This window comes from Arthrobacter celericrescens (assembly GCF_003614925.1).
GTDB classification, from domain to species: Bacteria; Actinomycetota; Actinomycetes; order Actinomycetales; family Micrococcaceae; genus Arthrobacter; species Arthrobacter celericrescens.
In genome coordinates, this window is sequence record NZ_QYLP01000022.1 from 1 (window position 1) to 57,671 (window position 57,671).

Sequence of the window (57,671 nt, forward strand, 5' to 3'; positions counted from 1 at the left end):
GGCCAGCGTGAGGCGCCCGCCCGGCCATCAGGCCGGGCGGGCGTCTTTGTTTGCCGCAGCTTCCGCGCGGCGCCCGGCCCGGCGTGAGTTTGTTCACAAGCAGCCCAAGGCGTGCGTAACATCGACCCCGGGCGCCGGAAACGCCGTCGGGGAACGATATTCTGGGCGGGGTCCGGTTCTCAGGTCCGGGCCACGCATCCGCTCCTTGTCCACAGTCCTGTCCAAAGTAAGGTGCCACCCCGTGTCAGACACGAAGCCCGTCGTCCTCATCGCCGAGGAACTTTCGCCCGCAACGATCGAGGCACTCGGCCCCGACTTCGAAATCCGCCAGGTCGACGGTTCTGACAGGGCCGCGCTGCTGCCGGCCATCGCCGACGTCGACGCCATCCTGGTCCGCTCGGCAACCCAGGTGGACGCGGAAGCGGTTGCCGCCGCCAAGAACCTCAAGGTGATCGCCCGCGCAGGCGTCGGCCTCGACAACGTCGACATCAAGTCCGCCACCCAGGCCGGTGTCATGGTGGTCAACGCCCCGACGTCGAACATCGTCTCCGCCGCGGAACTCACCGTGGGCCACATCCTCAGCCTGGCCCGCCACATCCCGCAGGCCAGCGCCGCGCTCAAGGGCGGCGAGTGGAAGCGCTCCAAGTACACCGGCATCGAACTCTTCGAGAAGAAGATCGGCATCATCGGCCTCGGCCGCATCGGCGCCCTCGTGGCCGCCCGCCTGCAGGGCTTCGACACCGAGATCCTGGCGTACGACCCCTACATCACCTCCGCCCGCGCCGCCCAGCTCGGCGTCAAGCTCGTCACCCTCGACGAACTGCTGGAGAACGCCGACTTCATCACCATCCACATGCCCAAGACCCCCGAGACCGTGGGCATGCTCGGCGCCGACGCGTTCCGCAAGATGAAGGAATCCGCGTACGTCATCAATGTCGCCCGCGGCGGCCTGGTGGACGAAGAAGCCCTTTACATCGCCCTGAAGGAAGGCCAGATCGCCGGCGCCGGCGTCGACGTCTTCTCCAAGGAGCCCAGCACCGACCTGCCGTTCTTCGAACTGGACAACGTTGTGGTCACCCCGCACCTGGGTGCCTCCACCGATGAAGCCCAGGAGAAGGCCGGCGTGTCCGTGGCCAAGTCGGTCCGCCTTGCCCTCGCCGGCGAGCTGGTCCCCGACGCCGTGAACGTCGCCGGCGGCGTCATCGCCCCCGACGTCCGCCCGGGCATCCCGCTGATCGAAAAGCTCGGCCGCATCTTCACCGCCCTGACCCACGATTCCCTGACCCAGATCGACGTAGAGGTGGCCGGCGAAATCTCCAGCCTGGACGTCAAGGTCCTCGAGCTGGCCGCCCTGAAGGGCGTCTTCGCGGACGTCGTCACCGAGCAGGTCTCCTACGTCAACGCCCCGGTGATCGCCGAGCAGCGCGGCATCAACACCCGCTTGATCACGACGGCGGACGCCGAGGACTACCGCAACGTCCTGACCCTGCGCGGCGCCCTGAGCGACGGTTCCCAGATCTCCGTGGCCGGTACCCTGACCGGGCCCAAGCAGGTCGAGAAGCTCGTCGGTGTCAACGGCTACGACGTCGAAATCCCGATCACCGAGCACCTCGTGGTGGTCGCCTACCAGGACCGCCCGGGCGTCATCGGCACCATCGGCCACATCCTGGGCATGAACAACATCAACATCGGCGGCATGCAGGTTGCCCGCCAGTCCGAAGGCGGCCAGGTCCTCGCCCTGCTGACCATCGACAGCTCGGTCCCGCAGCAGGTCCTTGACGCGATCAAGGCCGGCATCGGCGCCGACATGGTCCGCGAAGTGGACCTGGAAGACTAAGCCGCGAGGGTCCCACGCCGAGCGCAGCGAGGCTTGGGAGCGGTTTAGTCGCTAAGCCGCGAGGGTCCCGGGCCGGCCACGGCCGGCCCGGGACCCATCCGCTAGTACTGGGAAACATGGGGTACGCGCCGGAGCCAAGCGGCTTTGGCGCGCAGCAGTGGCCGGTCTGCATACAATGGCTTGGTCCGTCTTTCGGATCCGGCGGCAGGCCGGCCACTACTTTTCGCAAACCAAACGCAGGACAACGCTGCCTGCTGCGCACTGCCCCTGCGTGTGTGCGCCCGCAATCCAGGTCTCAGGGAGAGCCGAATGAACGCCGTCCAGAGGTTCATCAGAAGCCGAGTGCTCCTGTTGACTTCGGCCATCTTGATCGTCGCCATGTGCATGTCCGTCTTCATCCAAAGCCAATCCCAGGCGGCCCTCAACCGCACCGTGGACGAAAATTCCCGGGGCCTGTACGACATCCTCGTCCAGGCCAAGGGTTCCAAGGATGGAAAGGCGATGATCCAGCCGGAAATCGCCACCGGACAGGGCGGAATCAGCTTCGAGCAGCTGGAGAAGATCCGTGCCCTGTCGGGCACGTCGGTGGCTGCCCCGATCAGCCTCGTCTCCCGCGTCATCCAGAATCTGGAGGCGCCGAAGCTGGACGCCATGGACTACCTCGGCTACAACTCCGGCCTGGCCGGTGGAGCAACCGCCGGTGACCCCACGGGCACGGATGCCAAGAAGTGGCCCGCACCCGAGTCCGTGCTGCCGGAGAATGCCACGAAATACCGACTCACCGCCACCGCGGTCAGCTCCGACGGCGTGTCCGAACAGACCCTCTTCAAGACCAGCGCCGAAGGCACCCTCGGCAAGGCGAAGGTCGTCGAAGAAACCACCGCTGGCGGCAAGAGCATCCGCATCACCGGCCCGGACGGTGAAACCGGCATCAAGTTCCCGTCCCCGGCCGGCGGCTCCGACCACAACCTGTTCAACCTCTCGGTCTCCCTGCCCATGGCGCCGGAAGTGACCGAGTCCGTCGTCGCCGTCGACCCCGCCTCCGAACGCGCCCTGCTGGGCACCGCCGGCGACTTCCTGGCACCGCTCGAAAAGGCACCGCCGGCAGATGCCCGCAACGCCGGTGCGATCGGCCGCTACTTCGAAGAGCTGTTCACGAAGGCCCCCACCGAGCAGGAGCTTGAGGAAGGCCCGGACTTCCTCGGTGTCAAGCTCAAGTACTGGGCGCCCCTGATGACCCAGTACCAGCAGGCCAAGCTAGCCGGCCAGCTCACCGATGACTCCCAGGCGATCCCGCTGATCGTCCGCAAGGGCACCTCCCTGGACCTGAAGTACTCGGTCAAGATCGAGGAAGTCGACGACGCCGGCAACGTCGTCAAGGATGTCGGCACCGTTTCGCGGTCCCTCGACAAGGACTACCTGCCGTTCGTTTCCCGCTCGCCGTTCACCCTGGCATGGCCGGGTTCCACTGACCACAGCCAGCTCCTGGGCAACACCGGCAACTTCAGCCAAGGCCTGTACCAGCCCGCGCAGTGGAGCACCGACTTCGCCGCCGCCCCCAAGTACAAGGACGGCGAAACCGCCGCCAACGGCTCGCTCAACAAGTCCGCGACGCCGGGGGAGTGGGTCACCGTGAACCGCCTCCCGGAGAAGTCCCTGCGCGGTGAGCCCGTGGACCAGACACAGCGCCAGCCGGCCGACGAGCGCTCCTACCGTGACAGCCTCGCCACCGGGAACACCCCGGCCACCCCGCTTCCGATGGTCTACGGCACCTTCGACCCCGCCGAGGTCCAGGCCGCGGCGGGCGACGTCAACAAGCTGCCCCTCGGCGGTTACGACCCCGCACCGATGACGCTCGAAAAGGACGCCGGCGGCAAGGATGCCGACAAGGGCCTCAAGCCGTCCCTGAGCGCCACCGGCCTCGTCAGCCAGTCCGCCGGTGCCATCACCGACTACTACGGCCTGGCCGCCGCCCGCGGCTATGACAGCAACGCCGACGTTATCGACGCCGTCCGTGTCCGGGCCGACGCTTCGGGCAACTGGAAGCAGGCCCAGCCGGAGGTGGAGAAGCTCGCCGCCGAGATCCGCGAGATGGGCCTGGAAGCCACCGTCGTGGCCGGTTCCGCCCGTGAAGACGTCAGCATCTTCGTCCCGGGATACTCCAAGGACGACGCCGGCAAGGAATCCGCCCTCGGCACCGTCGCCCAGTCCTGGGTCCGCCAGGACGCCGCCGACGCCGTGTCCGGGTCCTTGACCGGCACCAACATCACCCTGCTGTTCCTGACCCTCTGCGGCGCCACCCTGCTGACCGCGGCCTCCACCGTCAGCTACATCCGACAGCGCCGCAGCCAGGCCGGCATCCTGCGGGCCATGGGCTGGACGCAGGGCAGGATCCGCCGCTGGGTGCTTGAGGAATTCGGCATCGGCGCTACCGTGCTGGCCGTCGCCGGACTGGCGCTGAGCCTGCTGAGCTGGAACCTCGCCACCGTGATCGTGTCCGTCTCGGTCCTGGTCATCTACTGCGCAGCCGCCTACATCGCCGCCCTCATGCTGCGCCACCGCCACGAGGTGGACCAGGAACCGCAGCACGACGAGCGCCTGCTGCCGGTCGACTCCGCCCTGTCTTTCGCCTACCGGCAGGTGGTCACCAACCGCTTCAACTCCGCGGCACTGGCCGTGGCGGTCGGCGTGTTCGGTGCCGCCGTCGGCGCCCTCATCGCGCTGCTGATCGACATTCCGCGGGCCGCCGGCGCCAGCGCGCTCAGCGGCCTCGCCGCCGCGAGCGTCGCCCTGCCCAGCGTGATCATGGCGGTCACGGGCGTGTTGGTGGGCCTGCTCCTGACGCTGGTGACCGCCCGCTTCGAACTGCAGGCCAAGCGCCAGTACCTGTCCACCCTCGAAGCCATGGGCTGGAACCCCGACATGCTCGGCCACGTGCGCTTCTTCGAGAACGCCCTCGTGGGAACGGTGGCCGTGATCCTCGGCGTCGTCGGGGCCCTTGCCCTGGGCCTCATCCTTGCCCCCTATGCCGCCCTGTGGGCGGCCCTGGCCGGCTTGCTGGCCGTCATCTGCTGGATTCCCATTGCAACGAAAGTGGTCAAATGACTGAGAATCTCCACAACGATCCGCAAACGGCGTTCGACACCGTCCAGGTATCCGCCGGGGATCCGCTGCAGACCCGTGCCAACACCATCGTCAAGTCGGCGGACCACGCCACGCCCCTGGAACTGAACCGGATCACCATCCGCTACGGCGGTGACAAGGGCGGCGCCGAGCCCGTCACCGTCGTCGAGGACTTCTCGCTGACCCTGCACGCCGGCGAGATGCACTGCGTCGCCGGCCGAAGCGGCTCCGGCAAGACCAGCATCCTCACCGTCGGCGCCGGCCTGACCCTTCCGACGGCGGGCCGCGTGCTGTGGGAGGGCCAGTCCTTGGAAACCATGGGCGACGACGAGATCGCCGACCGCCGACGTGCGCTGATCGGCTACGTGGACCAGGGCGGCGCCCTGATCGACGGCATGAGCGCCCTGGAGAACGTGCTCCTCCCGGCCGTGCCCGACGGCGAGGTGGAACAGCGCACCGAGATGGCGAAGGACCTGCTGGACCTGGTTGGCTTGGGCCGGCGCATGCGGCACCGCCCGGCGCAGCTCTCCGGCGGTGAACGGCAGCGCGTGGCGATCGCCCGGGCCCTGATCCTGGGCACCCGCGTCCTGGTGGTGGACGAACCCACCGCCAGCCTGGACCGCGCCTCCGCCAACAAGATCATCGGCATCCTCAAGGACACCAGCACCGACGGCATCGCCGTGCTGGTCGCCTCGCACGACCACGAGCTCGTGCGCCTCAGCGACACCCTGACTGAGCTGAACTGACTGAGCTGAACTGATTGACCCTGACGGCCGCCCTGCCCGGGGCGGCCGTCGCCGAACCCCAGCCGTCACCGAAAAAAGGTACCTTTCTAGAGTGAGCCCCGCAGAAAAGCCCCCGTTCTACATCACCACGGCCATCAGCTACCCCAACGGCGCCCCGCACATCGGGCACGCCTACGAGTTCGTTGCTGCTGATGCCATGGCGCGCTTCAAGCGCCTGGACGGCCACGAGGTGTTCTACATGTCGGGGACGGACGAGCACGGGCTCAAGGTCCAGCAGACCGCTGACAAGGAAGGCATCACGGCCAAGGAACTGGTGGACCGCAACTCCGCCGCGTTCCGCGAAGTCCACGACCTGGTGGGCAGCTCCTACGACCGCTTCATCCGCACCACGGACGCCGACCACTACGCGGCGAGCCAGGCCATTTGGAAGAAGATGGAAGCCAACGGCGACATCTACCTGTCCAAGTACGAAGGCTGGTACTCCGTCCGCGACGAGGCCTACTACGGCGAGGACGAGACGGTCGTCAAGGACGACGGCGTGCGCTACTCGAAAGAGACGGACACCGAGGTCACCTGGACCGCCGAGGAGAGCTACTTCTTCCGGCTGTCCGCCTACCAGGACAAGCTGCTGGCCCTGTACGAGGCCCAGCCCGAGTTCGGCGCCCCCGGCTACCGCTTCAACGAGGTCATCAGCTTCGTCAAGCGCGGCCTCGAGGACCTGTCCATCAGCCGCACCACCTTCGACTGGGGCGTGCCGGTGCCCGGCGACCCCAAGCACGTCATGTACGTCTGGGTGGACGCCCTCACCAACTACCTCACCGGTGCCGGCTACCCGGACGTTGACTCCGAGTCGTTCAGGAAGTTCTGGCCGGCCGACGTGCACGTGATCGGCAAGGACATCTCCCGCTTCCACGCGATCTACTGGCCCGCCTTCCTGATGAGCGCCGGGCTGGAACTGCCCAAGCGCGTCATGATCCACGGCTTCCTGCAGAACAACGGCGTGAAGATGTCCAAGTCCCTGGGCAACGTGGTGGCCCCGGCCGACTTCATCGCCCAGTACGGCGTGGACCAGATGCGTTTCTTCTTCCTGCGCGAAGTGCCCTTCGGCGCCGATGGCAGCTACAACCACGAGGCGATCGTGGGCCGCATGAACGCGGACCTCGCCAACAATTTCGGCAACCTGGCGCAGCGTTCGCTGTCCATGGTGGCAAAGAACTGCGAGGGCAAGGTGCCCGTCCCCGGCGAATTCACCGCCGAGGACACCGCGCTGCTGGAGAAGGCAGGGGCGCTGCTGGACACCGCCCGTGCCGCCTTCGAGAAGCAGGAATTCTCCCGCGCCCTCGAAGCGATCTGGGGCGTGCTGGGCGACACCAACGCCTACTTCGCCGAGCAGGCCCCCTGGGTGCTGCGCAAGACCGACACCGCACGCATGAACACGGTCCTCTACGTCACCCTCGAGGTGGTCCGGATCGTGGCGATCCTCGCCCAGCCGGTCATGCCGGCCTCGTCGGCGAAGCTCCTTGAGGTGCTCGGCCAGCCCGAAGGCGAGGCCCGCCAGTTCGCCGCCATCGGCACCCCGATCGTCGCCGGGACGGAACTTCCCGCCCCCGCCCCGGTCTTCCCGCGCTACGAAGAGCCCGCAGACGCCTAGGCAGCAAGCAACGCGAAGAACCCCTCCTTCCCGGAAGATGACCGGGAACGAGGGGATCTTTTCATCGGAGGCTCACGTGGTGGCGAGGCCCTGCACCGGCGAGAGCCGCGCTGCCCGGCGGGCCGGCAGGACCGAGGCAAGCAGTCCTGCCACGACCGCCACGGCGAACACGCACAGCAGCTGCGTCCACGGCACCACGGGAATGACGTTAGCCACCGGTCCCAGCGCCGACTTCGCGCCAAGCCAGCCGTAGGCGATGCCGAGTGCCGAACCCAGCACGGCCGCGACGCCGGCCACCAGCACGGCTTCCAGGGCGAGCATGCCGCGCAACTGGCCGCGGGTCAGGCCCAGAGCCCGCAACAGCGAGTTCTCCCGGGTCCGCTCCAGGACGGACAGGGACAGCGTGTTCGCCACGCCGATCAAGGCGATCACGACGGCGATGCCCAGCAGGGCGGTCACCACCAGCAGGAGGACGTCGATGATGCTGTTGAACACCACGCGTTCCACGGCGGCGCCGCTGACGTTGTGCACCGGCACGCCGAAAGCGGCCGCTGCTTCCCGCTGGATCATTTGGATCTGTTCGGCGGACAGCGCCGTATCCAGCTTGAGCCAGGCCGCGCCAGGCAGCGGATCGCCGGCCCCGCCGGTACCGCTTCCCAACAGGGGCGCCGCGGAAGCGCTGTTCATCAAAGGATCGATGTTGCCGGTGCGGAGGGTGGTGCCGTGGAAGCTGGCCTTCCCGCCGGGGCCCGTGACGGTGAGCTGCGGAAGCTTCAGGAGCTCGGGCAGGTACACGGTGCCTTCCTGCGGGCGCAGTGCCGGGTCGCGCAGCACGGCCGCGGCATCTCCGGAGCTGATGGCGAACACGGGCCAGCCGTCCGCCTGGGTTCCCGGTGCCGTGATGGTGCCCGCGGCCTGCAGCAGCACCGCGGCGTCCACGCCGTCTAGCCCTTCGACCTTGCGGAGCGCCGAGGCGTTGTCGGCAGGCATGCCGTCGATCCGCACGGCCAGGTCCACCGGGTAGTTCTCGGCGAGCATGGCGTCGAAAGCCTGCCGGGAGGTCGCGGCGCCGGTCATCATCATGGTCACCAGGGTGACGCCGATCAGCAGCGCCGAGGCAGTGGCCGAGGTCCGCGCCGGGTTGCGCACCGCGTTGACGGCGGCAAGTCGTCCCGGGACCCCCGCCGGAGCCGCCAGCTTGCCCGCGGCCGCAACAGCCGGCGGAATGAACAGGCTGGCGCAGAGCAGCACGCCTACGAACGACAGGGCGCCGGCCGGCATGGCGACCATCAGCAGGTTGAACATGGCGCCAAGAACCAGCAGCGGAACGCTGACCGCCAGGATGGCCAGGCCCAGCCACAGCCGCAGCCGGCCGCGCTTGTTGCGCAGGCTCGCATCGTCCGCGGGGCGCAGCGCCGCGAGAGGCGCCACCGCCGTCGCGGCCTTTGCGGGAAGGAGCGCGGCAACCACGGTGAGCAGCGTTCCGGCCACGAGCCCGGCGATGATTGCCGACGGCGGCACGGCCAGGGTGGCGAACGCCTGTTCCGGGGTGGTCCGGGCCCAGGCGATGAGGGCGGACATCAGGCCCATGCCTGCCAGCACGCCGAGGATGGAGGACACGAAGCCAAGGACTGCGGCTTCGAACAGCACGGAGGACCGGATCTGGGCCTTGCCGGCGCCGAGGCAGCGCAGCAGCGCCAGTTCCCGCGTACGCTGGGCCACCAGGACCGAGAAGGTATTCGCCACCACCAGCGTGGAGACAACGATCGCCACCCCGGCGAACGCCAGCAGGATGATGGTGAGCTGGTCCTGCCCGCCGCTCATCTGCGCGACGGCGGCCGTCACCTTTTCCTCGGCGGTCTGGACCGTGGCGTCCCCGGCACCGGAGGCGTGCAGCCGCTGGGCGAGGTAGTCCTTGGCCGCGGCCTGGTCCTGGCCGTCCTTGAGCCGGAGCTGCAGCGTGGCGAAGCCTTCAGCGTCAGGGCCTTCGCTGTCGGATGCGAGGGCGCCCACTGTGGCATCCGTCGCGAGCAGCTGCGGGAACGGGGCGGCGAAAGGATCGTTGCTCGGTTGCAGCAGGCCGGTGATGGCGAAGGTGCGGCCGGCGGGTTTGCCGCCCCGTTCCGCGGTGCCGGCGTTGCCCACGGTCAGTTCGCTGCCCGCGCTGAGCTTCAGGCGTTCGGCGGTCTTCGAATCGACGGCTACTTCGTCCGCGGCGGCAGGGTAGCGGCCGGACAACAGCACTGAGGGCTCCATGGCCGCGGGCGCCAGGTTCCGGACCCGCGCGATCTGCTCGCCGCCGTCGTCGACCGTGACGGTCGCGTAGCGTTCGGCGTAACTGTCCTTGACGGCGGGAGCCGAGGCAGCGGCGTCGACCGCCTTGCGGGAGAGTTCCTTGCCTTCAGCCGGCGTGACCACCAGCTGGGCCTTCCGGTAGGCCTCGCCGACGCTGGCGCCCAGGGACGCCTGTGTGCTGGCGCTGACCATCAGAGTGGCGGATAGGAAGGCGACGGCGAGCATCACGGCCAGCCCGATCGCCAGGAACCGTCTGAACTGCGTGGTGAGCTGTGAGAGGGAAACGCGCATCATGTCTACGCCCCCAGCTTGCCCAGCGCGGCGAGGACGGAACCGGCGGTGGGGTCGTCGATTTCCCCGACGAGGTGGCCGTCGTTCATGAGCACCACACGGTCGGCGTAGCTGGCGGCCACCGGATCGTGGGTGACCATGATGATGGTCTGGCCCAGTTCCTGGCTGCTGCGGCGCAACATCGCCAGGACCTCGGCGCCGGCCTTGGAGTCGAGGTTGCCGGTGGGTTCGTCGCCGAACACCACGTCCGGCCGGGTGAGGAGGGCCCGGGCGACGGCAACGCGCTGCTGCTGGCCGCCGGAGAGTTCATGCGGGCGGTGGGTGAGCCGGTCCTTCAGGCCCAGGGTGCCCACCACATAATCGAACCAGGCCGGGTCCGCCGCGCTGCCGGCAAGGGCCAGGGGCAAAGTGATGTTCTGTTCGGCGGTGAGTGTGGGAACCAGGTTGAACGCCTGGAACACGAAGCCGATGCGTTCGCGGCGCAGGGCCGTCAGCTGCTTGTCGTTAAGGGCCGAGATCTCCGTGCCGCCCAGCACGATCCTGCCCGCATCGGGGGTGTCGAGGCCCGCGAGGCAGTGCATCAGTGTGGACTTGCCGGAGCCGGACGGGCCCATGATGGCCGTGAAGCGGCCGGCCTCGAAGGCGACGCTGACGCCGTCGAGCGCTGTGACCTGGGCGTCGGCCCTGCCGTAGTGCTTGCTGAGATTGGTAGCTTCAACGGCGGGCGCCGCGGAAGCGGCGGAGGAACCGGAAGGGTGGGGAAAGGGCGCGAAAGTTGTCATGCTTCCACGCTATTTTCGGCTGGCACCCCGGCGGATCGGGCCGCGGGGCCATTCCCGGTGCCCGGCACTCATACCGTGGTCTGAGCCGGCCTGCACCGAAGCAAGCCTGAAGGTGGGCCTCAGTTGCCGGGCGAGACCACGCCCGTTTCGTAGGCGATCACCACCACCTGCACCCGGTCCCGGGCTTCGAGCTTGGCCAGGATGTGCCCCACATGGGTCTTCACGGTGGCCTCGGACAGGAAGAGGTCGCCGGCGATTTCCGGGTTGGAGCGGCCCTGCGCGATCAGCTCGAACACCTCGCGCTCGCGTGCGGTCAGGCGTTCGACGGCGGCCGCGTGGCCGTTCTGCTCGGGTGTCCGGGCGCGCAGCAGGGGAGCCACATGGTCCAGGAGCCGGCGCGTGGTGGACGGGGCGATCACGGCATCGCCGCGGTGGACCGTGCGGATGGCCTCGAGGAGTTCTTCCGGCGGTGCGTCCTTGAGCAGGAAGCCGCTGGCGCCGGCCTCGATCGCGGCCAGGGCGTACTCGTCAAGGTCGAAGGTGGTGAGCACCACGATCTTCGGTCCGGCTGACTGACCTGCAGGCATTTCCAGGATCCTGCGGGTGGCTTCGATCCCGTCCATGCCCGGCATCCGCACGTCCATCAGCACCACGTCCGCGGCAGTGCTCGCCAGGGCCCGCACGGCGTCGAAGCCGTTGCCGGCCTCGGCCACCACCTCAAGGTCCGGCTGCGAATTGATCAGCATGCCGAAGCCCGAGCGCACCAGCTGCTGGTCGTCAACGAGGGCCACCCGGATGGTTCCGGCCGTTTCAGTCATGGTTCAGGACTCCGAGTAGGGAATGAAGGCGGACACCCGGAAACCGCCGCCGCTGGCCGGGCCGGCGTCCAAGGATCCATCGTAGAGGGCGATCCGCTCGGCCATCCCGCGCAACCCGTTGCCGCCGCCCTGGCCGGGGTCGGCGGCAGCTCCCCGGCCGTCGTCGTGCACGTCGATCTGCAGGCCGCGGCCCTGCCACTGCAGGTTCACCGCCGCCCGGGCCCGGGGGCCGGCGTGCTTGATGACATTGGTGAGCGACTCCTGGATGACGCGGTAGGCCGTGAGTTCGGCACCCGGCGGCAGCCGGTGCCGTGACGACCCGGCCTGGCCGAACTGGCCGCCGCCCTGTTCGAAGGACAGGGTCAGGCCCGCGGCGCGGAAGCCCAGGAAGAGTTCGTCCAGCTCGGCGAGGCTCGGCTGCGGCCGGGTGCTGGCCGCCTCATCGGAGCGCAGTACCCCCAGCAGCCGCCGCATCTCGGCAAGGGAGTTCCGGCCGGTGCCGGCGATGGTGGCCAGGGCCTCGGTGGCCAGTTCTGGCTTCGCGGCGGCGGCGTAGCGGGCGCCGTCGGCCTGGGTGATGATCACCGCGAGCGAGTGCGCCACGATGTCGTGCATTTCCCTGGCGATGTGGGAACGCTCGTCCGCGGCGGCGAGCTGGCGCTCCTGCTGCTGTTCGATTTCCAGCCTGCGGTTGCGGTCCTCGAGGGCCTGCAGCTGCAGGCGGCGTACACGGGTGAGGTCGCCCAGGGTCCAGCTGACCAGGACGAGCATCCAGACCAACACCGTGTAGGTTGCGCCGACCGTCAGGTCCTGGATGCCGGACTCTGCACTGCCGGGGTAGTACCGGGTGGTCAGCATGATCGCCCCCACCAGGCCCAGCACCAGCACCGAGCGGCTGGCCCATACGGGACCGTAGGCGGCCACCGCGTAGATGATCAGCGGTACGGCGACCTGCCCGGCCACCGGCTGGACCGCCAGCGCCCACTGGACCAGGCAGATCAGGACGACGACGGCGGCAGCTGGCACCGGGCGGGACCGCCGCCAGGCGAGCGGCGCCAGGAGCGCGCAGGAGAGGAGGGCGAGCAGCGGACGCCCGGCGTAGAAATAGACAGGCCCGAACATGAGCACCAGCACCACCGCTGCGGCGACGTCCACCTTGAAGGGGTTGCGCCGGAACCAGTTATAGAGTGCATGCCGTCTGTCCACCCATGCACTCTATCCGCCGCCGGATTTCGCCCACATCATGCCGTGGTCTGACAGGAGCATTGCCGCCTGGCATCCAGCCGTTCGAATAATGAGACGTTTTTGACCAGAATGTGGATGCATTGGCACGCTGGTGGAATGAACGCACGGTCCATTAATCTCGCAGTCATCCCCGGCGACGGCATCGGCCCCGAAGTGATCGCCGAGGCCGTCAAGGTCCTGGAAAAGGTTGTTGCCAGCGAAGGCATCACCCTTGAGCGTACCGAGTACAAGCTCGGCGCCCAGCATTGGCTGGAGACCGGCGAAACCCTGCCGGATGAGACCCTTGAGAAGCTCCGCGGCCACGACGCCATCCTCTTCGGTGCCGTCGGAGCGGCACCGGGGGACACCCGCATCCCCTCGGGCATCATCGAACGCGAGATGCTGCTCAAGCTGCGCTTCAGCCTGGACCACTACGTGAACCTGCGGCCCTCCCGACTGTACGGCACGGTGGGCAGCCCCCTGGCAAACCCGGGGAACATCGACTTTATCGTGGTCCGTGAAGGCACCGAAGGCCCCTACGTCGGCAACGGCGGCACCCTGCGCGGCGGAACCCCGCACGAAGTCGCCACCGAGGTTTCGCTCAACACCGCGCACGGCGTGGAGCGCGTGGTCCGCGATGCCTTCCGCCGTGCCAGCGCACGCCCGCGCAAGCACGTCACCCTCGTCCACAAGCACAACGTCCTTGTCTACGCAGGCCACTTGTGGAAGCGCACGGTCGAGGCCGTGGCCCAGGAATTCCCCGAAGTCACCCACGACTACCTGCACATCGACGCCGCCATGATCTTCCTGGTCACCGACCCGGCGCGCTTCGATGTGATCGTTACGGACAACCTGTTCGGCGACATCATCACCGACCTCGCCGCTGCCGTTACCGGCGGCATCGGCCTGGCCGCCTCCGGCAACATCAACATGGACCGCACGGCACCGTCCATGTTCGAACCGGTGCACGGATCAGCACCGGACATCGCCGGCCAGCAAAAGGCAGACCCCACCGCGGCCATCCTCTCCGCGGCGCTGCTGCTGGACCACCTCGGATACGCCGACGCGGCCGGCCGGATCGAGACCGCAGTGGTCTCCGACGTCGAGTCCCGCACCGGCGAACAGCGCAGCACCGCCGCCATCGGCGATGCCATCCTGGCCGCGCTCTGAGGCGGACACTTGCGCCCCGCGGCGGGGCGTAAGCTTGACTTGAATTACATACTTGCTGCCGTGGTCCGCCGTTGAACCATGCTCTCCGGGGACGGTTTTTCCCGGGATGGGGTTCGCGTCGGCCGGTAGCCGATAGTGGAGGAACCATGACTCAGACTGCCCATGGCGTCGAATTCAGCCAGCAGTTCTCGGCGAACCCGAAATCTGCTGAAGAGCGTGCGGCCATCCTGGCGAACCCAGGCTTTGGCGACCACTTCACCGACCACACCGCGGTCGTCGACTACAAGGTCGACGCTGAAGGCAAAGGCGGCTGGCAGAACGCGCGGCTTGAGCCGTACGGCCCCATCTCCCTCGATCCTTCGGCCGCGGTGCTGCACTACGGCCAGGAGATCTTCGAAGGCCTGAAGGCGTACCGCCACGCCGACGGTTCGGTCTGGACCTTCCGTCCCGAGCGCAACGCCGCCCGCCTGAACCAGTCCGCGCACCGCCTGGCCCTGCCGGAGCTGCCCGAGGAATACTTCCTCGGCGCCATCCGGGAGCTCGTACAGGCGGACAAGGACTGGGTTCCCTCCGGCGACGGCGAATCCCTCTACCTGCGGCCCTTCATGATCGCCACCGAGGCCTTCCTCGGCGTCCGGGCAGCCCGTGAAGTCTCCTTCCGCGTGATCGCTTCGCCCGCCGGCAACTATTTCGGCGGCGAACTCAAGCCGGTGTCCATCTGGATCTCCCGCGAATACGCCCGCGCCGGCCGCGGCGGAACCGGTGCGGCCAAGTGCGGCGGCAACTACGCCGCCTCCCTGATCGCCCAGCAGGAAGCCGAAGCCCACGGCTGCAAGCAGGTGCTCTTCCTGGACCACTTCAACGACGACGCCATCGAAGAACTCGGCGGCATGAACGTCTTCTTCGTCATGAAGGACGGCTCCCTGGCCACCCCGGCCCTGACCGGCACCATCCTCGAGGGCGTCACCCGCTCCTCGATCATCCAGGTCGCCAAGGACATGGGCCGCGAGGTCGCCGAACGCAAGGTCACCCTCGCCGAATGGCGCGACGGCGTGGCCTCCGGCGAGATCGCCGAGGTCTTCGCCTGCGGCACCGCCGCCGTCATCACCCCGATCGGCGTGCTGAAGGACGAAACCGAGTTCATCGGTTCCGAGGATGCCACGGCCGGCGAGGTCACCATGGCCATCCGCGAGCAGATCCTCGGCATCCAGACCGGCACCGTCGAGGACAAGCACGGCTGGCTGACCCGCCTCGCCTAGCCGTTCTTCCTTATCCAAGCGCCCGACGGCGGTCTGCCCACCCAGGTGGGCGGGCCGCCGTCGGGAGTTAACCGTGGTTTTCCGGACCGCCCCCTGTCCGGGCGCCACCGGCGCGGGCACAATATGGGCATGACCGGGACAATCCAGATACTGGGCGTGGTTCTCGGCGCCGTGCTGATCGTGGTCGGCGTCCTCGAATCGTTCTTCTTCCGGAACCAGCGCTTCCATTCAATCTTCCTGATCGAACCCAAGGACACGGCCGCCGTGCGCTTGTGGACCGTGAACCTGGGCTTCTACAACATGGTGTGGGGCGTTGGGGCGATCATCGGGGCGCTGCTGCTGGGCGGGGCCAACCATCAGGCCGGCCACGCCGTGCTGCTGTTCGCGTGCGTGGCCCATGTCATCCTGGGCATCGTGCTGGTGGTGTCAGAGCGGCGCCTGTGGGTCAGCGGCATCGGCCAGAGCCTCCTGCCGCTCGTCATCGCAGTCCTTCTCCTGCTGTAACGGCCGGCCCGCGCCCGGAGTGCGGATGCCAAGATAGGACCATGACTCCGGACAACGATTCCCAGTTCGTGCAGAGCAGCAGCCTCACCCGATACCGCCTGGCGCCCAATCCGGGGCCGATGAGCCTGGAGGGCACCAACTCCTACGTGATCGCGGCTCCCGGCGCGGCAGGCACCGTGGTGGTGGATCCCGGCCCCCTGGACGAAGGACACCTGGCGGCCCTGGCCGGCGCAGGGGCAGTGGAACTGGTGCTCATCACCCACCGGCACCCGGACCACACCGAGGCCGCGGCCCGCTTCCACGAACTCACCGGCGCGCCGGTCCGCGCCGCCGACCCCCGGCACTGCCACGGCGGCGAGCATTTGCGCGGCGGCGAAATGCTGCACGCGGGCGGTACGGATATCCGGGTCCTCGCCACCCCCGGCCACACCTCCGATTCGCTGTGCTTCCACCTCCCCGCGGACGGACCGCACGGGTCCGTGCTGACCGGAGACACCATCCTGGGACGGGGGACCACCGTGCTGGATTATCCGGACGGCCGGCTGGGGGACTACCTCACCAGCCTGGATGTCCTCGAGGCCCTCGGCCCCGCCACCCTGTTGCCCGCGCACGGACCGGTGCTGCCGGCCACCGACGCGGTCTGCCGCGAATACCGCGCCCACCGGCTCATGCGCCTGGACCAGATCCGCGCCGCCCTTGCCGGACTCGGGGCGGACGCCGGCGTCACGGCGGTCACCGACGCCGTGTATCCCGACGTCGATCCCTCCGTGCGGCGCGCTGCCGAGAACTCGGTGGCGGCGCAGCTGGACTACCTGCGACGGTAGGCCGACTCGAGGATGACTGGGCTGCGGCTGGAACCTATAGAAACTCAGGAAATATGCTCGCCTGCACGGCCGTTCCGTGAGTGTGCCACCGGAATCCCTCCGGTCCGTCTTTCGCATCTGAGAACGCAATGCCTTTTAGGCGATACCCCTCTTGGGATGGGACCGTCCGGGCAAGCGCGACTCCGCGCAACGAAATCTTGGCACGTGCAAGAGCCGGTCGAAACGCCACGTTTACTGCCGGCCTAGATGCTACGGAGGGGTAACACCATGCGTCCTGAACCTCTGGTGGCAGGTCGAAGTAGTCTTTGGCAATGATCTCGGACGCTAGATAGAGGTACTCGGTTCCGATGCCAACGTCTCTAGTGAACTCGTGTTCCAAGAAGTTCATGAGCATAGTTAGCTTCAAATGCTGGTCCTTTGTAAGGCCTGCTTGGCTTGGCTCGTCTCCGATCATCGCCACGTTGATGGGGGCAGTTGACTTGTAGCGAATGAGCGCAAATAGACGACCGGGAGGTATCTTTGCCTCGGCAATAGCCACAAGAGGATTCAATGGAGATGTGTACAGTAGTGGCTCTCCCGCGAGGTTGAGTCGCTGCTGCGTGACTAGGCTTGCTGGCGGCTCCCAGGCGTCGGCAGGTGTCCGCATTCCTCGTAGTGGAAGGACATGATCGTCATCGGAAAGACGACGCACGCGATAGAAATCCGTATCCTCCGGATAAGTGCGTATCTGAGGCGCCAAAATCGCGCGCTGCTCCGGGCCGAATGTCAAGACATTCAATAGTTCGGTTGCAACGGTCTTGCGATCCAAGTGTTGGAAAGGCAGCTTCCGGAAAGCATGTATCTTCCTCTGAAGATCACCGATGTCAATTTGGTTGAGATGAGCAGTCGTAGATACATCCCACATAGAACATTTCCTCCAGGGTAGATTTGCTGTCGGCGGCTTTCTCAGATTGTATGAATGGACCCTGACATTCTGACGTCGCGCAGCCAAGTCCATGTGCTGCTACCTGCGACGGTAGGCTTGGGGGCATGCGTATCGCCCGGTTTGTTGTTGATTCTGATCCCATGTACGGCGTCGTGGAGGGGGAGCCCGGCAGTGAAACCGTCACTGTCATCCACGGCGACCCCTTCTTCAACGGCGTAGAACGCACCTCCGTGAAGCACAAGCTGGAGGACGTGCGGCTGCTGGCCCCCATCATTCCCCGCAGCAAGGTGATCGGCGTCGGCCGCAACTACGCCGAGCACGCGGCCGAACTCGGCAACGAGGTCCCCGCCCAGCCGCTGCTGTTCCTCAAGCCGAACACCGCCGTCGTGGGTCCCGGCGATCCGGTGGTGCTGCCCGAGTTCTCCGAGCAGGTTTCATTCGAGGCCGAGCTCTGCGTGGTCATCGGCCGCATCTGCAAGGACGTGCCGGAAGAGCGCGTGGACGACGTGATCTTCGGCTACACCTGCGGCAACGACCTCACCGCCCGCGATGTCCAGAAGACCGACCTACAGTGGGCCCGTGCCAAGGGCTTCGACACCTCCGCCCCGCTGGGACCCTGGATCGAGACCGAACTCGATCCCGAGGACGTCGACGTCAAGGGCTGGCTCAACGGCGAGCTCCGCCAGGACGGCAATACCAAGGACATGATCCGCAGCGTGCGCGAACTCGTTTCGATCGTGTCGCAGGCCTTCACCCTGCTTCCCGGTGACGTCATCATGACCGGTACGCCGGCCGGCGTCGGGCTGGTCAGCGAAGGCGACCGCTACGAGATCGAAATCGAAGGCATCGGACGCCTGTCCAACCCCGTCGTCCGCCGCTGAGTGTGAGGCGCGCGACGCCCGGATTCCGTCCGGGCGCCGCGCGTGCAGGCGGTAAAGTTGGAAGCACTATGACTACTGCTCCCGCGTCGAACTCTGCCGCCATTCCTGCCGTCACCGCCGAAACCCCGGTCCGCGTCCGCTTCTGCCCGTCGCCCACCGGAACCCCGCACGTCGGCCTGATCCGTACCGCCCTGTTTAACTGGGCCTACGCGCGGCACACCAAGGGCACCCTGGTCTTCCGCATCGAAGACACGGACGCCGCCCGCGACAGCGAGGAAAGCTACCACCAGCTGCTGGAGGCCCTGAAGTGGCTCGGCATCAACTGGGACGAAGGCGTCGAGGTCGGAGGCCCGCACGAGCCCTACCGCCAGTCCCAGCGCAGCGGCATCTACCAGGACGTCATCGCCAAGCTGAAAGCCGGCGGACACATCTACGAGTCCTACTCCACCCCCGAGGAAATCGAGGCCCGCCACCGCGCCGCCGGCCGCGATCCCAAGCTCGGCTACGACGGCTTCGACCGGCACATCACCGAAGAGCAGCTCGCCCAGTACAAGGCCGAGGGCCGCGAACCCGTGCTGCGCCTGCGCATGCCGGACGAGGACCTCACCTTCACCGACCTCGTGCGCGGCGACATCACCTTCAAGGCCGGCTCCGTGCCGGACTTCGCCGTCGTGCGCGCCAACGGCGCCCCGCTATACACCCTGGTCAACCCCGTGGACGACGCCCTCATGGGCATCACCCATGTGCTCCGCGGCGAAGACCTGCTGAGCTCCACGCCGCGCCAGATCGCGCTCTACCGCGCCCTGTACGCCATCGGCGTCGCCGAGTACATGCCGGAGTTCGGCCACCTGCCCTACGTCATGGGCCAGGGCAACAAGAAGCTCTCCAAGCGCGACCCCGAGTCCAGCCTGTTCCTGCACCGCGAACGCGGCTTCATCCGTGAAGGCCTGCTCAACTACCTGTCCCTGCTGGGCTGGTCGCTGTCCGCCGACGAGGACATCTTCACGGTGGAGCAGCTCGTGGAGCACTTCGACATCCACGACGTGCTGGGCAACCCGGCCCGCTTCGACCTGAAGAAGGCAGAAGCCATCAACGGAACCCATGTGCGCATGCTTTCCGCCGAAGACTTCCGTGAGCGCCTGGTGCCGTACCTGCGCGACGCCGGCCTGGTGGGGGAGATCCTCACCGACCGCCAGGAGGAGATCCTCACCGAAGCCGCGCCGCTGGTCCAGGAACGCATCACCCTGTTGGGCGAGGCCCCGGAAATGCTCGCCTTCCTCTTCAAGTCCGACGACGCCGTCGACGTCGCCGACGACGCCCGCAAGGGGCTGCCGGAGAACCTCGGCGAAGTCCTCGACGCGGCCCTGGCCGCGCTGGAGCCCATCGACGACTGGAACGCCGACAACATCCAGACCGCGCTGAAGCAGGCCCTCGTGGAGGACCTCGGCATCAAGCCGCGCCTGGCCTTCGGACCGGTGCGCACGGGAATCTCCGGACGCCGGGTCTCCCCGCCGTTGTTCGAATCCATGGTCATCCTGGGCAAGGGCTCCTCCCTCGCCCGCCTGCGCGCCTTCCGCGGCTAGGAGCAGCATGGCCAGCGCAGCAGCACATCCCTCCACAACGGGCGTATTCGACACCGGTACATTCGGAACCGTCCGGGGCGTCCTTTTCGACATCGACGACACCCTGGTGGATCTCGAGTACGCGTTGACCACGGCGCTGCGCGAAGTCAGCGAACACCTCCTGCCCGGCATGGACACGGCCGGGTGGGAGAAGTTCGGGCGGATCTTCACGCACGAGACGACGCACATCTATGACCGGTACCTGGCCGGCGAGCTGACCTTCAACGAGCAGCGCCTGCTCCGGGGACGGGCGGCACTGGGGCACTTCGGCGTCGAACTCGCCGATGGCGAGGAATCGCACGCCTGGGTCACGGAGTATGCCCGCCTGCAGCCGAGCTATGTGCGCGCTTTCGACGACGTCGTTCCCGTCCTGGACGCGCTCGACGCCGCCGGGATTCCCTACGGGGCCGTGAGCAACAATGTGCACGATTACCAGCGGGTGAAGCTGGACAGCGCGGGCCTGTCCCGGATTTCGGTGCTGGTGGGAACCGACACCGTCGGCGTCCCGAAGCCGGATCCCGCGATCTACCTTGAGGGGGTCCGCCTCCTGGGCACCCGCCCGGAAGAGACCCTGTACGTGGGGGACAACCGACTGCTCGACGCCGACGGCGCCACCGCCGCGGGCCTGCGCGGGATCTGGCTCAACCGGGTCGGGGAAACCGCGGAAGGCTTTGCCGGCCGGGAGATCGATTCGCTGGCGAGGCTGCTGGCCTAGCCAGCACAGAGGGCCGCCCTACCCAAGGGCGGCCCTCTTCTGCGTCCGGATCACGTTCAGAAGATGCTCCGGGTCAAGGGGTGCTCCGGCGGCGCCGCAAGACCACGAACGCGCCGATGGATCCGGCACCCAAGGTGCCGACAACTCCGAGCGCCGTGGCCGTTCGTGAGCTGTCAGCCATCGACGACGGCGACACCGCTGCCGCGCCGCGGTGCAGCTCTGCCGTTCCTGCGGCGATCCTGCCGTTGCCCTCCGCGAGCTTCGCGGCACCGTCCGAGAGCTGTTCCGAGCCCGACGCGAGGCGGGTGCTGCCGTCCGAAAGCTTCGCGGCGCCGGCGGCCAGTGCACTGGACCCGCCGAGCAGGCCGGGGCTGGCCGGATCCCCGCGATCGCCCGTGATGCCGGAGACCAAGGCCCTGCTTCCCTCCGCCAAGCGGGCAGTTCCGTCCGTCATGCCGGCCGTGGCCTTCAGCAGTCCCGGACGTTCCGGATTCCCGGGCACGCCGTCCATGCCGGTCCTGATCTTCGCCGTCCCCTCAGCCAGTTGCCGCGTTCCCAGCACCAGTCCGGGAGCTGCCGGGTCTTCGCTGTTGAGCTTGCCTGCCAGGGTGGCGAAACCGGCGGTCAGCTTCCGGGAACCGGCATCCAGTTCGCCGCTCCCGCCGGCGAGCTGCGTGGTGCCCGCATGCAGCTGTGACGCCCCTGATTCCAGGCTCGCGGCACCGGCCTGCAAGAGGGCAGCGCCGCTGTCCAGGCGCTGGGCTCCGGCGTTCAGGGCATTGATCTGTTCCTTCAGAAGGCCGAGGGGCACCATCCCCTGGGCGCCGTTCGCGGCGTCGGCAAGCTTCTGGAGGCCCTGTGCCAGGGCCGCGGTACCGGTTCCCTCGGCTGGGTCGTTGTTGGCGCCGCGATAGCCCCTGAGCTGGACGGTGCCGGCGGCGAGCCGTGCCGCACCCTCATCCAGCCGGCGCGCGCCGTCGTCCAGCCGGGCAGCCCCGTCCTCGATCCGGGCCGCCCCGCTGCTCAGCCGGGTGGCGCCGTCGGCGAGGTTGTTCCCGGCGTCTCCGGTGCTGCTGGGGGTAAGGGCAGCGGAGAGCTGGCGCGCGGCCGCGGCAAGCCGTTGGGCGCCGTCGTCCACTTTGTAGACGCCGGGGGCCAGCTTCGCCTGCACGTCATTCTGGATCTTGAGGGCGCCGCGTGCCAGTTTCCCGGCGCCCTCGTTCAGTTTCGCGGCGCCCGGCACCAGTTTGCCTTCTATGCCGGACTGGATTGTCGATGCCCCTGCCGCGAGCTTTCCGGCACCTTCTTCGGCCTCACCGGCGCCGCGGGCCAGCTTCGCGGCGCCGTCCTTGAGTTGGACCGCACCTGCGGAGGCTTGGCCGGCGCCGGCATTGAGCCGTTCGGCGCCCGCAGTGATCTTGCCGGTCACCATCGCGTAGAAGGCGGCGAAGGCAACGAGGAGCAGGACAAGGATGCAGATGACGATGTTCCGGCCACGGCTTCGTGGCAGGGTCTGGCTGAGGTTACGAGTCAAAGGCTTTCCTCTCGACGTCTCCATGCCTGCGACGCTGCAGGCAAAGACCCCCATGTGGCTTTGGTTGGCATCCGGCCCAGGTCCGTGAGGGGCCATCGGATGCTCATTACCGATCGGTAACTTACCGAGAGTAAACTTAACCCCGGCGCTGGATCAAGGGTTTTCGCGGGCGCCCAATCGGGCTCCCCGGGGCTCCTGGATGGCAGTCGCCTGCCGATTTGTGCGCGCCGGGAGTCTCGGGTAAAGTAATTACTCGTGCTGAGGGGCACGGAGCGGAAGGTTGAAGCCTTCGGATCCGGTCCGAAAGCGCCAGTGGGATATGGTGTAATTGGCAACACTACGGTTTCTGGTACCGTCATTCTAGGTTCGAGTCCTGGTATCCCAGCTCTGGATAAACCGAGGTAAAACGAGGTTGTTCCGGAAGTTTCGATCGGTTCGCCGATTTGGAACGAAGCTGAATGTATGAAATAATGATTCAGCTTGATTGCGGGAAACGCAATCAGAAAAGTGCTTGGCCCCATCGTATAGCGGCCTAGTACGCCGCCCTCTCACGGCGGTAACGCGGGTTCGAATCCCGCTGGGGTCACAATGAAACGGCTCCGGGCATTTGCCCGGGGCCGTTTTTCAATTTCGGCAAATACCGGGATTGGATTCCTGCCCTGTTTGCCGTTCCTGTGTATTGGTTTGATCCCGGGCGCATGGCCGCTTTACTACTTCGGGCAGGCAGATAAAAGTCAAAGAATCCGGCATTGGCGCCGAACGTCCAAGAAGTTCGGGATTGTCACGGTTTTGAACGTGGTACACGGAGATCTTGTAACATACACATCGTGCTCGAACGCGGAAGGCCGACGGTGCACTGGTCGGGAAATCTACTGGGGAGAACGCGTGAGCATGGTTGAAAAGAAAGAACTCGACCTGGGCATTGGCAGTGTTGAGCGGTTGCTTGCCACCAGGGGACGGTCATCGACGCCGCCGCCGCCGAACGACGCGAAGATCAAGCTTGCCGACATGCTCCGGATCGGATACCACTCTGCGTCTCCGCAGCACCCTAGGCTCAAGGTCGCCACGATTGTTCACGACGAACTGTATGACGAGCTTGAAAAGTCGTACTCCGTCATGCCGCTCCTGCCATCGACGTTGGTCAATTCCGTCGATGCCGGGCAGCCCCGGATGATCGTCATCCATCGCTCCGCGTTCCAGGACGGACCGTGGTTCGGCGCGGAGGACGCCGCGGGTGGAGCAGCCGCCGACACCATCCGCAGGCTCCTGCCGTGGAGCAGGAAACGCCAGGTACCGGTGCTCTTTATTGAAAACGGAACACCCGACGGATATTTCACAAACATGCTTAGGGAAATCGGCACGGAAATCTTCCCCTCCGAACACTCCGGGAGCAGCGTGCCTGAGGGAGCTCCTCGGCGCGCAATATTCCAGATAGCGCTTCGGTTTGCCAAAGCTCCGTACGCACCGACAAACGAAGGCGGAATCTGACATGCGGGTGCTCTTTTGCTCGGCCTACAAGCCGGAATCGGCGGAAGCCGGCCATGCCCACTTCGCTGCAGTTGGAAGGCTTCTCGGAGCGCTCGGCAATACCGCCTTCTCGATGGTCGCGGCGTCGGCGGAAGTGGCGGAGCATCTGGACGCGCCGCCGGCCCGCACATTCCTCCATTCCGGGAGCGAAATCGAAACGGAGGCCGAGTTCATCCGCGGCTTCGCTTCGGCGGTGCACGCTGGATTCGAGCAGGACGACTTCGATCTCGTCCTCGCCGACGGACTGCTTCTCAACCAGGAACTCGCCCGCCGGGGGTTTCCCGCCGCGCGCCTCTGGTCCTTCCTGCCGGCCGCCGACGTTGCGTCCCGGACCAGCGCCGGTCCGGACGGGCTCGAAGCTTTGCAAGCCGTCGTGCAGTATTCGGGCTTCACGCTCGTGGAGGACGCTGCGCAGCGGCACGTGCTGAGGCAGGCCGCGCCGACAGCCAATCACCGGGTCCAGCTCGTGGACACCTGTGACGCCCGTAAGATGCACGCCATGCAGGGGGCGCAGCGCCGGGTCCTCCTGTACAGGCGGCCCGGTGACGAGGATGTGGCCGGCTGGGCCAGCCGCACCTACCGGATGGCAAGCTCTGTAGCCTCCGCGGACGTCCACGTGATCGTCCTGTGCCACGACGGTCTGTCGATCTTTGAATCCGTGGAGCAGGACTGCCCCGACGTCACGGTGCTGCAGCCTGCTACCGCCGCGCACCAAGTCGAGAACGGGCGGCTGCTGCCGCGCTTCGCAGCCTGGCATGTTGCCGTAGCTGCGTCGGACGTTGATTGTTGTGCGGTCCTCACCGATGACCTGGAAACGGTCGTATCCGGATTCACCAACAGCGTCCTGCGGCGCAAATTGTGGCCACTGATTGACTTTGGAAGCCTGGAAGAATTCAACCGGTCAAGCCAGCTTTTCCAGCAGTTTGCGGAAACTGCGTCGCGCCTTGTTTTTGTGAGGGACGAGGCCAGGGCGGTCCTTGAGTCGAGGATTCCGGCGGCGACCTCCAAGGGCGTCCTGCTTCCGACGCTTGGTTTTGGACCGGAAGCAACCCCTTCATCTCCTCCGTCGAACACCGAATCGGATGCGGAGCTTTTCCGCGACTACCTTGACAGGGCGGTCGCGGATTACGCGGCAGTTCCGCTCCTCCCCGTCAAGCGCCGCGTCCTGGTGGCTGGCCATGATTTCAAGTTTGCCGGTGAGCTCATCGACGTTCTGTCGCAAAGGCAGGACGTGGAACTGCGGGCGGACCACTGGGTGGCCCAAAACCAGCAGGATGAGGCGCAGAGCCGCACCCTGCTGGAATGGGCCGACCTCATCTTCTGTGAGTTCGCGTCCCATAATGCCGTTTGGTATTCGTGGGAGAAATTGCCGGGGCAAACCCTGGTGGTCAGGTTCCACGGTTATGAATTGTTTTCACCGTGGATCCAGGAAATCAACCTTGCAAATGTCGACCGGATCATTTTTGTCTCCGAGTTTTACCGGAACAAAGTGATCGAGGAACTGGGCTGGCCGCGCGAGAAGACCGCCGTTATCCCGAACGTGGTCGACGTCCTGGACCTGAACCGCCCGAAAAAGGACGGGGCACGCTTCCACATCGGCATCGCCGGAATCGTCCCGATCCTGAAGCGGCCCGATCGTGCACTGGACATCCTCGAGCAGCTGTTGGCCACGGATCCCCGGTACACGGTCCACATCCGCGGCCGGGCGCCGTGGGACTACGGATGGATGTGGCAGGACGAAGTCATCCGTGAGGCCTATGAGGCCTTCTACGAGCGGATCGCCCTGAATCCCGGGTTGCGGCGCCGGGTCGCCTTCGATGAATTCGGCCCGGACATGGGCCGCTGGTTCCAGAACATCGGGTGGATGCTGTCGCCCAGCTTCCGCGAAACATTCCACCTGGCCCCCGTCGAAGGCATGGCATCCGGCGCGGTGCCCGTGGTCTGGGAGCGGGAAGGTGCCGAGGAGATCTTCGGGAACGAGTGGGTCCACGAGGACACGTCGGCCGCTGTGGAATACATCAAGCGGGTCAACGAAAACCCCGAAGACTACGCCAAGGCCTCGGAGGCCGCGGTTGCACACGCACGCCAGTTCGACCTGGTGAAGAACGGGCACGAATGGCTGCGGCTCCTCCTGACCCTCGAAGGAACCCACTCGGGCACCCCTGGCGGGAACGTCACCGCCGAAGCCTCCGAGGGGCGTTTCCATGCGAAACCCAACAGCGTGTCCCTGTCGCGGCTCTTCGCCGTGCTCGAGCGCGACGGCGACCTGGACAGGATCCGGGAACTGGCCGCCGAGCACCCGGACCTCGTCGACCGTCCTTCGCAGCGCTTCCTGTTCGACCGGCGCTGGAAGGAGGGGGTCGAGGCGCTGAAGGATGAGCTGCCGCGGATCCCTGAACGGAGTGAGGGAGCTGCCTACCTTGTCAGGCCCGAAAGTGTCCTGTTCGTGGTCGACGAAACCCGCAGCGCGGCACCGGAGACGGCTTGGCCTGCTGCCGTAGCGGACGGTGTCGCCGGCGGCTCCTTGCACCTCGTGACTGTCGCGTCCGCGGCAATCAATCCGGCGTTCGACGCCGAGGACGAAGGACGCACGGAGATCGAACTGGGCGGCGTCGCTGCCGTCCGCATTCCACTCAGGAATTCCGCCGGGCTGCGGTTGCCGAAGTTCGTCCTTGCCGCAACGGACGCGATCGTGCGCGAGGCGCGCGCCTTCCGGCCGGCTGCCATCGCCGCGCAGGGTGATTTCTGGGTGGCCCTTCCGGCGCTGCTGGCGGCGCGCCGCCTTGGTGTGCCTTTCCTGAGTGAGGACCTGCAGGACGTTCCCGACGACCGGCGGGATGGCGAGCTTTCGGCCCGGTGCGCTGCACAGGCCGACGCGGCGTTCGCTCGAGGATCCGGCCCGTTGGCGTCTGTCTCCCAAGCGCAACAGAGCTACTCAGCGGCCCTCTCGCCGGCCATTCAGCGGGATCTGGCGTCCATGAAGGTCGGTGTCATCGCCGACCAGTTCACCAGCGCAACGATCGCACATTCCTTTGAGACGGTGCCCCTGTCCAGGACTGAAGGCTTTGTCCAGGTGGCATCGCTCGACCTCGACGCAATCTTCGTCGAGTCAGCGTGGGAAGGCCCTGACTACCAGTGGCGCCGCGGGGTGGCCTACTACCCGGGCGAAATTGCCGACCTCGAACGGATCATCAAGGTGGCCCGGGCACGGGATATCCCGGTGATCTTCTGGAACAAGGAAGATCCGGTTCATTTCCGGGCGTTCGAGCGCACCGCAGCGATGATGGACCATGTCTTCACGACCGACGCGGACATGGTGGGCAAGTACCTCCAGAACGATGAGTCCGTTGTGCAGACGGTTTCCTCCCTGCCGTTCTACGCCGAGCCCGCGATCCACAACCCGCTGCCCACGGACCGGCCCTACCAGCACACCGTCAGCTACGCGGGCACCTATTACGGGGACCGCTTCAAGGAACGCTCCGATGAACTCCACCGGATCCTTGATGCTGCCAAGCTCCACGGTCTGACGATCTACGACCGCCAGGTCAACGTTCCGAACTCGCCGTACCGGTTCCCGCCGGAGCTGGCTCCCTTCGTCCGTGAAGGCGTGCCCTACCAGGAGGTCCTGAAGGTTTACAAGGCCCATCCGGTGAGCATCAACGTCAACTCGGCGAACGATTCCCCGACGATGTTCTCCCGGCGCGTGGTCGAGGTCGCCGCGAGCGGGTCCGTGGTCCTGAGCGGCCGCGGCCGGGGGATCACGGAGCAGATCCAGGGCATCGAAGCGGGCGACTCGGATGAGCGCTGGGCAGAGCTGCTGTCCGGGTGGATGACCGACGAAAAGGTGCGGCTGGAAACCGCATGGAACCAGATGCGTACCATCACCCGCTCCCACCTGGCCGACCAGGCACTGACCATCGTGATGAGGACGGCCGGGATTCCCGTCGTCGCGCCGGCCCTGCCGGCTTATGCGGTGGTAGCCGCCTCCGGTGCCGCCGACGTCGAGGCCATGACCCGTCAAAGCTGGCGGCCGACGGTGGTCTTCGCGGACCATCTCGACGCCGGTGACCGCGCGACGCTGGAGCAGCACGGGATCGCCGTCGCGCCGGAGTCGGAGCTGGACAGCACCGACGTCGAGTGGCTGGCTAACTGGGAGAACGTGCCAAGCGATACCTACTTCGAGGATCTGCTGCACGCAACGCGCTTCGGTGACTGGGACCTCCTGTCCGCACGGCCCTTCGAAGAAGGCGCGGAGCCCGGTGGGCCCATCATCGAATTGGAGCGCTGCGGAACGTTCGCCGAAATCCGGCGCGCGGGTTCCGCGACGCCGGAAACGGACCAGTCCGCCCTGACGTGGGTTGTCATCCCGGCAAGGAGCTAGCTTTCAGGACTGCACCTGAAGCTGCTTATTGCAAACCCATGCCACAAGAACGAGAGAGCGACATACAAGTGGAAGAGCACGACGAGTTCTACGGCGTACCGGTTGTCCACCTTGAGAGCATCGACGGCTTCAAGCCCACAACGGCGGATGACGAAAGGATCTACACCCTCGCCATCGGCGATGGAATGACCCTGTCATTTCTGGTCAATTCCCAAAAGAGCGTCCGCGGCGAACTGCGCGCAGGATTCCACGCCGCAAAGGGGCCCAGTACGCCTGACGGCCGCTATTTCGCCCCGGTGGCCATTTCGAGGAATTCCCGTTCTCCGTTTGTGCTCTTCTCCGACCCGACCCTGACGCTTGCTCCTGCGAACAGGTTGTCGTGGTACCTCGGCACCCCGGCGGTTGATCCCGATGACTGGATGGAAGCGATCGTCCGCAAGGTGATGGCCGCGTCCGGTGCACGCTACCTGGTGTTGGAGGGCTCGTCCGCCGGCGGGTTTGTGGCGATGAGGATGGGCGCCAGGTTCGCCAACTCAGTTGCCGTCCCACGCATTCCGCAGACTGACGTCTTCCGCTACTCCATCCGCACGCCCATCCTGGAAACGCTGCGGGCTGCATGGCCAGGCCTGTCCTATGACGAGATCATGGCGGACTTCTCGCATCGGTTCCGTATCGCGGATCGCTACACAGACCCGCGCTGGAACAGGGGAAACCTGATCTCGTACGTCCACAACGCGGGCGACACTTGGCACACCGTGGAGCATCTCGAACCCTTCCTGGCCGAGCTCGGCGAGTCCTCCGGGGCATTCCTTGCCTTGGACGGGCGCGTCTCGATTTCACGGCCCTACGTTGGGGACGGACACATCGGCATCCCGTCCATGTGCTGGCCGGGCGACGCCGAGATTGCATTGGCACGGTTGAAGTCCCTGCGGCCGCTTGAAGGATTGCCGGACGGGGAAGAAGAAATGTTTGCCCCGCCTTCGGGGATGGAACGGTCCGAGCTCGCCGGAAGCGCGCGGCAGGATTCGGTGTCCAAGCACTTTACGTCGTTTTAGGCAGGCAGCCTGCCGCCGAATACAAACAAGGGGAGCCAGCCTGCCGGCTGGCTCCCCTTGCGGTTAATCTGAGATCTTTGCAAGCTCGTCCAGCAGGTGGATGGATACCCCGTCGACGAAATGGTACGGGGCGGGCCCCCACCTGTGCTTGCTGTCGGCTACGAGCAGCCGCTCCGGATAGTCGATGAAGCGGATCTCCGGATGGGCGGCGAGGTCGGCGTACAAGCGGTTGAGGACAGCGTTGTGGTGCGCGATGTCGGGCTGGTTGGGAAGCTCGGTGCCGTCGTCGGTGACTGTGGCCCAAAAGACCCGGTTCACGATGATCTTGGAGGCCGGGCATGCGGCGAGCAGCCGTTCCAGGCCCGCCTTCCAACGCTCGTAGTAGTCCTCTGATCCGACGCGCAGGAGCTGCTCGGACGTCGCCGTTGCCCCTGTCTTCTGCAGCTCCGTTGAATACGCGATCACGGTGTCCTTGTACGGCATCATACGGATCCGCTCGTCGATGAGATCCACCAGCAGATAGTCGAAGTCTGAATCCCTAAGCAGGCCGTCCAGCTGCTTGCTGACGTCTGCCTTGACCATGCGCCGCTGGAACGGGCTCTCAATGGAGTGGAGCTCCACATCGACGTCCTTCGGCGCCTGGGCGAAGGCGCTGCCGAACGGTGAACGCGCAATGTAGTTCACCAGCTCGAAGCCGTGATCCAGCGCAAATGCGTCCCGGGTGACGCAGCTGCCGTAGATGAAGAAGCGCGACGGGACCAGCTCATGCGCCGCCGCGGCTTCGAGCGAAAACAGTTCATTGTTGAAACCATCGCGGACGCGGACCTGCACAGTCAGTCCCGGTTGCGGGCCGTCGACCGGAAAAACACACTCGGTGTCGGCTGCGTACCACTTCGCGTTGGTGGCGGTGCCGTCGGCTTCCTGCGTGAAGAAACCGAAGCGCAGCCCGCCGTACCCCAACGGCACGTCGCCGAGATTGACGCGGGCGAGGGGGCCGCCGTCGTGTTCCATATCCAGGTCCAGCGACAGCTGCGTTTCGAGGTCACCCTTCAGATGACGCAGGTCCCGGGGCTCGAACCCAGGCTGCTGTCCGGGCACGAGGCCGGATTCCTTGAAGGAGGAGACCACGTCCCGGGCTGTCCGCGCAGGATCGAGCAGGTCCTTCACGAGCGACGTGACGCACTCCGGCGGGAGCGCTGCATGGTCGGCCCCGAAGTGGGTGATCCAGACTGCGTGGTTGAGCCCGTGGTGGTACAGGCCCCGGCCCTGGTGCTTATAACTGCCAGCCTCGATGAACGGGGCAGTGTGGACGGGTACGTGCCAGTCCGTTGCGTTCTGGATGAACACGGTGCGCTTGGGCCGAAGCCCTGCCGCCAGGTCCGGGAGAAGGGAGAGCGGCACTCCGGCGTCGGCGAGTTCCTGCCGCACCTGCGGCTTCCAGTCCTCGGACTGGACGGCTGTTCTTGTGCGCTCCGGAAACGCTGTCTCCAGGTAGTGCCGCACGAACTTCTCGTTGTATTCGAGAATGTCTGTTTGCGCATTCCACACGAAGACCGAGGCGAGGTCACCCAGCTTTTGGCCGTAGAAGAGGGCGGAGTAGCCCCCGCCGGACCCTCCCACGAGCAGGAGTTCGCGGCCGGCGGTACCGGAGAGAGCCCGAAGGACTGTCAGGAGCTGTTCGTGGAGGCGCTGGCCTTCGCTGCCCGTGTACCAGGCCAGGCCGAGTGTCTCGTGGAGTTCGAGGGAAGGATCGGACACCGAGATGTACGGGAAGCCGCCGGTAAGCGAGACATTCTCGCCCGAAAAGAACGGCCCGGCCTTGGCTTCGCGGTTCTGCACGGCACCGGAGAAGAACACCGGCACAGCAACGGAGGGTCGCTCGAAGGGCTGGCCGCTGATGATGAGGTCCAGGCTCGGGCCGCCATCGAGTTCAACCGTGTGCACCCCGTCGTCCCAGGTATCTTCCGCGCAAAAGGCGGCGACCGAATCCCACGTTATGTGCGGCGTCTTCCACCGCCCGTAGTTTCGCTCGAGCTTGGATGTCATTTCTTTGTTCCTCGCAGTTCGGAGATCTCGTTTTCCAGTTCTGCGATCCTCCGCGAGGACGATTCCTGGAGGCTGCGCAGTTCCTCCAAGAGCGCGCGGATCTCGGTGATCTGATCGCTTTCCGTCTCACCCGCAACGGGAGCAGGCTTCCGTGGCTCGCTCTCCCGGGGTTCCATCCGGCTGTTGATTTCCCGGAGGGCCTCCCGATGGAGTCGTTCCGTGTACCTGTTGGAGCGCAGGAGCCGGGAATCAAGGTCCTTGTGCATGTCCCGGATGGCCTGCAGCTGCAGGCCCTGGAAGCTCACGATCGCCGCCTGCTCCGATGTGGTCCGCGCCGGTGCAAGGATGTACGTCGGGGTTGCGTTGTAGACGCCCAGGCGAACATAGTCGATGGTCTCGAGGACGTCTTCGAGTGCCTGCAGCTCGGCAGGGTTGTTCAATTCGCATGAAATGAACGGTCGATCCCGCTCGATCAGGGCCAGGCCTCCACGGATGACCTCCAGGTCCATTCCCTCGACATCTATCTTGATGAGGGAGACGCGGCCGCTGATGGCTTCGTTGTCGAGGGATGTCAGCGGAAGGTCGCCGTCTTCGGATTGGACGAGTGTGGTCGCGCCCAGGTTCGATTCATCGAATTTATTGATTCGTGCCTGCCCTGGCGCGGCTCCGACTGCGAATGGACGGACCTCGATATTCGTATCCGCATAATTGATTTCGACGTTGTGCAGCAGGCACTCGAGGGTTGTTTCAACCGGCTCGAAAGCGATGACGTTGCATTGGAGAAGTTTCGCAAAGTACAGCGAGTGGTTTCCGATATTCGCTCCGACGTCCACCACGAGGCTTCCGGGCGAAAGAACCGGGGCCACGGCGTCAAGAAACGGGCGTTCGTAGAAGTCGCCGGTGGTCCTGATGACTTTGCTGATGTGGTCTACCTGCGACGGCAATTCGAATCTGACGTCGACCTCGCCGGCACGGACTGTCACAATATCGGACTTCATCAATCCTTCTGCCATTTCAACCAGCTCCTCTTGGACCCGGCGCTCGATTCGTCAGGCTCTCGCCGCAACGTGGTGGGCCGGACCTTCGTTTGCCCCCAAGACGGGAAGCCTCCCGCAACGTCATGCAATGCTATCGCTTCCGCCGCGGGCGTCCCGCCAGATGTCGGATCCCGGCGGACCCTGTGCCCCGGTTCCGTTACAGCTGCCCGACGGCGTCCTGCACCTTGATCATCGTGCGCAGGTTCCGGGTGGTGGTCGCCGCCTTGTAGCGGGCCTTCGCGGTGATCTTACTGAAGGGGCTGTCGAGGGTGCCGCCGGCAGGAGCCAGCCAGGCGATCGCCTCGGGGCCGAGCCGCTTGAGGTCCACGCCGCCGTCGGCCGCGCTGCCAAGGGCGGATCCGGCGTCGAACAGCTCATCCAGCACCGCGGCATCCGAGGAAAGTGTGACGTAGCTGTGCGTGGACTTGTCATCCGGGGGATAGGGGCACGCCTTCACCAGTTCGGCCACCCGTGCGCCGCTCAGCACAACCACCCAGGCGTCGTAGCCGAAGGAATCGCGCAGGCACTTTTCGAAGCGCTCCTTGACGTCGGATGCGTTGAAGTCACTCCTGAGTACTACATTGCCGCTGGCCAGCAGGGTTTTGACGCCTTCGAAGGGAAGGCCGCCAAGGGCTGCCTTGAGTTCGGCCATCTTGATGTTGATTCCGCCTACGTTGATTCCCCGCAGGAATACCGCATAGCTGTCCATGCGCCCCACCCTACAACGCGGGTTTTCGCAGCCTGATGCCGGTATCATCGGCAGGACATCGGTAAGTAGCTGGGGAGATACTCAATGACGCACGCCCGAGGGCAGCTGGCCTTCACCGACGACGTTAGCCGGGACCTGGAGCTGCTGGAGTACGGCCTCGACCCCAGCCTGGATACGCCTCTCCTGCCGAATGCGGCCGTCTACACCGCGCTGCAAAACGTTGTCCGCCTCGCCACGGAGCTTTGCGGCGCCCCGCACGGCGTGGTGAACATCATCAGCGCCGGACACCAACACCAGGTGGGGGCGTGGGGCGTTGAAGCGGGCGTCTGCTCCCGCGACGATTCCATGTGCGCCAAGGTGTTCCTCTCCAGGGAAAAGACCGTGGTTCCGGATGCGTCGCAGGACCCGCGGTTCGCCGACAACCCGTTTGTCACCGGCGACATCGGCAACGTCCGCTTTTATGCCTCCATCCCGCTGGAAACAGCATCGGGCTTCGTCCCGGGAACCCTCTGCATTTTTTCCGACGAGCCCAAAGAGCTGGGCGCGGAGCAGGTCCGCATCCTTGAGGTCCTGGCAAAGCAGGTTGTCGAACTGCTGGAGCTGCAACACCGCTCATCCCAATTGGACCGCGCGTACGCCGAACTGAAGGACACCAACGCTAAGCTGAAGGACTCCAATGCGAAGCTGGAGGACTCCAACGCGAAGCTGAAGGACAGCAACGCGAAGCTGGCCGCCTTTGCAGGACGCGTCAGCCACGATCTCCGCATACCGCTGACCACCATCCTCGGTTACGCGGAGCTGGTGGAGAGCGATCCGGACATCAAGGCTGGCAGTGCGGTCGCCAAGTACCTTGAGCACATCGGGTTCAGCGGACGCCGCATGCTCGGAATGCTTGAGGATGTCCTCAGCTACTCGCGCGTGGGCGGCGGCATTCAGCCCACGCAGGTGTCCCTCAAGGACACCGCCCTGAACGTCGCACGGGACCTCGGCATCGAGGACGCGGGCATCATCGAAGCACAGGACCAGACACTCCGGGCGGACAGGGGACAGTTCCGCATGCTGATCCAGAACCTGGTATCGAACGCGATCAACTACCGCAGCCCGGAACGGGACCTCCGCGTCCGGATCACCGGCGTCTCGAACTACCAGGGCGTGACGGTTTCCGTTGCCGACAACGGCAAGGGGATCGATCCCGACGACCGGACGAAGGTCCTGGAACCGCTGGTGCGCCTGCTCCGACAGGGCGACGGACCAGGCATGGGCCTGGGCCTGTCCACCTGCCACAAGATCGCCGAGGCGCACGGCGGCGAACTCATGCTTTCGGAAACCCCCGGTGGCGGAACCACCGTCACCGTCACCTTCCCCGCCGGACTCTAGGCCCGCCAGGCCTCAGTCGTTGCCCTTGCGCAGCGCATCGGTGAGGACACGCGCGGCGTTGCAGACCACTTCTGCGTGCAGCCGGCCCGGCTGGCGGGTGAGGCGTTCGATCGGCCCGGAAATCGAGACGGCGGCGATGACCCGGCCGGACGGTCCGCGCACCGGTGCGGAGACGGAGGCGACCCCCGGCTCGCGTTCGCCGAGGCTCTGGGCCCAGCCACGGCGTCGTACACCCGCCAGGACGGTGGGAGTGAAGCGGGCATTCTGCAGGCCGTCCAGCAGCCGGTCGTGGTCCTCCCAGGCGAGCAGCACCTGGGCCGCGGAGCCGGCCTTCATGGACAGCTGCGTGCCGACAGGGATCGTGTCCCGCAGGCCGATCGGGCGCTCCGCGGACGCGACGCAGACGCGCCAGTCACCCTGCCTGCGGAAGATCTGCGCGCTTTCGCCGGTGGCATCGCGGAGCTGGATCAGCACGGGCCCGGCGGAGGCGATCAGCCTGTCCTCGCCTGCGGCCGAGGCGAGTTCCACCAGGCGGCTGCCGAGGACGAAGCGGCCCTGGATGTCCCGGCTCACCAGGCGGTGGTGGACAAGGGCCAGGGCAAGGCGGTGCACGGTGGGCCGGGCGAGGCCCGTTGCGGCCACCAGCTGCGCGAGCGTGGTAGGCCCGGCCTCAAGTGCGTCCAGCACCTGGGCCGCTTTATCAATGACACCGACTCCACTAGAATTGTCCATGTATTGATATTGCCGTCTCAATATCTGAGATGCAAGTTGTTTCGCTGGCGCACTTGGCGGCGCTCATGTTCAGTGGATGTAGACAATCCAACCGCAGTGAAGGGAGCAGGCCGTGGGGAAAACACTGGCCGAGAAAGTTTGGGATGCGCACGTGGTGCGCAAGGGTGACGGCGAAGGAACCAACGCCCAGCCTGACCTCCTGTTCATCGACCTGCACCTCGTGCACGAAGTGACTTCTCCGCAGGCATTCGAAGGCCTGCGCCTGGCCGGCCGCCAGCTGCGCCGCCCGGACCTCACTATCGCCACCGAGGACCACAACACCCCCACCCTGGAAATCGACAAGCCGATCGCGGACCTCACCAGCCGTACCCAGATCGAGACCCTGCGCGCCAACTGCAAGGAGTTCGGCGTCCGCCTCCACTCCCTGGGCGACAAGGAGCAGGGCATCGTCCACGTCGTCGGCCCGCAGCTCGGCCTGACCCAGCCCGGCATGACCGTGGTCTGCGGCGACTCGCACACCTCCACCCACGGTGCGTTCGGCGCGCTGGCCATGGGCATCGGCACCTCGGAGGTGGAGCACGTCATGGCCACCCAGACGCTGTCGCTCAAGCCGTTCAAGACCATGGCCATCAACGTCGAGGGCACGCTGCGTCCGGGTGTCAGCGCCAAGGACATCATCCTGGCTGTCATCGCGAAGATCGGCACGGGCGGCGGCCAGGGCTACGTCCTGGAATACCGCGGTTCCGCGATCCGTGCGCTGTCCATGGAAGCGCGGATGACCATCTGCAACATGTCCATCGAAGCCGGTGCCCGCGCCGGCATGGTGGCTCCGGACCAGACCACCTACGACTACATGCAGGGCCGCCCGCACGCTCCGGAAGGCGCCGACTGGGACGCCGCCGTCGAGTACTGGAACACCTTGCACACCGACGCCGACGCAATGTTCGACGTCGAGGTGGACCTCGACGCCGACACCTTGGAGCCGTTCGTGACCTGGGGAACCAACCCGGGCCAGGGTGTTTCGCTCAACGACGCCGTGCCCTCGCCCGAGGACTTCGGCGACGAGAACGCCAAGCTGGCCGCAGAGCGTGCCCTGCAGTACATGGGCCTGGAAGCCGGAACCCCGATGAAGGACATCCGCGTGGACACCGTCTTCCTGGGGTCCTGCACCAACTCCCGCATTGAGGACCTGCGTGCCGCCGCCGACGTGATCCGCGGCCGCGCCAAGGACCCGAACGTGCGGATGCTGGTGGTGCCGGGTTCTGCCCGCGTCCGCCTGGAAGCCGAGGCCGAGGGCCTGGACAAGGTGTTCAAGGACTTCGGTGCCGAATGGCGCTTCGCCGGATGCTCCATGTGCCTTGGCATGAACCCGGACCAGCTGGCCCCGGGGGAGCGCTGCGCCTCCACCTCGAACCGCAACTTCGAAGGCCGCCAGGGCAAGGGCGGCCGCACCCACCTAGTCTCGCCGGTGGTGGCCGCAGCGACCGCAGTGCGCGGCACGCTCAGCTCGCCGTCTGACCTGGAATCCGTCTCCGTCGCCGCCAGCGACGCCGCCTAGGAGGACCCCTTGGAAAAGTTCACCACCCACACCGGCATCGGTGTCCCCCTGCGCCAGAGCAACGTGGACACGGACCAGATCATCCCCGCCGTCTACCTGAAGCGCATCACCCGCACCGGCTTCGAAGACGCCCTCTTCGCCGGCTGGCGCAAGGACGAATCCTTCATCCTGAACCAGGAACCGTTCAGCGCCGGCTCCGTGCTGGTGGCCGGTCCCGACTTCGGCACCGGCTCGTCCCGCGAGCACGCTGTCTGGGCCCTGAAGGACTACGGCTTCAAGGCCGTGCTTTCCTCACGCTTCGCCGACATCTTCCGCGGTAACTCGGGCAAGCAGGGGCTCCTGGCCGCACAGGTGGCCCAGGACGACATCGAGCTCATCTGGAAGGTGCTGGAAAACAACCCCGGCACCGAGGTCAAAGTGGACCTGGTCTCGAAGACGGTCGAATGCGGCAACGTGGTGGCACCGTTCGAGATCGATGACTACACGCGCTGGCGCTTGCTGGAGGGCCTGGATGACATCGGCCTGACCCTGCAGCACGAAGGCGACATCACCGCCTACGAGGCCACCCGGCCGTCCTTCAAGCCGAAGACGCTCCCCGCGCGCGGCTGACGCCGTTCCAAAGAAACGCCGCCGTCGAATCAGCAATTCGGCGGCGGCGTTTCCTGTTGTCCGCCGTTCCGGTCAATTCCTGCCCGGATGCGGCCCTCTGTTAAGGTTCTTTAAATGCACAAAAACCTGATGATCTACGGCAGCTGTGTGTCCAGGGACCCGTTTGAAGAACTCGGTTCCGAGTACGCATTGCTCGGCTATGTTGCTCGTCAGTCCATGATCAGCGCACTTTCCCGGCCAACGGAACTCCTCAACGGCGAGGCCCTGGCCTCCTCCTTCCAGAACCGTTCCCTCAATGGGGACCTGAAATCGAACCTCCTGCCGACGCTTCGGCGCCATGCGGCCGACATTGACCTGCTGGTCATCGACCTGACCGACGAGAGGCTGGGCGTCTTCCGCCTCCCCGACGGCACCTATGTGACCCGCTCCTCGGAACTCATGCAGTCCGGCCGGCTGGCGGGAATCGCGGGAAGGTACCGCCTCATCGAGCCGGTCACCGAGGAACACTGGACCCTCTGGGAGTCCGCGGCCAACCGGCTTTTCGGTGCATTGACGGCCATGGGGCTGCGCGAAAAGACGCTCGTGCTGGGCACCCCGTGGGCACGGGTGACGGAGGCCGGGGAAGCCGTGCCGCCGTTCAAGGACCGCGAAACGGACGTCGAACTGGACGCCTATTTCGCCGAATGCTGCGCCCACATCAGGAGCCTTGGCTACACGGTCGCGACCCTTCCGCAGGAGCTCAGGGTTGGCCAGGCCGACCACAAATGGGGTGCGGCGCCGTACCACTTCGGAGCCGTCGCCAGGCAGTGGATTGCCCGCCAGATGGAGGCAGCGGCCTCCGGTGTTGCGGTAGCCTAGCGGCTCCGTTCCGCGGCGGCACGGCGCTCCCGGCCGGGCCCGCCCGCATTTCGGATCATTAACCCCAGCTTCTATGCTTAGCTTGAGCCCTCGGCAGTATGGGGGCATCAACTCGTGAGGAAACGGTATAGATGAGCAGTGTCCTGACAATCCGCGGCGGTGTACCGCTGGCCGGCCGTGTTACCGTCCGTGGCGCAAAGAACCTTGTGCCCAAGGCCATGGTCGCGTCCCTGCTGGGAAATGAGCCTTCGGTGCTCCGGAATGTCCCGGAAATCAAGGACGTCGAGGTTGTTACCAGCCTGCTGAAACTGCACGGCGTCACCGTGGAGAAGGATCCCGTCACCGGTGACCTGACCCTGGACCCCAAGGACGCCAAGACGGCGTCCAGCACGGCGATCGACGCCCATGCAGGCGACTCCCGCATCCCGATCCTGTTCTGCGGCCCCCTGATCCACGCGATCGGTGAGGCTTTCATCCCGGACCTGGGCGGCTGCAAGATCGGCGACCGCCCCATCGACTTCCACCTGGACGTGCTGCGCCAGTTCGGCGCCGTGGTGGAGAAGCGCCCCGGCGGCATCCACATCTCGGCGCCCAAGGGCCTGCAGGGGGCCAAGATCTCCCTGCCGTACCCGTCCGTCGGCGCCACTGAGCAGGTGCTGCTGAGCGCCACCCGCGCCGAAGGCATCACCGAACTCAGCGGCGCGGCCACGGAACCAGAGGTCATCGACCTCATCGCCGTGCTCCAGAAAATGGGTGCCATCATCAGCGTCCAGACGGACCGCACCATCAGGATCGAAGGCGTCAAGGACCTCGGCGGCTACGACCACCGGGCCCTCGCGGACCGCAACGAAGCCGCGTCCTGGGCCTCGGCCGCGCTGGTCACCCGCGGCGACATCTTCGTCGAAGGCGCTTCCCAGCGCGACATGATGACCTTCCTCAACACCTACCGCAAGGTGGGCGGCGGCATGGACATCCGCGAGGACGGCATCCGCTTCTACCACCCCGGCGGCAAGCTGAGCCCGCTGGTCCTGGAAACCGACGTGCACCCCGGCTTCATGACCGACTGGCAGCAGCCGCTCGTCGTCGCCCTGACCCAGGCCGAAGGCGTGTCGATCGTCCACGAAACCGTCTACGAAAACCGCTTCGGCTTCACCGAGGCCCTGAGCCGCATGGGCGCCACCATCCAGGTGCACCGCGAATGCCTGGGCAGCGTCCCTTGCCGCTTCGGCCAACGCAACTTCCTGCATTCGGCCGTAATCTCCGGCCCGACGCCGTTGAAGGGCACCGACATCGACATCCCGGACCTCCGGGGCGGATTCAGCCACCTCATCGCGGCGCTTGCGGCCACCGGAACCTCCCGCGTCACGGGCATCGACATCATCAACCGCGGCTATGAGCGCTTCACCGAGAAGCTGGCCGGCCTCGGCGCAGACTTCGACATCACTGAATCCAAGTAAGCGGGGGAACCTTTGAAGGAATCGGCCAAGAGCCGTGCCACGTTCGTGCTCCTTGCGGGGATTGCACGGCCGTTGATGAACATCCTGATGGCCAAGAAATGGGACGGCCTCGGGAAACTTCCCAGGGGCGGCTTCATCGCCGCACCCAACCATTGCACCGAGATCGACCCCATCGTGATCGGCCACATGCTCTACAACCAGAAGCGGCCGCCGCACTTCCTCGCCAAGGCCGGGCTGTTCAAGGCCCCCGTCATCGGGTCCCTGCTGCGTGCCACGCACCAGATTCCGGTGGAACGCTCGACGGCGGGTGCGAACCGCTCGCTGCAGTCGGCCCAGGAGGTGGTGGACGCCGGCGGCGCCATCATCATCTACCCCGAAGGCACCCTGACCCGCGACCCGGACCTGTGGCCGATGAAGGGCCACACCGGCGCCGCCCGCCTGGCCATCCAGACCGGGGCACCCGTGGTCCCCATGGCGCACTGGGGAGCCCACGAAGTGTTCCCGAGGTACGCCAAGCGCTTCCACATCTTCCCCCGGAAGACGTCCCGCGTGCTGATCGGCGACCCGTTGGACCTCAGCAGCTTCGCGGACCGGCCGCTGGACCGCACCACCCTGAACGAAGCCACAGAGCTCATCATGGACGCCATCACCAAGCTCCTGGCTGAACTTCGCGGCGAGGAGCCTCCGGCGGTACGCTGGGACCCCGCGGCACACAACCAGTCCAAGCAGGGCCGCTTCCAGGCCCGCGGCACTGAGGGGCCCGGAAGTACGGCGAAGCCAGGGAGCACAGTAGAGCCCAAGAGCACGGCCAAACCGGGGGAACGTCAGTGAGCGGCGCCGGCACCGACTGGGAACCCGCGGTTGTCGCCGTCCTGGGCGCCGGCTCCTGGGGAACCACCTTCGCCAAGGTCCTCGCCGACGCCGCCGCGGCCACGGGCAAGGAACGCAGCATCCGGATCTGGGGACGCCGCCCCGAGGTCGTGGAGCAGATCAACACCCTGCACCTGAACGAGCAGTACCTGAAGGACACCCCGCTGCCGGAGTCGATCACCGCATCGACCGACGTCGCCGAGGTCCTGGACGGCGCGGAACTGGTGATCCTGGCGGTACCCGCCCAGTCCCTGCGCCCCCAGCTCAAGGACTGGAAGGAACTCGTGGCGCCCGGCGCCGTCGTGGTTTCCCTCATGAAGGGCCTCGAGCTCGGCACCGATTCGCGCATGAGCCAGGTGATCGCCGAGGAACTGGACATCCCGGACAGCCAGGTGGCAGTGGTCTCCGGCCCCAACCTGGCGATGGAAATCGCCCGCCAGGAGCCCACGGCCTCCGTGGTCGCGTGCAGCGATGAGGACACCGCGGCCGCTATTGCGCACTGCTGCACCGCGCCGTACTTCCGCCCCTACACCAGCACCGACGTCGTCGGCGTGGAGATCGGCGGCATCGTGAAGAACGTCATCGCCCTCGCCGTCGGCATCTGCGAAGGCAAGCAGATGGGCGACAACACGAAGGCCTCGGTCATCACCCGCGGCCTGGCGGAAACCTCGCGCCTGGCCCTCGCCCTGGGCGGAGACGCCCACACGATGGCCGGCCTCGCCGGCCTCGGCGACCTCGTGGCCACCTGTTCCTCGCCTCTGTCACGCAACCACACCGCGGGCCGGCTCCTCGGCGAGGGGCTGACCCTCGACGAGGTCACGGCCAAGATGACCCAAACGGCGGAGGGCATCAAATCCGGGTACGCTGTCAACGAGCTGGCCGTCAGCCTCGGCGTCGACATGCCGATCACCGCGGCCGTGGTGGCCGTGCTGGAAGGCAGACTTTCCGTTGATGAACTCGGGCCCCGGCTCCTTGCCCGCTCCCTGAAGTCCGAAGGCGATTACTGACTGTGACCGAAAAGATCCAGACCACCGGAACTCCCGACGGCGGCCGGCGGCCGCGCATCGCCGTGCTGTTCGGCGGCCGCTCCAGCGAGCACGCCGTCAGTTGCGTGACGGCGGCCGGAGTGATGGGCGCGATCGACAAGAGCAAGTACGACGTCATCCCGATCGGGATCGCGAAGACCGGCCAATGGGTGCTCCCCAGCGGGGATCCCAGCCAGTGGTCGCTGAGCTCGGCGGAACTGCCGGAAGTGGCCCCCTCGGGCAAGACCGTGACCCTCGCCGAAATCGGCGGCACGCACCAGCTGGTGGTCACCGAACCAAACGCCGTCCCGCAGGAGCTCGGCTCCGTGGACGTTGTCTTCCCACTGCTGCACGGACCGTGGGGCGAGGACGGCACCATCCAGGGCCTGCTGGAACTCTCGGATACCCGCTATGTGGGCGCCGGCGTGCTGGCCTCCGCCGTCGGCATGGACAAGCACTTCATGAAGGTGGTCTTCGAAGCCGCCGGGCTGAAGGTGGGGCCCTACGTGGCCGTCACCGACCGCGAATGGAGCAACGACGCCGAAGCCGTCCGCAAGCGGGTCGACCGCCTGGGCTACCCGGTGTTCGTGAAGCCCGCCCGCGCGGGATCCTCGATGGGGATCTCCAAAGTGGACTCGCTCGACGGACTCGACGCCGCCATCGAGGAAGCCCGCCGCCACGACCTCAAGCTCGTGATCGAAGCCGGTATCAGCGGCCGTGAGATCGAATGCGCCGTGCTCGAAGGACGCGGCACCGATGCCCCGCGCACCTCCATGCCCGGCGAAATCGCCGTGACCTCTGGCGGGCACGAGTTCTACGACTTCGCCGCCAAGTACGTCGAGGACGGCGCCGCGGCCTTGAGCTGCCCGGCGGACATGCCGGAGGAAGCGATCGCCCGCGTCCGCGAGCTTGCCGCCGCGGCGTTTGACGCCGTCGGCGCCGAAGGACTGAGCCGGGTGGACTTCTTCTACACCCCGGACGGCGAGCTCATCATCAACGAGATCAACACCATGCCCGGGTTCACACCCAAGAGCATGTACCCGCAGATGTGGGCCGCGTCCGGCCTGCCGTACGCGGAGCTGATCGACGAACTCATCTACCTCGCGCTGAACCGCAAGACCGGCTTGCGCTGAGCAGTCACCTGCTCTTCGGCAGGTTCTGTAGGTCTTCCTGGCCCACGCAGTGGCGCACGGCCTTGATCTTGCTGGCTGCTTGGGCCAGGTCGGCCAGGACCGTTGCGGAACTGATGACGTTCGGGTCCATGAGGATTTCGGTGGCGGGCTCCCGGCCGTAGGTGGTCAGGGTCCACACAGGGTTGCCCTCCTTGATCACCCAGTCGACGTCGTTGACGGTGACGCAGCGGTCGGTGGTGGGGCCGGGGACGTTGACGCCGCACCGCAGGACCACCTGCGAGGGCTCGCCCCACGCCGCGGTGGCCTGGCTATTCGTCTTGCGCAGCTTGGCGTCGCCGATCGCGTCCGGAAGCGCCACCATCATCGGGGCGCAGGCCGGGTTCGCGGCATCGGACGCCGCCTTGACGTCCACGGCGGGAGAGCAGGCGGAAAGGGCCAGCAGCGACGCGGCCGCGGCAAGTGCCGCGATCCTCGGGCGGAGACGCGGTGTGCGGAAATGCGGGCCGGACGGAAAATTCACCCCCCAAGCCTATGTGCCGCGGGCAGCCGGAGCGAACCTGAGGAAAGGCTGGAAGGCCTTATCTGCCTGTCATGGGATGATGGCGTGAACAGTTTTGCCCTGGGGAACGAAGGAATACACGGATGCACAACGACGAAATGCTGCCCGACGCCACGCAGGATGAGCAGAGGCCGCGGAAGAAGAAGTCGCACACCGCGCGCAATGTCCTGCTGGGCTTTTTGGCTGTGGTCCTGGTCGCGGGAACGATCAGCGGCGTCTACTTGATGAACCTCGCCAACAGCTTCAACACCAAGACCCAGAAGATCGAGCACGCCTTCCCCGAGGAGTCCACCCGGCCCACCAAGCCCACCCTTCCCAACGGGGGAGAGGCAACGAACATCCTGGTGCTGGGCAGCGACTCCCGCTCCGCCACGGTCGATACCGCGGAGAAGGGAGCTCCGTCTGACCAGCGCTCCGACTCGATGATGCTGGTCCACATCCCCGCTGACCGGAAGAACATCTTCATCACGTCCATCATGCGCGACACCTGGGTGGACATCCCGGGCAACGGGAGTGCCAAGATCAACGCGGCCATGGCGCTCGGCGGCATCCCGCTGGTGGTACAGACAGTGGAAGGCATCCTTGACACCCGCGTCGACCACGTTGCCGTGATCGACTTCGAAGGTTTCAAGTCCATGACCGACGCCCTGGGCGGCGTGGAAGTGAATGTCCCCATCGCCTTCAGCGCCCGGAACTTCGACTTCGCCAAGGGCAAGCAGGTGCTGAGCGGGGACAAGGCGTTGGTCTTCGTCCGCGAACGCTATGCCTTCGCCGACGGCGACTACCAGCGGGTGAAGAACCAGCAGCTTTTCATGAAGGCCCTGCTGGGCAAGTTCCTGACCACCGAGACCCTTACCGACCCGGGCAAGATCAACGCCGTGGTCGACGAGGTTTCCCCCTACGTTTCGGTGGATGAGACCCTGGACGCCGTGGCTGTGGGCAAGCTCGCACTCGAACTGCGCAACGTGCGTTCCGGCGATGTGGAGAGCTTCACCCTTCCCAACAGCGGAACCGGCTGGTCCGCTGACGGCCAGTCGATTGTGGTGGCGGACCAGTCCGCAATCGACGCCCTGAAGAAGGCCCTGAAAGAGGACAAAGTGGGCGAGTACCTTAAAGCCGAGGGCATTGCCAATTAGTCCAAATCAAGGACGTGATGCGGCTTCGCGCCACGGAGTGAATTATGCTGGACACGATCTTATTGACGGAACCGACTGATTCGCTTTGACTAACCGGCCGGGTTTGCCAGCCTCAGCAGCGGCGGGCAGGACCTGCCGCAATCGCTGCGGGGGGCAACGATGAGGAAGTATTGCAGTGGGGTACGCAAGTGCGCCGCGGTGCTTGCGCTTGCCGTGACCCTGGGAATCCAGGCGGGGGCCGCACACGCGGAAGAGACCCCCGGCCCGATCATCGACAACCCGGTTGACCCGGGGACCATCATTCCCGGGACTACGGACCCCATCGACCTCGGCGGGACAACCGAGCCCGGCACCGGTGACCCCGCAACGACCGACCCTGGCACGACCGATCCCGCGCCTTCCGGTTCCGAAACGAGCGGTCCGGTGACCAACCTTCCCGGAACCATACTTCCCGACGGAGAAAGCGGAGGAACCGTTACGAATCCGGTGGAGCCCGCGCCGAACCCGGTTCCCCAGACCCCGGCCGCACCCGCGCCCGCCCCTTTCATCGTGGAGCAGCCAGCCGTCCAGCCGCTCCAGGATCCGGGCGCCGGGCAGATCGTTCCCCAGCCGGAGACCCCGGCTGCCACCACCAGCACCACCCCCGCTCCGAAACCTGCCGTCCCCGCGAAGACCGCAGCCCCTGTGCCCATCCCTGAACCGGTGGCAAAGACCCTCGACTCCGTGGTTTCGGTGGCCACCGGCAGCCCGTTGCACGTACAGATCATCACGGTCCTTGCGCTGCTCGGGGCCGGGTTTGCCTACTTCCGGTTCATGGGCTCCAAGTCCCCGAGGACGCCGGTCCGGAGCCATAAGTAAGCCCAATGCAGACCGCCACACAAGCAGGCGTTGACGAACAACGCTGCGAGGATACTCCGCGCCTGACTCTCGTCACCCATTCCTATTGGCCTGAGAGCAGCCCGCCACAGCGCCGTTGGACCGCCTTCATCAAGGAGTTCGCCGCCGCAGGGTGGAACGTCGACGTCGTCGCGCCGGTCGCGCACACGCCTTACGGACGCCGTGAGCTTCCCCGCGATACTGCCGGCTGGCCTATGCGCAGCCAGGAGGGCCCCAACTCGGAACTGATCGTGCGCGTGCCGTACCTCCGGCACGGCGCCTCACACCTCGCGCGCTTCCTTGACCAGTGCTATTCCGCGGCGCTGTCCGTGCCGCTCGGCCTGCTGACCCGGCGGCCCGACGTCGTCATTGTCACGGCTCCCAGCCTCCCGACCCTGGGAGCCGGGTATGTCCTCTCGCGGTTGCGGCGGGTTCCGCTGATCGTAGAGATGCGGGACGCCTGGCCGGACCTGGCCCGCGACGCCCGCCTCGTCCAAGGCAAGGTCAAGAGCCTGGCTGAGTACGCCGTCGAATTCGTGCAGCGCCGGGCGGACCTGGTGGTCACCGTCACCGAAGGCTTCGCGTCGACCCTCAGGAGCCGCGGACTGGCCAACGTGGCCACGGTCAGCAACGGTGTCCGGTTGGAACAGATCCCCACCCTCGGGCCTCCCGCCCTGGAGCGGGACACCTTCGAAGTCCTGTACCTGGGCAACCACGGCAGGAGCCAGAAGCTCGACATCGCCATCCGGGCCAGCGCCCTGGTGGGCGATTCCATGCACCTGCACATGGTGGGCAGCGGAGTGAAACGCCGCGAACTCGAGCAGCTCGCGCTCGAACTGGACGCGCCCGTGACCTTCCATGACCCGATGCACGGCAAGGACGTCATGGAGCGCTACGCGTCGGCGGATACCTGCCTGGTCTCCCTCCGGGACGACTGGAAATCCTTCGAGACCACGGTGCCGTCGAAGACCTACGAGGTTCTCGCCGTCGGCCGGCACGTCACCGCGGTGGTCCGCGGCGAGGCCGCCCGCATCATCGAAGACGCCGGCGCCGGGGACATCGTTGAGAGCAGCCCGGAGGCACTGGCGTCCCTGTGGACCGCGCTGGCCAAGGACCGCGGCCGGCTGATCCGCAACGGAGACGGCCGGCAATGGGTCAAGGAGCACGCCGACTACCCCTTCCTCGCTGCGCGCTACATGGAGCTGATCAAGGACGTCCTCGCTACTTCCCGGAGGCGCCGCCGATGAAGGAGCTCCTCACCAACCTCCGCCTCGCGGCAGGCACCGCGCGCGAACACCTGGCCGACGACCCGGCACTGCTGGCCCTCCAGGTCTCGCGGCGGATGCCGTCCCGCCTGGTGCGCACACTGGCGAAAGCCGCGACCAAGGCCGCCGGGCCCGGTTCGTCGAATGGACCCGTGCTGCTCGCCGGACTGATGGCGGGCGAAGACCAGGACGTGGTCCGGCGGCTCGAAGCGGCCCTCACGCACGGCACTCCGTCCGCGGCGCACAGCAGGGCGATGGCCGACGTCGCGCTGGTCGCCAACCGCCCCGACCTCGCCGATTCCTTCCTCCGCCACTCCGCCGGGGCCCGCCACCACCGCGCCGCGCAGGCACGCAGGTTCTGGTACGACGGCGACGTCAGCGCCGCCGTCGGGATCCTGGACGGTGCCGCCAGCGGAGCCGAGCGCCGGCAACGCAACCGGCTCGCCGCAGAGCTGCGGCTCCTTGAGGGGTGGACGCCCACCCTCGCACCCGTGCCGTACGAACCGCGCCAGCGCAGGGTGCTGCACGTCCTCACGAATTCGCTGCCGCACACCGCCAGCGGCTATGCCCAACGCTCGCATTCGGTCCTCCTGGCCCAAAAGGACGCAGGCTGGGACACCATGGCAGTGACCAGGGTGGGCTATCCGGTGCAGGTGGGCAAGCTCGCTGCACGGCACCGCGACGTGGTGGACGGCATTGCCTACCAGAGGTTGCTGCCGGCCCGCCTGGCCCCGACCGTCGACGGACGCCTCCAACAGCAGGCCGAGGCGCTGCTGGAGCTGGCGCTCGAGTTCCGGCCGGCGGTGCTGCACACGACCACACATTACGTGAACGCCCTCGTCACCCGTGCGGTCGCCGAAGCGCTCGGCATTCCCTGGGTCTACGAGGTCCGCGGGCAACTTGCCGACACCTGGGCATCCACCCGTGGACCCGAGGCGAAGAACAGCCAACGGTACCGGCTCTTCCAGGAACGCGAAGCGGAAGCCATGCGTTCCGCGGACCTGGTGGTGACCCTTGGCGCGGCGATGAAGGAGAACATCGTCTCCGCCGGCGTGCCGGGGGAGAAGGTCCTCGTGGCGCCGAACGCCGTGGGCGGCGACTTCCTGGCCGAACCGAGGCCGGCAGCGGAGGCGCGCTCGCAGCTCGGCCTGGACCCGGGCGCCCTGTACATCGGCACGGTCAGCAGCCTGGTGGCCTACGAAGGCCTTGACGACTTGGTCTCGGCGTTCGCCCTGCTGGCGCCGCAGCACCCGCGGCTGAAGCTGCTCATAGTCGGCGACGGCGTGGCGCTGCCGGCACTGCGCGAACAGGTACGCGCCGCCGGGCTGGAGCACCGGGCAGTGTTCACCGGGCGGGTTCCGCGGCACCAGGCCCACCAGTACCATCAGGCCCTGGACGTGTTTGTCGTGCCGCGCAAGGACCTGTCGGTAGCCCGGGACGTGACACCATTGAAGCCGGTGGAGGCCATGGCCTGCGCCCGTCCGGTCGTAGCCAGCCGGCTCCCGGCGCTCGGCGAGATCGTGGAGGACGGCGTCACCGGTTTCCTGGTGTCACCCGAACATCCGCATGGCCTGGCCGCGCGGATCGCCGAACTCCTCGCGTCCAAGGAACTGCGGAAAGCGTTCGGCGAGGCCGGCCGCAAGGCGGTCCTGGAAACGAGAACCTGGCAGGCGAACGCCAGGGCCCTGGCCTCGGCCTATGCGAATTTGATGGAGGCACTACGTTGAGCACGGAAACACCCGCGAAACCCCAAGGGCCCCAGCCGACCGCGGTGGCCACCTCCGTGAACCTGCGCGACCTGCGCCGGGTCGGCGCGCGCCCGCCGCTGCTCGACTACCTGGTGTCCCTGTGGGACTACCGGCACTTCGTGTACTACGATGCCCAGGCACGCGTGCAGACCGGCAACGAGCAGGACAAGCTCGGCCGGGCCTGGCTCGTCCTGAGCCCGCTCCTCAACGGGCTGATGTTCTACCTCATCATGGGCGTGCTCCTGAAGTCCGGGCACGGCATCGAGAACTTCGTGGCCTACTTGGTGATCGGCGTGTTCCTCTTCCAGATGTCATCGCGGGCGATCTCCGTCTCCTCGCGGGCCATCGCCGGGAACAAGAACGTCATCCATGCCTTCCAGTTCCCCCGGGCGAGCCTGGTCCTTGCGGCCAACCTGAGGGAACTGTTCGCCAACATCCCGGTGCTGATCACGATGCTCGTCCTGGTGATCGTCCTGCCGCCCGCCGAGGAAATCTCCCTGCGCTGGCTCATGCTGGTTCCGGTGGTGGGCCTGCAGTTCCTCTTCAACCTCGGGCTCGGCCTGATCCTGGCGCGCCTGGTCTCCATGTTCAACGACGTGAACCAGCTGATCTCCTACGCGCTGCGGCTGTGGATGTACATGTCCTGCCTGTTCTTCTCCATCGACAAGTTCGACTCGGTTCCGTGGCTGAAGAACGTCATGGAATACAACCCGCTTTACAACGTGGTCCACCTCGCGCGTGAAAACGTGCTCTACGGAAGCTTCGGCGGCTGGCGGGCGTGGGCGATCCTCGCACTCTGGTCCCTGGCGACCCTCGCAATCGGAATGGTCTTCTTCTGGAAGGGGGAGGAGTCCTATGGCCGAGAGCTCTGATCTGAACTTCATCGAAGGCACTCCAGCCGTCGTCATCGACAAGGTCAGCATGACCTACCGGACCACCAGCCGCAGCCGGGACGGATCTTCCGCGCCGGCAGTCCGCTGGAAAGGGTTCCGCTCCGCCGTCAGCCGCACAAAGGCCGTGGAAGTGCCGGCACTCAAGGAACTTTCCCTCGTGGTCGAACACGGGGAGTCGGTCGGCGTCATCGGCCGCAACGGATCGGGCAAGAGCACGCTGCTCAAACTCGTCGGCGGCCAGGTTCCGCCCACTTCCGGCGCTGTCTACGCCACCTCGACGCCCGTGATGCTCGGCGTCAACGCGGCACTGATCCCCGGGCTCTCAGGCGACCAGAACATCGTCCTCGGTTGCCTGGCCATGGGCATGACCCACCAGCAGATCGACGCCAAGTACGACGCGATCGTGGAGCTCTCCGGCCTCGAAGAAGCCATCCGCATGCCCATGAAGTCCTACTCGGCGGGCATGAGTTCACGGCTCCGCTTCGCGATCGCGGCCAGCATCGATCCCGAGATCCTCATCATCGATGAGGCCTTGAACACCGGCGACGCCCAGTTCAAGGACCGCACGCGCAAGAAGATGCTCGAACTGCTGGGCCAGGCGGGCACGGTCTTCCTGGTGAGCCACAGCATGCCCACCATCAAGGAGCTGTGCAACAGGGCGATCTGGATCGACCAGGGCGAGCTGATCGCCGACGGCGAACCGGACCACATCATCAAGTGGTACCGCATGTTCACCCAGAAACTGGCCGAAGGCGACCGCTTCGGCGCCATGAAGCTCCGGCGCCGGATGATCAACGACCTGGAAGTCGCTGACGTCGCCGACCGCAACTCCCTGAGGCGGTCCCGCGCGTGAACGAAGGCTTGAAATCCGTTCGCAAGTTTCTCTGGCACCTGCGGACCGGCGGGCCCGCCCAAGCCAGGACATGGCTTGAGCGCGAGGCCGCCGCAGCAGGGTACCGCAAGCTTGAAACGGTCCGGGGAGCCGAAGGCGCCTGGGTGGGCCGTGGTCGCCGGAAGCGGCTCAGGTTCCGGCCGGCGGAGCCCGGCCGACGGCGGGACGCACCGGAGGCCCCAGCCACCGTGGCGGTCATCCTTGACGACTTCTCCCTGCTCGCCTTCGGCGAAGAGTGGAACTGCATCCAGCTCTCGCCCCGGGACTGGGAGGACCAGCTCTCCGAAAACCCGGTTGACCTGCTGTTCGTCGAATCCGCCTGGGCAGGGAACGGCGGACGCTGGTCCGGGAAGATCGCAGGGGCCGGCGGCGACCCGGCCCTGTCCGGGCTGACCTCCTGGTGCCGGGCACACGGCATCCCCACGGTCTTCTGGAACAAGGAAGACCCGCCCCACTACGACGACTTCATTACCGCCGCGAAACTCTTCGACGTCGTCTTCACCAGCGACTCCGGCCGGCTGGACGCCTACCGGAAGGACCTCGGGCACGACAGGGTGGACGTGCTGTCCTTTGCGGCACAGCCGCGGATCCACAACCCCGTGCGGCCAAGGTACGGCTGGCACGAACGGGACGTCGCGTTCGCCGGGATGTATTTTGCCGAAAAGTACCCCGAGCGGCGCCAACAACTGGACCTCCTGCTCTCCGCCGCCGTGGCAGCCTCGCCGTCCATGGACACCGGCCTGGAGATCTTCGCCCGGCACGCCGGCACCGACCCGAAGTACCGCTTCCCGGAACCATTTGAAAACCGCGTGGTGGGCTCGCTGGATTACGCGGAAATGCTTACCGCCTACAAGGCATATAAAACGTTCCTCAACGTGAATTCGGTGGTGGATTCGCCCACCATGTGTTCACGGCGGGTATTTGAGGTATTGGCCGCCGGGGCCAACATCGTCACCACGCCCAGCAAAGCGATCGGGAATTACTTTTCCGACGACGAAATCTTCAGCGTCTCAAACGAGGCCGAAGCGGAGCAACTCCTCAAAGCGCTCGCGCGGAATCCCGAATTGGGCGACCGGCAGCTGCACCGGGCGCAGCGCCGGATCTGGCAGGAGCACACTTACCGCGCACGCAGCGACCAGGTTTTGGCGGCCGCCGCGCCGCACCTGGCCCGGCCCCCGCTGCGGCCCTCCGTGTCCGCCCTGGTGTCCACCATCCGCCCGTGGCAGCTTGAGCACGTCTTCCGGACCGTGGCGAGCCAGCGCGACGTCGACGTCGAACTCGTGCTGCTGACGCACGGCTTCGACGTCGAGCCCGGGGAACTGGACCGCTTGCGGAAAACGCACGGAGTAGAGGACGTGGTCCTGCTTGCCGCAGGCAAGGACCGGAGCCTGGGGGAGTGCCTGAACCAGTGTGTTTCCGCGGCCTCCGGGGACGTGTTCACCAAGATGGATGACGACGACTATTACGCGCCGGAATACCTGAGTGACCAATTGCACGCGCTGGGCTTTTCGGCCGCCGACGTTGTGGGAAAACAGGCCCATTACATGTACCTCGAAGCGCCGAACGCCACGCTGCTTCGCTTCCCGGAGTGGGAGCATCGTTATACTCGAACGGTCATGGGCCCAACCATCATGGCTTCGGCGGACACGTTCCGAAGCACTCCATTCGCCGCTCTCGGCAGCGGAGAGGACAGCCAATTCCTCAGAGATGTAGTGGCTGACGGGCTCATCGTCTATTCCTCAGACCGGTTCAACTACTGTCAACAGCGTGCCAGCACAGGGCACACATGGAAGGTAAGCGATTCCGAACTGCTCTCCAGTGGTTCTTTGAAATTTTTTGGAAACTACAGGGACGAAGTCTCTGTCTAAACGGGGGTGTTTGGAATGAATACAATCGAAAACGTAGCGGTCGTCGGTCTTGGTTACATTGGTTTGCCGACTGCAGCAATCCTGGCCGGAAACGATATCCACGTCATCGGCGTTGACGTCAACCAAGGCACCGTGGACGCGGTCAACCGTGGAGAGGTTCCGTTCGTAGAACCGGACCTTGCATCGTACGTGGCCGGTGCGGTCAGCCAGAAGAAGCTCAGCGCTTCACTGGAAACTCCGGCGGCACAGGCGTACATCGTGGCCGTACCCACGCCGTTCAACCCGGACCGCACCGCGGACGTCACCTACATCAAGGCCGCGGCGCGCGCCATTGCCCCGCAGCTCGTGGGCGACGAACTCGTGATCCTCGAGTCCACGTCCCCTCCCGGTACCACCCAGCTGCTGGGCGACTACCTCATCAGCCTGCGTCCCGACCTGAGCCTGGATGGCGCCGACGGCAAGCCGGCCATCCACGTGGCCCACTGCCCGGAGCGCGTGCTGCCCGGCCGCATCATGATCGAGCTCGTCACCAACGACCGCATCGTCGGCGGCCTGACGCCCAAGGCCGCCGAACTGGCACGGGCCCTGTACGCAGTCTTCTGCCAGGGCGAAATCCTGGTCACCGACGCGGCAACTGCCGAAATGGCCAAGCTCGTGGAGAACTCCTACCGCGACGTCAACATCGCCTTCGCCAATGAACTCTCCGTCATCAGCGACAAGCTCGGCATCAACGTCTGGGAACTCATCAAGCTGGCGAACCACCACCCGCGGGTCAACATCCTGCAGCCGGGCCCCGGCGTCGGCGGCCACTGCATCGCCGTCGACCCGTGGTTCATCGTGGCGGCAGCGCCCGAGGAGGCACAGCTGATCCGCCAGGCCCGGGAGACCAACGACGCCAAGCCCGAATGGGTCGTCAAGAAGGTCCTCGACGCCGTAGGCGACAAGGCTGCCCCGAAGGTCGCAGTGCTTGGCCTGGCGTTCAAGGCAAACATCGACGACCTGCGCGAGTCGCCCGCGGTGGCCATTGTGGAGAAGCTGAGCGCGAAGGTCGACGGCGCGGAGCTGCTGGTCGTGGAACCCCACGTCGAGAGCCTGCCCCGCCAGCTCGCAGGCCTGGCCAACGTCACGCTGGGCGACGCCGCGGCCTCCATCGAGGCAGCTGACGCGGTCCTCCTGCTCGTGGACCACGACGACTTCAAGGAGATCGACCGCACGGTCCTTGAAGGCAAGGCCGTGATCGACACCCGCGGAATCTGGCAGTAGGAACGGAGGGCTCGGAGACCTGTTGATGAAGCACCCTGACGAATCGGCACAGACTTCCGCTTTGCAGTTGGCGAAGCGCAGACGGTACGCGAGCGACACGGACGAACTGATCCGTGAGTACGAACGTGTCGTCAAGGAAGCCAAGAGACAAGCCAGGAAGGCCGGAGACCTCGACAAGGACCTGCGGGCCATGCGCCGCGCCAGGGACGGCTTCAAAGACAGGCTCACCCGGGCCGAGGCTGAAAACACGCAGCTCAAGACCACCCTTCGGAGGCTCCGGCAATCCCGGAGCCTCCGGCTCGGGCGGTCCCTGACGGCACCGTACGCTATGGCTAAGCGGGCCGCACGGAAGCTGAAGGCGGCTGCGTCGTCGTTCCGTCCGGCGTCGTTCTTCCCGACGGCGAAGCCCGCCCTGCCGGCGGCTCAGCCGGCAACTGCAGCGGCTCAGCCCGCGACCGCGGCTGCGAAGGCCCCGGCGGCTGCCCCGAAGGCTGCGCCGTCGAAGCCCACGGACGCGAAGCCCGCAGCTTCCAAACCCGCGCCGCGCAAGGAAGCTCCCGCCCACGAGCAGCTTCTCGCCGAGTTCCAGGCCGCTCCCTCCAAGGGGAGCCTGCTGAAGCTGGTGATGCACGAATACTTCGTCCGCGGCGACGTCGCCCTGCCGGCCTCCCGGATTTCCGAACACCGGGACCTCTTGACCGCACTCACGGCCAAGGACAAGCAGATTGTCGAAAACATCCAGGGACAGAACGCCCTCCTGGAATCCGGGATCTTCGTGTCACCGAAGCAGCCCAATCCCGGTTACCTCGTGGAACGCGGCCGGGTCATGTACTGTGCGCACAGCACCGGCCACTTCAACAGCAACGGATACTCGACCCGCACGGCCGGTCTCGTCACCGGCCTGGTGGACAACGGCGAGGACGTCGTCGTCGCGGCCCGTCCCGGCTACCCCTGGGACGCACGCACCGACGTGCCCGCACCCGGCCAGCGCAGGTTCGAACGCAAGATCGCCGGCGTCCCGCACGTCTTCAACCCGGGCCCGGACCTGTCGAAGGACCGGCTCGACCACTACCTGATGAACGCGGCGGACGTGATCGTCCGGGAAGCGCAGCGGAACCGCGTCGCCGTCATCCACGCGGCCTCCAACTACGTCACGGCGCTGCCCGCCCTCATGGCCGCCCGGCGGCTCGGACTTCCCTTCGTCTACGAAGTCCGGGGCATCTGGGAGATCACCGAGCTCTCCAACAAGCCGTGGTGGAACGAAAGCGACCGCTACAAGCTCGCCGTCAAGCTTGAAGCCCTGGTGGTCCAGGAGGCGGACCGCGTCCTGGCGATCACCAAGCAGGTCCGCGAGGAACTGATCAGCCGGGGCGCCGACCCGGCCACGATCGAGCTCCTCCCGAACTCGGTCGACACCGATGCCTTCAAACCGATGCCGCCAAAGGCCGATCTCCGGGCCAAGCTCGGCCTGCCCGAAGACGCCACCGTGATCGGCTACACCGGCAGCCTCGTTGCCTACGAAGGCCTGCCCGACCTTCTGGAAGCCACCAGGATCCTGGTGGACCAGGGCCTGGACGTGCGCTGCGTGATCGTCGGCGACGGCACGCAACTTAGTGAATTGAAGAAGACCGTCGGCGAGCTGGGACTCGGCAAGCATGTCGTCTTCACCGGACGGGTTCCGGCGAAGTCGGTCAAGGACTACGTGAGCCTGTTCGACATCATGCCTTGCCCGCGGCGCCGTTTCCCCGTCACCGAAATGGTTTCGCCCCTCAAACCTCTCGAGGCCATGGCCAGTAGCAAGGCCGTGGTCCTGTCCGACCTCGGACCGTTGCGGGATCTTGCCGGCCGTTCCCAGGACCGGGCCCTGCTCTGCAGCCCGGGGGACCCGGCGTCCCTTGCCGCCGTCCTGCGCCGCCTGGTCGAAGACCCCCAGCTGCGCTCGGAAATGGGCCGACGCGCCCGGTTGTGGACCATCGGGCACAGGACCTGGGCCCAGGCTTCCGAAACGGCAGCGGCCACGCACGCCGCGGCACGCTCCATTGCCGGCACCCCGGATGCAGCGAAGCCCCTCCGCGCCCACCGCATCGGCATCATCGCGGACCAGTTCACCACGGAAGGCCTCCTTCCCGAAGCCGAGTTCGTGGTCCTCGACCCCGCCACCTGGCGGAGCCAGCTTGAGGCCAACCCCATCGACGCCCTGTTCGTCGAATCCGCCTGGGAAGGCGTCGACGGCCTGTGGCGGCAGAAGGTCGGCTACTACGGCGACGAGCCCTTCGCGGTCCTGCGGAACCTGCTGCGGTACTGCAACGCCAACGCGGTGCCGACCGTCTTCTGGAACAAGGAAGACCCCGTGCACTTCAACCGCTTCAGGGTTACGGCCAAGTACTTCGACCACGTCTTCACGACCGACGCCGAATGCATCCCGAAGTACCTCGAAAGCGCCGGCGGCCGGCTGAAGACCGTGGCTTCCCTGCCCTTTTACGCACAGCCGAGCCTGCACAACCCCCTGCCGTCGGAGCGGCCCTATGAACACTCCGTCGCCTACGCGGGTTCCTACTACGGCGAGAAATACCCGAAGCGGTCCACCGAGCTGGCACGCCTGCTCGGCGCCGCACGCAACGCCGGCCTGGCCATCTACGACCGCCAGCATCTCAACCCGGACAGCCCCTACCGCTTCCCGGCGGAACTGGCCGGCTACGTCCGCGGCGGCCTGGCCTACGGGGACATGGTGGATGCCTACAAGGCGCACCCGGTCCACATCAACGTCAACTCGGTGGACGCCTCGCCCACCATGTTCTCCCGGCGGGTCATGGAAGTCGCAGCCTCCGGCGGCGCCGTGGTCAGCGGCACGGGCCGGGGGGTCCGTGAGGTCCTCAACGGCCTGGTGCCGGTGGTTTCCAGCAAGGACGAAGCCGAACTCATCATCGAAGAATGGATGGGCAACGAAGCGGTCAGGCTGCGCGATGCCTGGCTTGCCTACCGCTACGTCCACCGCGGACACACGGCCGGGCACCGCCTGGCCTTCGCCCTCCGCACCGCAGGCCTGGTGGTCCGCGCACCGGAGCTTCCTTCCTATGCCGTCTTCCTTCCGGAGGCCACCCCGGAACTGTTGGCTGAAACGCAGGCCCAGACGGTGCGTCCCCGTGCGGTCTTTGCCCCGTCCGGCCACGACGGCGTCAGCTACGCCGTCGACGTCGAAGACGCCCGCCGGAAGGCGGCCGAACAAAGCATCGATTTCCTCGGCAGCCTCCCTGGCGACACCGCAGACCGGACGGCCTTCGAGGACCTCCTGACGGCCACCACGTTCGGTGCCTGGGACAGGATCGGCTACAGCGAAAGCGGACTCGGAACCAAGGGCCTCGGGCTCGTCCAGCCCGGCACCGGGAACCCGGAGCTGCCCGCCATCGCAGCGACCGGCACCGGGGACGGTACCGGCATCCGGACTTCCGACGCGGCACTCACAGTGCGCAGGACCCTGCTCCGCAGCGAACGCCCGGCGGTTGTCCACGACGTGGCTCCCCGGAAGCAGACGGTCCTGGTCGCCGGCCACGACCTGAAGTTCGCCACCGGCATCGTCGAGGAACTCCAGCACCACGGACACACCGTCGTCTTCGACAAATGGCTGGACCACAACAAGCACGATCCGGAACAGAGCGAAGCGCTCCTGAAGACCGCCGACGTCGTCTTCTGCGAATGGGGGCTCGGCAACGCCCTCTGGTATTCGAAGAAGAAGCTTCCGCATCAGCGGCTGGTAATGCGGGTCCACTCCCAGGAGATCTTCCGCCCCTACCTCAAGGACGTCGCCTTCGGCGCAGTCGATTCCGTGGTCTTCGTCGGCCGGCACATCGCGGACATCGCAGTGCGGGACCACAAGGTGCCTGCCAAGAAGTCCGTGATCGTGCCGAACCCGGTGAACCCGGCCGGCGACGCGCAGGCCAAGGACGACGACCACCGCTTCCACTTGGGCCTGGTGGGAATCGTCCCGGCCCAGAAGCACCTGGACAGGGCGCTGGACGTGCTCAAGGCACTCCGGGCGAAGGACAACCGCTACCGGCTATTCGTCAAGGGCAAGCGGCCCGAGGAATTCGCCTGGATGGCCAACCGCCCCGAGGAAATGCGCTTCTACGAGGAGCAGTACGCGCGGATCGCCGAAGACCCCGACCTGGCCGGAGCCGTCACGTTCGACCCGCACGGCAACGACATGGCGGAGTGGTACGGGAAGATCGGCGTGGTCCTGTCCGTGAGCGATTTCGAATCATTCCACCTGACGCTCGCAGACGGCGCCATGAACGGCGCCGTCCCGGCCAGCCTCGCCTGGCCCGGCGCAGACCAGATCTACCCGACGTCGTGGCTGGCCGCGAGCGTCGACGAAATGGTGCAGCACATCGAGGAGAAGACCGCTTCCCCTGAAGGATGGCGCGCCAACGCGGCGGAGGCCCGGGCCTTCGTGGAGCAGCGCTTCAGCAAGGACGAGGTACTCACAGCCCTCTGCGCCCGGATCCTGGGCGCGCCGGTGCTGACGGACGGCGGTCGGTAGTTTGGTGTTGCTCCACAGTTCTGCCCGGGACCTGCTTTCGGCGTCGTTCCGTGATGCGG

43 protein-coding genes and 2 tRNA genes (1 of these 45 running past the window's edge) are annotated in these 57,671 nt (G+C 66.3%); 34 read left to right on the forward strand and 11 right to left on the reverse strand.

Going from position 1 to position 57,671, the window contains the following annotated elements:
- The first annotated feature begins 241 nt into the window (after positions 1 to 241).
- The 4 genes from serA (at position 242) to metG (ending at position 7,357) form a co-directional block, all read left to right on the forward strand.
- Positions 242 to 1,837 (forward strand): phosphoglycerate dehydrogenase, encoded by a 1,596-nt coding sequence (gene serA / locus D3654_RS04775; RefSeq protein ID WP_120520388.1) that lies wholly within the window; start codon positions 242 to 244, stop codon positions 1,835 to 1,837.
- A 309-nt stretch (positions 1,838 to 2,146) separates the two neighbouring features.
- Positions 2,147 to 4,942 (forward strand): ABC transporter permease, encoded by a 2,796-nt coding sequence (locus D3654_RS04780; protein WP_120520389.1) that lies wholly within the window; start codon positions 2,147 to 2,149, stop codon positions 4,940 to 4,942.
- Positions 4,939 to 5,706, forward strand: a complete 768-nt coding sequence (locus D3654_RS04785; RefSeq protein ID WP_205571732.1) for an ABC transporter ATP-binding protein — start codon at positions 4,939 to 4,941, stop codon at positions 5,704 to 5,706. Before D3654_RS04780 ends, D3654_RS04785 begins: the two co-directional genes overlap by 4 nt.
- 91 nt (positions 5,707 to 5,797) lie before the next feature.
- Positions 5,798 to 7,357: a methionine--tRNA ligase gene (gene metG / locus D3654_RS04790; protein WP_120520390.1), complete on the forward strand. Its 1,560-nt coding sequence runs from the start codon at positions 5,798 to 5,800 to the stop codon at positions 7,355 to 7,357.
- 72 nt (positions 7,358 to 7,429) lie between these two features.
- Here metG and D3654_RS04795 read toward each other — a convergent pair whose 3' ends face one another.
- The 4 genes from D3654_RS04795 to D3654_RS04810 all read right to left on the reverse strand — a co-directional run bounded on the left by D3654_RS04795 (position 7,430) and on the right by D3654_RS04810 (position 12,749).
- Positions 7,430 to 9,946 carry an ABC transporter permease gene (locus D3654_RS04795; RefSeq protein WP_120520391.1) on the reverse strand — a complete coding sequence of 839 codons (2,517 nt, stop codon included), beginning with the start codon at positions 9,944 to 9,946 and terminating at the stop codon, positions 7,430 to 7,432.
- A gap of 2 nt (positions 9,947 to 9,948) precedes the next feature.
- Positions 9,949 to 10,725 (reverse strand): ABC transporter ATP-binding protein, encoded by a 777-nt coding sequence (locus D3654_RS04800; protein ID WP_120520392.1) that lies wholly within the window; start codon positions 10,723 to 10,725, stop codon positions 9,949 to 9,951.
- 119 nt (positions 10,726 to 10,844) lie between these two features.
- Positions 10,845 to 11,543 (reverse strand): response regulator, encoded by a 699-nt coding sequence (locus D3654_RS04805; RefSeq protein ID WP_205571733.1) that lies wholly within the window; start codon positions 11,541 to 11,543, stop codon positions 10,845 to 10,847.
- Between the two features lie 3 nt (positions 11,544 to 11,546).
- Positions 11,547 to 12,749, reverse strand: a complete 1,203-nt coding sequence (locus D3654_RS04810; protein ID WP_120520393.1) for a sensor histidine kinase — start codon at positions 12,747 to 12,749, stop codon at positions 11,547 to 11,549.
- Positions 12,750 to 12,884: 135 nt separating this feature from the next.
- Between D3654_RS04810 and D3654_RS04815 the strand changes: the two genes are divergently transcribed.
- The 4 genes from D3654_RS04815 (at position 12,885) to D3654_RS04830 (ending at position 16,524) form a co-directional block, all read left to right on the forward strand.
- Positions 12,885 to 13,937 carry a 3-isopropylmalate dehydrogenase gene (locus tag D3654_RS04815; RefSeq protein ID WP_120520394.1) on the forward strand — a complete coding sequence of 351 codons (1,053 nt, stop codon included), beginning with the start codon at positions 12,885 to 12,887 and terminating at the stop codon, positions 13,935 to 13,937.
- A 146-nt stretch (positions 13,938 to 14,083) separates the two neighbouring features.
- Positions 14,084 to 15,196, forward strand: a complete 1,113-nt coding sequence (locus D3654_RS04820; protein ID WP_120520395.1) for a branched-chain amino acid aminotransferase — start codon at positions 14,084 to 14,086, stop codon at positions 15,194 to 15,196.
- 129 nt (positions 15,197 to 15,325) lie between these two features.
- Entirely contained in the window at positions 15,326 to 15,700 is a 375-nt protein-coding gene (locus tag D3654_RS04825; protein ID WP_120520437.1) for a DUF1304 family protein, read from the forward strand.
- Positions 15,701 to 15,741: 41 nt separating this feature from the next.
- The gene (locus D3654_RS04830) at positions 15,742 to 16,524 is read left to right on the forward strand and encodes an MBL fold metallo-hydrolase (protein ID WP_120520396.1); all 783 of its coding nucleotides are present in this window, start codon (positions 15,742 to 15,744) and stop codon (positions 16,522 to 16,524) included.
- A gap of 34 nt (positions 16,525 to 16,558) precedes the next feature.
- Here the strand turns inward: D3654_RS04830 and D3654_RS04835 are convergent, their stop codons facing one another.
- A complete protein-coding gene (locus tag D3654_RS04835) occupies positions 16,559 to 17,062 on the reverse strand; it encodes a hypothetical protein (protein ID WP_120520397.1) in 504 nt (167 codons plus the stop codon).
- A gap of 491 nt (positions 17,063 to 17,553) precedes the next feature.
- Between D3654_RS04835 and D3654_RS04840 the strand changes: the two genes are divergently transcribed.
- The 3 genes from D3654_RS04840 to D3654_RS04850 all read left to right on the forward strand — a co-directional run bounded on the left by D3654_RS04840 (position 17,554) and on the right by D3654_RS04850 (position 20,667).
- Positions 17,554 to 18,330, forward strand: coding sequence for a fumarylacetoacetate hydrolase family protein (locus D3654_RS04840; RefSeq protein WP_120520398.1), 777 nt, complete (start codon positions 17,554 to 17,556; stop codon positions 18,328 to 18,330).
- Between the two features lie 68 nt (positions 18,331 to 18,398).
- Complete coding sequence (gltX, locus tag D3654_RS04845) at positions 18,399 to 19,913, forward strand: glutamate--tRNA ligase (protein WP_120520399.1); 1,515 nt, start codon at positions 18,399 to 18,401, stop codon at positions 19,911 to 19,913.
- A 7-nt stretch (positions 19,914 to 19,920) separates the two neighbouring features.
- The gene (locus D3654_RS04850; RefSeq protein ID WP_120520400.1) at positions 19,921 to 20,667 is read left to right on the forward strand and encodes an HAD family hydrolase; all 747 of its coding nucleotides are present in this window, start codon (positions 19,921 to 19,923) and stop codon (positions 20,665 to 20,667) included.
- A gap of 73 nt (positions 20,668 to 20,740) precedes the next feature.
- On the opposite strand, the gene D3654_RS04855 is transcribed toward D3654_RS04850, so the two are convergent.
- The gene (locus tag D3654_RS04855; protein ID WP_245413091.1) at positions 20,741 to 22,201 is read right to left on the reverse strand and encodes a hypothetical protein; all 1,461 of its coding nucleotides are present in this window, start codon (positions 22,199 to 22,201) and stop codon (positions 20,741 to 20,743) included.
- Between the two features lie 313 nt (positions 22,202 to 22,514).
- On the opposite strand from D3654_RS04855, the gene D3654_RS04860 reads away from it, so the two are divergent.
- The 5 genes from D3654_RS04860 to D3654_RS04880 all read left to right on the forward strand — a co-directional run bounded on the left by D3654_RS04860 (position 22,515) and on the right by D3654_RS04880 (position 29,164).
- Positions 22,515 to 22,586, forward strand: a tRNA-Gln gene (locus D3654_RS04860).
- Positions 22,587 to 22,714: 128 nt separating this feature from the next.
- Positions 22,715 to 22,787: transfer RNA gene (locus D3654_RS04865), tRNA-Glu, on the forward strand.
- 299 nt (positions 22,788 to 23,086) lie between these two features.
- Positions 23,087 to 23,689 (forward strand): hypothetical protein, encoded by a 603-nt coding sequence (locus D3654_RS04870; protein WP_162943617.1) that lies wholly within the window; start codon positions 23,087 to 23,089, stop codon positions 23,687 to 23,689.
- Position 23,690: 1 nt separating this feature from the next.
- Positions 23,691 to 28,109, forward strand: coding sequence for a glycosyltransferase family protein (locus D3654_RS04875; RefSeq protein WP_120520402.1), 4,419 nt, complete (start codon positions 23,691 to 23,693; stop codon positions 28,107 to 28,109).
- 38 nt (positions 28,110 to 28,147) lie between these two features.
- Entirely contained in the window at positions 28,148 to 29,164 is a 1,017-nt protein-coding gene (locus D3654_RS04880; RefSeq protein WP_162943618.1) for a hypothetical protein, read from the forward strand.
- 63 nt (positions 29,165 to 29,227) lie between these two features.
- Here D3654_RS04880 and D3654_RS04885 read toward each other — a convergent pair whose 3' ends face one another.
- The 3 genes from D3654_RS04885 to D3654_RS04895 all read right to left on the reverse strand — a co-directional run bounded on the left by D3654_RS04885 (position 29,228) and on the right by D3654_RS04895 (position 32,956).
- Entirely contained in the window at positions 29,228 to 31,210 is a 1,983-nt protein-coding gene (locus D3654_RS04885; protein WP_120520404.1) for a DUF6270 domain-containing protein, read from the reverse strand.
- A complete protein-coding gene (locus tag D3654_RS04890) occupies positions 31,207 to 32,208 on the reverse strand; it encodes an FkbM family methyltransferase (RefSeq protein WP_162943619.1) in 1,002 nt (333 codons plus the stop codon). Before D3654_RS04890 ends, D3654_RS04885 begins: the two co-directional genes overlap by 4 nt.
- Before the next feature lie 196 nt (positions 32,209 to 32,404).
- Complete coding sequence (locus D3654_RS04895) at positions 32,405 to 32,956, reverse strand: DUF1697 domain-containing protein (protein WP_120520406.1); 552 nt, start codon at positions 32,954 to 32,956, stop codon at positions 32,405 to 32,407.
- 84 nt (positions 32,957 to 33,040) lie between these two features.
- On the opposite strand from D3654_RS04895, the gene D3654_RS04900 reads away from it, so the two are divergent.
- Positions 33,041 to 34,333 (forward strand): GAF domain-containing sensor histidine kinase, encoded by a 1,293-nt coding sequence (locus D3654_RS04900; RefSeq protein ID WP_120520407.1) that lies wholly within the window; start codon positions 33,041 to 33,043, stop codon positions 34,331 to 34,333.
- A 12-nt stretch (positions 34,334 to 34,345) separates the two neighbouring features.
- Here the strand turns inward: D3654_RS04900 and D3654_RS04905 are convergent, their stop codons facing one another.
- Positions 34,346 to 35,065: an IclR family transcriptional regulator gene (locus D3654_RS04905; protein ID WP_115788811.1), complete on the reverse strand. Its 720-nt coding sequence runs from the start codon at positions 35,063 to 35,065 to the stop codon at positions 34,346 to 34,348.
- A gap of 112 nt (positions 35,066 to 35,177) precedes the next feature.
- Between D3654_RS04905 and leuC the strand changes: the two genes are divergently transcribed.
- The 7 genes from leuC (at position 35,178) to D3654_RS04940 (ending at position 42,575) form a co-directional block, all read left to right on the forward strand.
- Complete coding sequence (gene leuC, locus D3654_RS04910; protein WP_120520408.1) at positions 35,178 to 36,623, forward strand: 3-isopropylmalate dehydratase large subunit; 1,446 nt, start codon at positions 35,178 to 35,180, stop codon at positions 36,621 to 36,623.
- A 9-nt stretch (positions 36,624 to 36,632) separates the two neighbouring features.
- Positions 36,633 to 37,232 (forward strand): 3-isopropylmalate dehydratase small subunit, encoded by a 600-nt coding sequence (gene leuD / locus D3654_RS04915; protein WP_120520409.1) that lies wholly within the window; start codon positions 36,633 to 36,635, stop codon positions 37,230 to 37,232.
- A gap of 114 nt (positions 37,233 to 37,346) precedes the next feature.
- Positions 37,347 to 38,090: a DUF6270 domain-containing protein gene (locus D3654_RS04920; RefSeq protein WP_120520410.1), complete on the forward strand. Its 744-nt coding sequence runs from the start codon at positions 37,347 to 37,349 to the stop codon at positions 38,088 to 38,090.
- Positions 38,091 to 38,221: 131 nt separating this feature from the next.
- On the forward strand, positions 38,222 to 39,547 hold the full coding sequence (murA, locus tag D3654_RS04925) for a UDP-N-acetylglucosamine 1-carboxyvinyltransferase (RefSeq protein WP_120520411.1): 1,326 nt from the start codon (positions 38,222 to 38,224) through the stop codon (positions 39,545 to 39,547).
- Between the two features lie 12 nt (positions 39,548 to 39,559).
- A complete protein-coding gene (locus D3654_RS04930; protein ID WP_120520412.1) occupies positions 39,560 to 40,378 on the forward strand; it encodes a lysophospholipid acyltransferase family protein in 819 nt (272 codons plus the stop codon).
- Positions 40,375 to 41,424, forward strand: a complete 1,050-nt coding sequence (locus D3654_RS04935) for an NAD(P)H-dependent glycerol-3-phosphate dehydrogenase (protein ID WP_120520413.1) — start codon at positions 40,375 to 40,377, stop codon at positions 41,422 to 41,424. Before D3654_RS04930 ends, D3654_RS04935 begins: the two co-directional genes overlap by 4 nt.
- 2 nt (positions 41,425 to 41,426) lie before the next feature.
- Complete coding sequence (locus D3654_RS04940; protein WP_205571734.1) at positions 41,427 to 42,575, forward strand: D-alanine--D-alanine ligase family protein; 1,149 nt, start codon at positions 41,427 to 41,429, stop codon at positions 42,573 to 42,575.
- Positions 42,576 to 42,579: 4 nt separating this feature from the next.
- Here D3654_RS04940 and D3654_RS04945 read toward each other — a convergent pair whose 3' ends face one another.
- A complete protein-coding gene (locus D3654_RS04945; RefSeq protein WP_120520440.1) occupies positions 42,580 to 43,044 on the reverse strand; it encodes a DUF3515 domain-containing protein in 465 nt (154 codons plus the stop codon).
- 173 nt (positions 43,045 to 43,217) lie between these two features.
- Here D3654_RS04945 and D3654_RS04950 point away from each other — a divergent pair, with 173 nt between their 5' ends.
- From D3654_RS04950 to D3654_RS04995, 10 genes are all read left to right on the forward strand, one after another.
- Positions 43,218 to 44,270, forward strand: coding sequence for an LCP family protein (locus D3654_RS04950; protein ID WP_245413092.1), 1,053 nt, complete (start codon positions 43,218 to 43,220; stop codon positions 44,268 to 44,270).
- Between the two features lie 198 nt (positions 44,271 to 44,468).
- A complete protein-coding gene (locus D3654_RS04955) occupies positions 44,469 to 45,128 on the forward strand; it encodes a hypothetical protein (protein WP_120520414.1) in 660 nt (219 codons plus the stop codon).
- A gap of 5 nt (positions 45,129 to 45,133) precedes the next feature.
- Positions 45,134 to 46,393, forward strand: a complete 1,260-nt coding sequence (locus D3654_RS04960) for a glycosyltransferase family 4 protein (RefSeq protein ID WP_120520415.1) — start codon at positions 45,134 to 45,136, stop codon at positions 46,391 to 46,393.
- Positions 46,390 to 48,138 (forward strand): glycosyltransferase family 4 protein, encoded by a 1,749-nt coding sequence (locus D3654_RS04965; RefSeq protein WP_120520416.1) that lies wholly within the window; start codon positions 46,390 to 46,392, stop codon positions 48,136 to 48,138. The genes D3654_RS04960 and D3654_RS04965 overlap by 4 nt, the downstream gene beginning before the upstream one ends.
- The gene (locus tag D3654_RS04970; protein WP_120520417.1) at positions 48,135 to 49,031 is read left to right on the forward strand and encodes an ABC transporter permease; all 897 of its coding nucleotides are present in this window, start codon (positions 48,135 to 48,137) and stop codon (positions 49,029 to 49,031) included. The genes D3654_RS04965 and D3654_RS04970 overlap by 4 nt, the downstream gene beginning before the upstream one ends.
- Positions 49,015 to 49,905 (forward strand): ABC transporter ATP-binding protein, encoded by an 891-nt coding sequence (locus tag D3654_RS04975; protein WP_120520418.1) that lies wholly within the window; start codon positions 49,015 to 49,017, stop codon positions 49,903 to 49,905. Before D3654_RS04970 ends, D3654_RS04975 begins: the two co-directional genes overlap by 17 nt.
- 227 nt (positions 49,906 to 50,132) lie before the next feature.
- A complete protein-coding gene (locus D3654_RS04980) occupies positions 50,133 to 51,812 on the forward strand; it encodes a glycosyltransferase family protein (protein WP_245413093.1) in 1,680 nt (559 codons plus the stop codon).
- Between the two features lie 15 nt (positions 51,813 to 51,827).
- Positions 51,828 to 53,075, forward strand: a complete 1,248-nt coding sequence (gene wecC / locus D3654_RS04985; protein WP_120520420.1) for a UDP-N-acetyl-D-mannosamine dehydrogenase — start codon at positions 51,828 to 51,830, stop codon at positions 53,073 to 53,075.
- A 25-nt stretch (positions 53,076 to 53,100) separates the two neighbouring features.
- The gene (locus D3654_RS04990; RefSeq protein ID WP_120520421.1) at positions 53,101 to 57,612 is read left to right on the forward strand and encodes a glycosyltransferase; all 4,512 of its coding nucleotides are present in this window, start codon (positions 53,101 to 53,103) and stop codon (positions 57,610 to 57,612) included.
- 4 nt (positions 57,613 to 57,616) lie between these two features.
- Positions 57,617 to 57,671, forward strand: partial view of a hypothetical protein gene (locus D3654_RS04995; protein WP_162943620.1) — the start only. 1,355 nt of this gene lie beyond the right edge of the window; the window shows 55 of its 1,410 coding nt (coding positions 1-55); the start codon lies at positions 57,617 to 57,619; its stop codon lies beyond the right edge, outside the window.

Excerpts from the sequence above, each read along its gene's own strand:
- D3654_RS04890 (WP_162943619.1), bottom strand. The coding sequence starts at position 32,208 with ATGAAGTCCGATATTGTGACAGTCCGTGCCGGCGAGGTCGACGTCAGA.
- D3654_RS04960 (WP_120520415.1), top strand. The coding sequence starts at position 45,134 with ATGCAGACCGCCACACAAGCAGGCGTTGACGAACAACGCTGCGAGGAT.
- D3654_RS04875 (WP_120520402.1), top strand. The coding sequence starts at position 23,691 with ATGCGGGTGCTCTTTTGCTCGGCCTACAAGCCGGAATCGGCGGAAGCC.
- D3654_RS04920 (WP_120520410.1), top strand. The coding sequence starts at position 37,347 with ATGCACAAAAACCTGATGATCTACGGCAGCTGTGTGTCCAGGGACCCG.
- D3654_RS04795 (WP_120520391.1), bottom strand. The coding sequence starts at position 9,946 with ATGATGCGCGTTTCCCTCTCACAGCTCACCACGCAGTTCAGACGGTTC.
- D3654_RS04975 (WP_120520418.1), top strand. The coding sequence starts at position 49,015 with ATGGCCGAGAGCTCTGATCTGAACTTCATCGAAGGCACTCCAGCCGTC.
- wecC (WP_120520420.1), top strand. The coding sequence starts at position 51,828 with ATGAATACAATCGAAAACGTAGCGGTCGTCGGTCTTGGTTACATTGGT.
- D3654_RS04805 (WP_205571733.1), bottom strand. The coding sequence starts at position 11,543 with ATGACTGAAACGGCCGGAACCATCCGGGTGGCCCTCGTTGACGACCAG.
- D3654_RS04950 (WP_245413092.1), top strand. The coding sequence starts at position 43,218 with ATGCACAACGACGAAATGCTGCCCGACGCCACGCAGGATGAGCAGAGG.
- D3654_RS04850 (WP_120520400.1), top strand. The coding sequence starts at position 19,921 with ATGGCCAGCGCAGCAGCACATCCCTCCACAACGGGCGTATTCGACACC.
- D3654_RS04885 (WP_120520404.1), bottom strand. The coding sequence starts at position 31,210 with ATGACATCCAAGCTCGAGCGAAACTACGGGCGGTGGAAGACGCCGCAC.
- D3654_RS04780 (WP_120520389.1), top strand. The coding sequence starts at position 2,147 with ATGAACGCCGTCCAGAGGTTCATCAGAAGCCGAGTGCTCCTGTTGACT.
- D3654_RS04880 (WP_162943618.1), top strand. The coding sequence starts at position 28,148 with ATGCCACAAGAACGAGAGAGCGACATACAAGTGGAAGAGCACGACGAG.
- D3654_RS04840 (WP_120520398.1), top strand. The coding sequence starts at position 17,554 with ATGCGTATCGCCCGGTTTGTTGTTGATTCTGATCCCATGTACGGCGTC.
- D3654_RS04785 (WP_205571732.1), top strand. The coding sequence starts at position 4,939 with ATGACTGAGAATCTCCACAACGATCCGCAAACGGCGTTCGACACCGTC.
- D3654_RS04895 (WP_120520406.1), bottom strand. The coding sequence starts at position 32,956 with ATGGACAGCTATGCGGTATTCCTGCGGGGAATCAACGTAGGCGGAATC.
- D3654_RS04800 (WP_120520392.1), bottom strand. The coding sequence starts at position 10,725 with ATGACAACTTTCGCGCCCTTTCCCCACCCTTCCGGTTCCTCCGCCGCT.
- D3654_RS04990 (WP_120520421.1), top strand. The coding sequence starts at position 53,101 with ATGAAGCACCCTGACGAATCGGCACAGACTTCCGCTTTGCAGTTGGCG.
- D3654_RS04830 (WP_120520396.1), top strand. The coding sequence starts at position 15,742 with ATGACTCCGGACAACGATTCCCAGTTCGTGCAGAGCAGCAGCCTCACC.
- D3654_RS04815 (WP_120520394.1), top strand. The coding sequence starts at position 12,885 with ATGAACGCACGGTCCATTAATCTCGCAGTCATCCCCGGCGACGGCATC.
- murA (WP_120520411.1), top strand. The coding sequence starts at position 38,222 with ATGAGCAGTGTCCTGACAATCCGCGGCGGTGTACCGCTGGCCGGCCGT.
- D3654_RS04900 (WP_120520407.1), top strand. The coding sequence starts at position 33,041 with ATGACGCACGCCCGAGGGCAGCTGGCCTTCACCGACGACGTTAGCCGG.
- D3654_RS04905 (WP_115788811.1), bottom strand. The coding sequence starts at position 35,065 with ATGGACAATTCTAGTGGAGTCGGTGTCATTGATAAAGCGGCCCAGGTG.
- D3654_RS04820 (WP_120520395.1), top strand. The coding sequence starts at position 14,084 with ATGACTCAGACTGCCCATGGCGTCGAATTCAGCCAGCAGTTCTCGGCG.
- D3654_RS04825 (WP_120520437.1), top strand. The coding sequence starts at position 15,326 with ATGACCGGGACAATCCAGATACTGGGCGTGGTTCTCGGCGCCGTGCTG.
- gltX (WP_120520399.1), top strand. The coding sequence starts at position 18,399 with ATGACTACTGCTCCCGCGTCGAACTCTGCCGCCATTCCTGCCGTCACC.
- D3654_RS04965 (WP_120520416.1), top strand. The coding sequence starts at position 46,390 with ATGAAGGAGCTCCTCACCAACCTCCGCCTCGCGGCAGGCACCGCGCGC.